Annotated in this window: 34 protein-coding genes and 3 pseudogenes; 20 read left to right on the plus strand and 17 right to left on the minus strand. The window is 54.6% G+C overall.

Annotated elements, in window-relative coordinates; translation table 11 throughout:
- Window positions 1-363: 363 nt before the first annotated feature.
- The 5 genes and pseudogenes from N5098_RS05925 to N5098_RS05945 all read right to left on the minus strand — a co-directional run bounded on the left by N5098_RS05925 (window position 364) and on the right by N5098_RS05945 (window position 4,420).
- The gene (locus N5098_RS05925; RefSeq protein ID WP_267636805.1) at window positions 364-1,335 is read right to left on the minus strand and encodes a PD-(D/E)XK nuclease family protein; all 972 of its coding nucleotides are present in this window, start codon (window positions 1,333-1,335) and stop codon (window positions 364-366) included.
- A gap of 200 nt (window positions 1,336-1,535) precedes the next feature.
- Window positions 1,536-1,676 (minus strand): annotated as a pseudogene (locus N5098_RS05930) (IS6 family transposase); the annotation flags it as partial.
- A gap of 155 nt (window positions 1,677-1,831) precedes the next feature.
- Window positions 1,832-2,488, minus strand: a complete 657-nt coding sequence (locus N5098_RS05935) for an ABC transporter substrate-binding protein (RefSeq protein WP_267636806.1) — start codon at window positions 2,486-2,488, stop codon at window positions 1,832-1,834.
- 477 nt (window positions 2,489-2,965) lie between these two features.
- Window positions 2,966-3,433: pseudogene (locus N5098_RS05940) on the minus strand (ABC transporter substrate-binding protein); the annotation flags it as partial.
- Window positions 3,434-3,871: 438 nt separating this feature from the next.
- Window positions 3,872-4,420 (minus strand): DUF8170 family protein, encoded by a 549-nt coding sequence (locus tag N5098_RS05945; RefSeq protein WP_267636807.1) that lies wholly within the window; start codon window positions 4,418-4,420, stop codon window positions 3,872-3,874.
- A gap of 127 nt (window positions 4,421-4,547) precedes the next feature.
- On the opposite strand from N5098_RS05945, the gene N5098_RS05950 reads away from it, so the two are divergent.
- The 3 genes from N5098_RS05950 (at window position 4,548) to N5098_RS05965 (ending at window position 6,633) form a co-directional block, all read left to right on the plus strand.
- Window positions 4,548-4,961: a helix-turn-helix domain-containing protein gene (locus N5098_RS05950; protein WP_267636808.1), complete on the plus strand. Its 414-nt coding sequence runs from the start codon at window positions 4,548-4,550 to the stop codon at window positions 4,959-4,961.
- A 517-nt stretch (window positions 4,962-5,478) separates the two neighbouring features.
- Entirely contained in the window at window positions 5,479-5,763 is a 285-nt protein-coding gene (locus N5098_RS05955) for a hypothetical protein (RefSeq protein ID WP_267636809.1), read from the plus strand.
- Between the two features lie 249 nt (window positions 5,764-6,012).
- On the plus strand, window positions 6,013-6,633 hold the full coding sequence (locus N5098_RS05965) for a hypothetical protein (RefSeq protein ID WP_267636810.1): 621 nt from the start codon (window positions 6,013-6,015) through the stop codon (window positions 6,631-6,633).
- A gap of 557 nt (window positions 6,634-7,190) precedes the next feature.
- On the opposite strand, the gene N5098_RS05970 is transcribed toward N5098_RS05965, so the two are convergent.
- Window positions 7,191-7,415, minus strand: a complete 225-nt coding sequence (locus N5098_RS05970; protein WP_267636811.1) for an acyl-CoA thioester hydrolase/BAAT C-terminal domain-containing protein — start codon at window positions 7,413-7,415, stop codon at window positions 7,191-7,193.
- A gap of 498 nt (window positions 7,416-7,913) precedes the next feature.
- Between N5098_RS05970 and N5098_RS05975 the strand changes: the two genes are divergently transcribed.
- The 6 genes from N5098_RS05975 to N5098_RS06000 all read left to right on the plus strand — a co-directional run bounded on the left by N5098_RS05975 (window position 7,914) and on the right by N5098_RS06000 (window position 18,594).
- Window positions 7,914-14,210, plus strand: coding sequence for a hypothetical protein (locus tag N5098_RS05975; protein WP_267636812.1), 6,297 nt, complete (start codon window positions 7,914-7,916; stop codon window positions 14,208-14,210).
- A 17-nt stretch (window positions 14,211-14,227) separates the two neighbouring features.
- Window positions 14,228-14,710 (plus strand): hypothetical protein, encoded by a 483-nt coding sequence (locus N5098_RS05980; RefSeq protein WP_267636813.1) that lies wholly within the window; start codon window positions 14,228-14,230, stop codon window positions 14,708-14,710.
- A gap of 293 nt (window positions 14,711-15,003) precedes the next feature.
- Complete coding sequence (locus tag N5098_RS05985) at window positions 15,004-15,792, plus strand: hypothetical protein (RefSeq protein ID WP_267636814.1); 789 nt, start codon at window positions 15,004-15,006, stop codon at window positions 15,790-15,792.
- 2 nt (window positions 15,793-15,794) lie between these two features.
- On the plus strand, window positions 15,795-16,601 hold the full coding sequence (locus N5098_RS05990; protein ID WP_267636815.1) for an Imm49 family immunity protein: 807 nt from the start codon (window positions 15,795-15,797) through the stop codon (window positions 16,599-16,601).
- Window positions 16,602-16,706: 105 nt separating this feature from the next.
- Window positions 16,707-17,888, plus strand: coding sequence for a hypothetical protein (locus N5098_RS05995; RefSeq protein ID WP_267636816.1), 1,182 nt, complete (start codon window positions 16,707-16,709; stop codon window positions 17,886-17,888).
- A 43-nt stretch (window positions 17,889-17,931) separates the two neighbouring features.
- A complete protein-coding gene (locus tag N5098_RS06000; RefSeq protein ID WP_267636817.1) occupies window positions 17,932-18,594 on the plus strand; it encodes a hypothetical protein in 663 nt (220 codons plus the stop codon).
- 63 nt (window positions 18,595-18,657) lie between these two features.
- Here the strand turns inward: N5098_RS06000 and N5098_RS06005 are convergent, their stop codons facing one another.
- The gene (locus N5098_RS06005; protein WP_267636818.1) at window positions 18,658-19,248 is read right to left on the minus strand and encodes a hypothetical protein; all 591 of its coding nucleotides are present in this window, start codon (window positions 19,246-19,248) and stop codon (window positions 18,658-18,660) included.
- Here N5098_RS06005 and N5098_RS06010 point away from each other — a divergent pair.
- Both N5098_RS06010 and N5098_RS06015 read left to right on the plus strand, forming a co-directional pair.
- Window positions 19,217-20,221 (plus strand): hypothetical protein, encoded by a 1,005-nt coding sequence (locus N5098_RS06010; RefSeq protein WP_267636819.1) that lies wholly within the window; start codon window positions 19,217-19,219, stop codon window positions 20,219-20,221. The genes N5098_RS06005 and N5098_RS06010 overlap by 32 nt on opposite strands.
- Window positions 20,222-20,293: 72 nt before the next feature.
- Window positions 20,294-20,941 carry a hypothetical protein gene (locus tag N5098_RS06015; RefSeq protein ID WP_267636820.1) on the plus strand — a complete coding sequence of 216 codons (648 nt, stop codon included), beginning with the start codon at window positions 20,294-20,296 and terminating at the stop codon, window positions 20,939-20,941.
- Window positions 20,942-21,281: 340 nt separating this feature from the next.
- On the opposite strand, the pseudogene N5098_RS17765 reads toward N5098_RS06015, so the two are convergent.
- The 10 genes and pseudogenes from N5098_RS17765 to N5098_RS06065 form a co-directional block, all read right to left on the minus strand.
- Window positions 21,282-21,407 (minus strand): annotated as a pseudogene (locus N5098_RS17765) (DUF8168 family protein); the annotation flags it as partial.
- A 388-nt stretch (window positions 21,408-21,795) separates the two neighbouring features.
- Entirely contained in the window at window positions 21,796-22,827 is a 1,032-nt protein-coding gene (locus tag N5098_RS06025; RefSeq protein ID WP_267636822.1) for a phosphate signaling complex PhoU family protein, read from the minus strand.
- 2 nt (window positions 22,828-22,829) lie between these two features.
- The gene (gene phoU, locus N5098_RS06030; protein ID WP_267636823.1) at window positions 22,830-23,507 is read right to left on the minus strand and encodes a phosphate signaling complex protein PhoU; all 678 of its coding nucleotides are present in this window, start codon (window positions 23,505-23,507) and stop codon (window positions 22,830-22,832) included.
- A gap of 3 nt (window positions 23,508-23,510) precedes the next feature.
- Window positions 23,511-24,452: a phosphate ABC transporter ATP-binding protein PstB gene (gene pstB / locus N5098_RS06035; RefSeq protein ID WP_267636824.1), complete on the minus strand. Its 942-nt coding sequence runs from the start codon at window positions 24,450-24,452 to the stop codon at window positions 23,511-23,513.
- Window positions 24,445-27,099 (minus strand): phosphate ABC transporter permease PstA, encoded by a 2,655-nt coding sequence (gene pstA / locus N5098_RS17535; protein ID WP_368407997.1) that lies wholly within the window; start codon window positions 27,097-27,099, stop codon window positions 24,445-24,447. The genes pstB and pstA overlap by 8 nt, the downstream gene beginning before the upstream one ends.
- Window positions 27,096-28,220: a phosphate ABC transporter permease subunit PstC gene (gene pstC, locus N5098_RS06045; protein ID WP_267636825.1), complete on the minus strand. Its 1,125-nt coding sequence runs from the start codon at window positions 28,218-28,220 to the stop codon at window positions 27,096-27,098. Before pstC ends, pstA begins: the two co-directional genes overlap by 4 nt.
- Before the next feature lie 60 nt (window positions 28,221-28,280).
- Window positions 28,281-29,450: a substrate-binding domain-containing protein gene (locus tag N5098_RS06050; RefSeq protein WP_267636826.1), complete on the minus strand. Its 1,170-nt coding sequence runs from the start codon at window positions 29,448-29,450 to the stop codon at window positions 28,281-28,283.
- Window positions 29,451-29,604: 154 nt separating this feature from the next.
- Entirely contained in the window at window positions 29,605-29,826 is a 222-nt protein-coding gene (locus N5098_RS17540; RefSeq protein WP_267636840.1) for a zinc ribbon domain-containing protein, read from the minus strand.
- Window positions 29,827-29,901: 75 nt separating this feature from the next.
- Window positions 29,902-30,816, minus strand: a complete 915-nt coding sequence (locus N5098_RS06060; protein ID WP_267636827.1) for an ABC transporter permease — start codon at window positions 30,814-30,816, stop codon at window positions 29,902-29,904.
- Window positions 30,813-31,883, minus strand: coding sequence for an ABC transporter ATP-binding protein (locus N5098_RS06065; RefSeq protein ID WP_267636828.1), 1,071 nt, complete (start codon window positions 31,881-31,883; stop codon window positions 30,813-30,815). Before N5098_RS06065 ends, N5098_RS06060 begins: the two co-directional genes overlap by 4 nt.
- Window positions 31,884-32,467: 584 nt before the next feature.
- Here N5098_RS06065 and N5098_RS06070 point away from each other — a divergent pair.
- From N5098_RS06070 to N5098_RS06110, 9 genes are all read left to right on the plus strand, one after another.
- Complete coding sequence (locus tag N5098_RS06070) at window positions 32,468-33,139, plus strand: DUF4166 domain-containing protein (protein WP_267636829.1); 672 nt, start codon at window positions 32,468-32,470, stop codon at window positions 33,137-33,139.
- Window positions 33,136-34,101: a YndJ family protein gene (locus tag N5098_RS06075; RefSeq protein WP_267636830.1), complete on the plus strand. Its 966-nt coding sequence runs from the start codon at window positions 33,136-33,138 to the stop codon at window positions 34,099-34,101. Before N5098_RS06070 ends, N5098_RS06075 begins: the two co-directional genes overlap by 4 nt.
- Before the next feature lie 709 nt (window positions 34,102-34,810).
- Window positions 34,811-35,533 (plus strand): hypothetical protein, encoded by a 723-nt coding sequence (locus N5098_RS06080; protein ID WP_267636831.1) that lies wholly within the window; start codon window positions 34,811-34,813, stop codon window positions 35,531-35,533.
- Between the two features lie 102 nt (window positions 35,534-35,635).
- Window positions 35,636-37,432, plus strand: a complete 1,797-nt coding sequence (locus N5098_RS06085) for a spermidine synthase (protein ID WP_267636832.1) — start codon at window positions 35,636-35,638, stop codon at window positions 37,430-37,432.
- Window positions 37,429-37,950 carry a DUF2617 family protein gene (locus tag N5098_RS06090; RefSeq protein ID WP_267636833.1) on the plus strand — a complete coding sequence of 174 codons (522 nt, stop codon included), beginning with the start codon at window positions 37,429-37,431 and terminating at the stop codon, window positions 37,948-37,950. The genes N5098_RS06085 and N5098_RS06090 overlap by 4 nt, the downstream gene beginning before the upstream one ends.
- A gap of 17 nt (window positions 37,951-37,967) precedes the next feature.
- Complete coding sequence (locus tag N5098_RS06095; RefSeq protein WP_267636834.1) at window positions 37,968-40,199, plus strand: potassium channel family protein; 2,232 nt, start codon at window positions 37,968-37,970, stop codon at window positions 40,197-40,199.
- 74 nt (window positions 40,200-40,273) lie between these two features.
- Entirely contained in the window at window positions 40,274-41,233 is a 960-nt protein-coding gene (locus tag N5098_RS06100; protein WP_267636835.1) for a DUF8108 domain-containing protein, read from the plus strand.
- Between the two features lie 462 nt (window positions 41,234-41,695).
- A complete protein-coding gene (locus tag N5098_RS06105) occupies window positions 41,696-42,610 on the plus strand; it encodes an ATP-binding protein (RefSeq protein ID WP_303651847.1) in 915 nt (304 codons plus the stop codon).
- Between the two features lie 280 nt (window positions 42,611-42,890).
- The gene (locus N5098_RS06110) at window positions 42,891-43,922 is read left to right on the plus strand and encodes a DUF2332 domain-containing protein (protein WP_267636837.1); all 1,032 of its coding nucleotides are present in this window, start codon (window positions 42,891-42,893) and stop codon (window positions 43,920-43,922) included.
- Window positions 43,923-44,148 lie beyond the last annotated feature (226 nt).

A 44,148-nucleotide genomic window follows, 5' to 3' on the forward strand; every position in this document is an offset into this window, starting at 1 on the left:
GGGAAGGGTGGGCTGGATTCGGTCTCTGGCTGAGGGAGTAGGTCAGAGTAGTCAACCCGCGAGGGTGGAGATGGCGTTGGCCAAGGCAGACGCTGGCCGGTGTTAGGGAGGTGATGTATTCTGGTGGGGTGAGAGTGGAGGGTGGAGAAGTGGGCGCAAGTCCGATGAGTCTGGATGGCGTCGAGGTAGCCGTGACAGTGGGAGACAATCAGAGAGTCGCATGTGACAGTTATTTCGTGCCAAGTCATTAGATTTGGCTCTCAGACGGATCTGACGGCATCGCGCCGCTGTCGTTCGTAGCCAACTCTCTGGCTCATTCCTGATCCGGTAACCGTCCGTACGGACAGATGGGGCAAGTACCCATCAGCTACTCTTCTCAGCGAATATTGGATGGAACGTATTTGTGAGTGTGAGTAACTCATCGACGATTGAGTCAACATAGGTATCGTAAGAATCGTCTTCGATAGCAGCTTCGTGCCCTACCTGTTTGGAACCGATATTGACCTTTCGATAAAAACGCCACTTGTAATCGGGGAGCGACTCAGTATGTCGTTGGGCCATCGATCTTAGTGATTCCCGTTTTTCCTCGGTGAGCTCGTCCGAGCTTTGGATCTGCAATCTAACATTCGTGTGGCCTGAATCACCGGTTTTGCCGACAAACACATCGTACCGAACCGCGTCGTGATGGTCCGGATGCGTTGATTTGAACGAGGTGCGCTTGTTGTACCCTGTATACTCTGGGTCTGATTCAAGATGCGGTATATCCGTCTCAGCCAAAAACTGATCTCGGACTGCATGGAGGGTATCGAAGGCATCGGCTGTAGTTGATGTACGAGACCTCGTCAATGCCGTCTCAAACACATCTCGTATGAACTCCGCTCCATCGTGTGCGCTGTTCCCAAGCTGTTCGAGAACGTCCTCATAGTGGATGATCGAGTCGAATCCACTCTCATCTTCCTCGGACAGGTACCTTTCAGGGGCTAACAAACAGACGGTGTACGAGTCCCAATCGTCACGTTCGACACGGAACCGACCCCGGTTGTAGTATCGCTCAATCTGATCCGGTTGCTTGGTCGCATCTATTTTGTTTTCTACCAACACGATATGTCGGTCCCCACTTTCAGTGAGGAACCCGAACTCAATATCGGATTCCCCTTCTCCGGCGTAACTCGCGTGTATGGCACCCCCGATGTATCCATCCAGGCCAATAGTCGGATCAACTTGCGAAACGAACCAGTTCCTGAATGATTCGGAGGTTTCTACCAACTGAGCCACGGAAAAGTCGATTTCGTGCTCTCCGATAGTCTCGAAGGCTGTACCTTGCTCAATTTTCACCTCCGACGATTTGACCGGCCAAGGTATGAGGTTTTCTACGATTGCCGAAGTCCCCCACCGACCGACAGTTATCAAAGTTTACTTAATCTAACAAGTTAATATTCAATCACAATTTCAGGGTAAAGATAGCACCCCGACCAGTGGAAACGCTGTCAACCATTGGTCTTTAGCTAAGACTCACACCTCGGTTCCGTAGCGGTAGCGAGCGTCTCCCTGATCGACAGCCCCGCCGTGTGGAGACGCACCCCAAATCGCCGGATGAGTATCGGGGTGCGCTCGTTCTCCCAAACGTCTTGACTGTCCTCGTTGAACGTCTCGCTGAGCAGGTCTGCGAGTGACATGAACACCTCTCGCTATGGCCTGCTCACTTCTCAGACTCGCTCAACTAGACAGTGCCAGCCGAACCGTGATCTCAATTGACTAATGGAAGAGATAGACCATCTCTTCCTCCATTCCGAGCGCTCTGAGGGCTGTTTATGATGCAGAGCCGAGATTGTTAGAACTCTCCGTTGATGATGTTCGCGACCCGCTCACGGTCGAACAGCCGTTCGTCGACCGGGATTTCCGGATAGGAATCTTCGCTTCCATCGGCGGGCCACTCTCCAAAGATGTCCGGATACAGCTGTTTCGCCGTCATCTCAAGTTGGAACAGATGCACTAGGGGTCCCTGGAACGGCGTCCCGGAACTGTACACGCGGTCGTTCTGTACGGCTGTGAGTTCGCTTCCGACGGAGTGGTCTTCCAGCGTCTTGCGAATCGCAGCCACGTCGAAAAAGCCGCTGATACCCTGACTGTGGAGGATTACGTCCGGGTTGGCTGCCAGCATCGCTTCATAGTCGAGGCGTCCGTCTTCGTTCTCGTCGTATGTCTGGTCGCTGTCGGCGAATGCATCCTGAACACCGAACGGTCGGAGGTGGGCTTTGGCGAACCCAGGGTTATTCAATTTGTAGGGGCGGAACGTACCGTCACTAAACACGATGAGGCCGACCGTCGGTCGCTCGGACTCCGGCGGGAGGTTCGCCCGAATCCTGCCGTACAGTTCCTCATACTCAGACCGAAACGCCTCGAACCGTCGGCCCTCGCGGAAGACCCCAGCGACCCGTTCCGAGAGTTCCCACAGGGTGTAATATCGGTAGTCCTNGTCAGCCAGCACGGGTCCTGAAAGTGGACGTCTGCATCAAGGTCGTAGAACAGTTCCTTGTCGACCCCGTCGCTCCACACTGCTCTGAGGTCATCACTCTCGATCGACGCCCCATCGATGGCGTCATAGTAGTAGTTCATCGATGTCACGTACGCGTCGGGAGACCCGAGTGACGCGATGGCGTCCCTGTGACCGAACGCAACCGCCATGTCGGCGTAGTGCGGACTGTATGCGTAGGCCGTCTCAGGGACCTCCTCGAAGATCACCTCGTCCATCGGTGAAAGTGTGACCGAGTAGCTATCGTCTTCCAACGTTGTAGTCTCACCCGGAGTTGTGGTATCTCCCGCGGTCGTCTGCGTCGCCGATGACTCGGGCCCCGACTCCTCACTACAACCAGAAAGCAACCCCCCACCAATGATTGCGCTGCCGTACTTCACGTAGTCGCGTCGCGTCGGTGTCGCAGTCGAATGCTCGTCTTCATCGTTCATATCAGATGTCTCCCTTGATGATGTCCGCAACCCGCTGGCGGTCGAACAGCTGGTCTTCGGTTGGGATTTCTGGATACGGTTCCCCGTTGACGTAGCCGGGCCACTCCCCGAACTGGTCGGGATAGAGCTGCTTGGCCGTCATCTCCAACTGGAAGAGATTCAGTATTGGTCCCTGTCGTCGCGCACCTTGGGCATACACCCGTCCTTCCTGCACAGCTGTGAGCTCACTGGCAACATTGTGGTTCTCGAGTCGCTGTCGGATTTTGTCGAGATTGTAGGAGCCTGTCATCGGCCCGAGGACGAGCAACACGTCCGGGTCTGCTTCGAGGAGCAGTTCGTAATCGAGCGTGATGTTTCGGCCGTCGTCGCCGTATCCCTCACCGACGGCGTCAGCCAGTGCGTCCTCGGCTCCCATCGGTCGAGTATGGGCGGCGTAGTAGCCGGGATAGTTCAGCTTGTATCCCCAACCACTGTCCTCGTCCGCCGAGAACAAGGTGATAAGCACCGGGACGTCGTTGACTCGGAGTACTGCTCACATCGTTCTGATCAGAGCGAAAAGGCGTTTTCTGATATTGTCAAAACTGGCTATTTATCTGGAACCCCTGTCATCACGAGCCGGTTAGATGAAGCAAAAGCCATCGTGAGTGATGAAAGCAATAAAATCGTATATGATAGGTTAGATGCAGGTCCTCTCTCAATAGAAATCATGACAGGTGAAGAATGGCAGCAGCGTTCATCCGAATGCGGCTGCAAGCACCTGCGTCGCGCCGACTACGAGATCAAACAGGGCTGCGTTTCCCGACCAGACGGCCGACTCCCGACTGGGGCAGACTGATCCTGATTAACCAACATTTTATCCCATTCATTGCTCACGTTGGTTAATACAGAGGGTTACAATCCCCCGCCATCACGGGAGTTCTTCCGCTACGTCGATGAGTTCCTCCTCAGTCTGCCAGCGATACAGCCGTTTCTCCCGATCGAACAGCTCGAAGACGCCGTCCTGCATCCAGCCAAAGGGGTGTTTTTCATCTACGTACTTTCGCTTGAGGAGGTGACTCTTCGCGAAGAACTCCGTCGTGCCGACGAGCAACCCCTGCTTGACGAGGAAGTCACTCGGCTCTTTTTCGGCGACACCTACTAGGTACGTCACGATGTCGGCGATGAGGCAGAACTTCTGGATACTGTTGTCCCACTCACCCCGGATATCGACCATTCGGAAGGCGTAGGCGTCTTGCCGCCGATTGAGTCGATCGACCACGAGGTCCAGCCGGCGGATCGGCTCCCGGTCATAGTTTCCCAGCACGAAGTACGACCGGTCGTTCTCGTAGACGGGCGTCAGCTCGCTCAAAGCGTGGAGAATCTCCTCGTTGTCCGCCAGTGAGATCTCTTCTTTGTCGAGTTGGTCCTTCGCACTCTTCAGGACCTCCTCGGAAACGGGCGGCCCATCGTCGGACATATACGAACGCTTTCTGCGTCAGGAAATATAGTTTATGAAGTAAATTACCAACTCAACTATAATATCTTACCGTGGAGTAATTTACCCATGGGTAAACTACTTGCCGATAGGGTGCGTATCGTGTCGTATGAGCACTGAATTGGGGACTGCTGAAGGGATGGAATCCCGCGAACTCGTCCACTTTGTCACCCAACAGACGCGGTTCGCCCTCGTCAACAACATCCTCCAGCATCCTGACCAGCTCGCTTCGATGTACGAACTCGAGGAGCTCAACCCTAGCGTGAGCGACGCCACCGTCTACAAACACATCCAGAAGCTCATCGACGCCGGCATCGTCACGGAGGTGTCCCTAGACGACGACCAGCGCCGGCAGGGCTATCCCTGGAAGTTCTACGGGCTCACAGAGGAAGGCCAGGAGTTCCTCGACGACCACAACCTCCTCGCAGCAGAGGAGACGCTCCAGCAGATCTACAACACCATCACAGACAAGCCTGAAAAGATGGTTAAGTACGAGAACGCTCCCCGTCCGGAAGAAGCGTAACTCCCGAAATATCGGCCCAAATTACCCCTCGAAATACGGCTCCGGAGAGCTGCGAGTGAAACCAGTCACTCTAGATAAAACTAATATCAAGGAAAATATATAAACTACGTGTTTGAGTATTAACAACGTAAACAGATGTGGTAATAAACTACGCCCGGAAAGGCTGGTCTTGACTCCACTTCTTCACTTTCGGTGCGATTCGTTTCCCAATTGGTACGTAGGACTTGGGTTCCGGAAAGTCATCCTGATAGTAAGGTTGGTCCGACTTGTCAAATGTGGCCCGCTGTGTGAACTCCTCGTATTCATCCTCTGGTAGTTCCCTGAATCAGGCGTGAGATTTGGCGGTCAAAACCACTGCGTAGAGGGTGTGAGACGTATTCTATGACACGCTGTTTGATTATCAGCCCCTTGCGCCTCATACTTGGTTCACGCTTTCATCGCGTAGCAGCGTTCTTATTAACTAACTACTCCCCCGATTTACGTCGGTTCTAAATACTCAGAACGTACCTTTTCAGGTATGACTGACACTAGGCAGTGGAGCAGACGGGCTGGGTACGCTTCTGTAGTTGGTGGTCTATTGGTAGTCGGCCTAACTATCAGCTGGGCACTTCGTTCCAGTGGGTTAACACTCCGGACGGGGATAACCATACTCGGTGCGGCAGGGATGACACTCAATGGTATCTTTTGGATACGTAACCCCGCGCCACCAGCGTCCGACCGCGAACGCGCTGTTGAAGTCATAAAAAACGGGCTGATTCTCGGACTTATTAACGGCGGAATCTATGTGCCTGAGCTGTTCTGATCAAGCCTCGAACACTCCACAGAAGGACTCGACTATTGGGTAGTTGACCGTTGAGGCACTGTCTAGTTCAGAACCGGTCCAGCCGAAGTCGTGCCATCTAACGCTTGATTCGGTCGATGGCGGTTGTAGTCGTGTCCGAAGCGTCTCAGCCAGTGTTTTGGGCTTGATGAGTGAAGACAGGATCACCGGTGTTTCTCGGATTGGGCGAGAGTGCCACAAACCTATATTCATGACCGCTAATCTTATTGTATGACCGAAGATGATACTGCGGATGGAACGGAGAAACCGGAGATTACGACATGGGATGGCGGACTCAGCTGGATTGCGCATCCGGATGAACGCGGGCAGCGAACCAGTCATGCGCTTCAAACGGAGTCAGGCGTGTGGGTTATCGACCCTGTCGACATGGATGGCTTGGATGACCAACTTGCAGCCCTGGGCGACGTTGCTGGGGTGCTCGTTCTCTTGGATCGGCATACTCGCGATGCAGAAGCTGTCGCCGATCGACACAATGTTGACATTCACGTCCCGGAGTGGATGACACTGGCTCGAAGCAAGTTGGAGTCACCAGCTGAACCTGTGGGGGAAACGCTGCCAGGGACGAAGTATACTATCCATCAACTGATTGCGACCGACGAGTGGGAGGAGGCCGTCCTGGTTGACGATGCAGAGCAGACGCTTGTCGTTCCTGAAGCAGTTGGGACGCTTCCTGCGTTCGAAGGGGAGAGGCAACTCGGGATCCATCCAGGGGTAGACGACCCGCCGATGGCACTTCTGGATTGGGAGCCAAATCGAATCTTGGTCGGTCACGGACAGAGCATTCATAGCGATGCTGATTCGGAGCTTCGAACGGTTTTAGATGACAAGTGAGTGACTATGGTCTCTCATGGATGGGCCCATCCTCGAGACTTTGCCTCAGACTCCGTCACCTTGGTTTAGCCGTCGTGGGGCCGCTCTCAAACCAGAACCATTGGATAGAATTACCTCAACTAGACCGAAGAGCCGGAGGATTGGATGGACGGTAGGTGAATGGCACTCTCTCGGGGCTGAGGCTAGGTCAACAGATATCTGCTACACACATCCTGGGCCCAAAACTGGTGGACGTGACATTCTCACTGCTTAATGCGGAGGAGGATGTCAAATCGGTTGGTCAGTAGTATCGATAAACGCTTGCCGATGAAAGAATCACTAAATCCGTGATCTCTTATTCAATCTAAATCGTAGTTGGGTACTAAACGGCGTTCACTTACTTTCGGACCGCTCAAAGGCACTCCGCCACGCCGACCCAGAGACCACCAGCCGAATGTATGTCGACGTGGAAGCCGGCGAAGTTGCTGATGTAACGGACGAAGTGTACTTGATACAGAAGGTTAGTGACGATACCGGTACTTTAGCCGCGATTACAGACTTGATAGCGTTCCGAGTGCCTATGGCCAGTGGTCATCTGAGACAAACGCGTTTCCGGCTAGCGAGCCACCGAATGAGCCAATCCCACTGCTTTCAACTGAGTCCTGCATCGAGTAATACGGTGGATCTATAAGATGGGAAGCCTCCTCGTAGATGAGGTGTTCGAACTCGGGATGGTCGTTTGCACGGAGGCGGTCTTCTGTGACTGATTGGCATATTACCGAACCCGGTGGTGAGTATATCAAGACCGCTACCGAATTTCTTACAGCAGTAGTTCCAACTGTATCTAATCAGAAGGCCGTGGTGGATTTGCGCGCTAAAATAGAACGGAGGCTATGGGCAGTCAACTGTTTCTCGGTCTGATAGTTGCAGCTTGGAGGATAGTATTCGTGCTGTTACACCGGGCAACGTACTTGTTGATAGGATCAGACGGATGGTGTCCTCGGCTGTAATTCTTAGACTGTACGTTGTCTGGTATATATAATACAGCAAGTATTCATGAACTAAAAATGATGATTAATGCCGAATTACATAGCAAAATCCTATATCATAATGTTTTTATCTAGACATGAAATTCAAAAAACAATGAGAGATACACATACGATTACTGTTGTATTGTTTATAATATTACTTGTTAGCTCACCTGTGGCATCAGCATACTCAGTAAGCCAGATGTCACAACAGACGGCACCGACAGTTGAGAACTATCCAGAGAAAACATGCTCGACCAGCAGTCAGTCGATATGGCTTCACCTCTGGACAACGCACTCCAGGCGCCTGCACAGTTGTTACAGTTTGGACAAGCAGCAGCGAATGTTTCGGTAACGACGGCACATATCCATCACGAACGCGCTCTGAGACAGTTACAAGCTGAGCCAGATTCAGACCAGATTCTGCAGGCTCGGGAATTGTTGAACCAGTCGCTAACAGACTATCGAGGGAGCGTCCGAGTGCAGCGACACACGTCAAGCGTTTTCGCAAACGACACCCGTGTGTTGGAGCTTTTGGACAATTCGACTGTCTCCCAGGAAACCTACGAGACCATCTCAGCCAATCTCCTGCTCGGGGACGGGCTGACCGTGTCGACAGCGATTGATGATGCTCAACGTGCGAGAGTCCAGACTGCCGAGCAGCTTCCAACCCAGACCAAACAGCGCGTCGAAACGCTGATTTCGGAGGCACAGTCGGAGTTCCAGGCTGCCAACGAGTCACTTGCAGCGGATGCTCCCAGTACTACGGCTCTCTCCCATTACGAACACGCTTGGCAGTCCGCACAGCGTGCACTCGATCTGCTGGACAGTGCCACTAGCCCGAAAATAGATATCATCGAACAGCGGGTTACGGACAACGGCGAGCACGGAGTACTTCGCGGAGATATTTTTTCCATTCGGCCCTGGGAGCTGTCGAACATCACAGTTGCAGTCAATGGGACAGAACAGACCGTCAGCCTGGACACGCCATCGATCCCAGCCACGGACGCTCATTTTAATCATACGACACAAACAACTGAGCCGGTTTCAGTGACTGTGTCTGCTGTCGATCAGCGTAACCCAGACACACAGCGGTCCTTCGAAAATGTAACCAGCACGGAGGATGGAACACTGACGATTAGTAACGACACCGAGACAGTCGGACTGTCTCTGGAGACGGAACTTCTCGGAACAGAACTCTCGACGACATCGGCGGAAACGGTTACGTTCGACAACCATACGCTTCAGACAATTACCAACGAGAGCGCAACGAACCTCTCCGAGCTGGACTACTGGGAGCGTGCCCACAGCCGCGCGAATAAAAGCGACACCACACACGAACACTGTGGCTGGCTCGGTCAGTGTACATCCTACTATTCCGAGGAATTTACAGTCGATTCTTACTCCGGTGACGTGATCAACGTCACAGTAAACTCTTCAGAGGCGGGCATCGAACTCAGCCTGCTCAGTCCATTTGGCTTTGCCGTTGCTGAGACGACTGCTGAGGCTGGTGAGTCGGCGAGCGTCACCACAAGAGCTAGCCACAATGGGACCTTCACAGTCCAAGTGCATAGCGCTACCTCACAGACGGCCATGAACTACACAGCGTCGGTCCGTCGGACAGAACGGCAGTTCGCGCCTGTTGTCTACTACGACCCGGTTACGATGGCTATTCAGGAGCAGGCGCCAACACAGACCACCGTACACACACCATGGCCTGACGGCACGTCTGACGATCAGATACATGCAAGTACGGAAGACGATCTTAACCGCCCAACTCGTCCTAACAACTACAACTACACGGTTTCGCAACTTGTGCCAGGGACCAGCATCTCGTTTGCGGCAGCCTCGTATACGTGTACGCGTCCGGACCAGACTGCCTACAGTGGAACCACACAGAGCGTGCTCGGAACGCGGCACTACGACATGCCGTGTGCGACGGTGCAAGAGAGTGTCCGCAATCTCCAGATTCAAACGGCCCCACAGAAAGGCGAGAACACGGGCAACGTCGTGATCCTCCAAAATGGGGACCCGGTGCCGACACCTGCTGCAGCCAGTCCCGAACAGCGTAGTCTGCTCGAGATTCTTGGTGAAGAGCGGATTACTCCGGACAACCATCTGAATATTTCTGACCACCAAGGCGTCGTGCTGTTCGAGCTAAGCTCACCAAATGCTGACTACGAAGATGCGTTTGGCTGGCCACAGGAGCCGGATTTCAACGACGCAGTCGTCCTGGTAAATCTTACTGGCAGTGGGGTTCAGGAAACAACCACGACGACGATGGTCGATTGGGATGGTCTCCCGACTGCGTACGAACGCGAGGTCACTGGAACTGCTCCAGACTCACCGAACAGTAATTCGTCTTACACCAGCCCCAATGAGTCGGCAAATGCGTTGTCAGATAGTGAAGAGGATTTCGACAATGATAACGCGACGAATGGCATGGAGTTCTTCTATGGAACGGACCCATTCGATGCCGATACAGATGGTGATGGTCTATCTGACGGGGTCGAAAATCGGTACATCCAGCTGAACGCGACGAATCCTGACACAGACAACGATGGCATAACCGATAGTGACGAGGATTTTGACGGTGATGGGCTCAAAAACGGTGTGGAGGCACAAACAAACGCAAGTCTCGTCGCTTCCGACACCGATCTGGACGGACTCATCGACACTGTTGAAATCCAGACACACGGAACTGATCCTGCCGATAAAGACACTGACGATGACGGACTGATAGATCCAGAAGAACTCGAACTGGGAACGGATCCACTCGACCCCGACACTGACGAAGATGGCATTCTTGACGGTGACGAATCATACACGACAGCGAAAGAAAACGAGACACTTGGTGTCAGCGTCGAAGTGACCGGGCCAGGAAACATCGCAGACAGTGTCGAGATCGAGAACGCAAGCGAGCAGTTCCCCGCACCGACGGTGCAGAACTTGAGTGTCGGTTCGACTGTCGAAATCTCGGTCGACGATTCGCTTAGCGGCGCAAACTTGGCAATGAGATACGACGAGTCACAACTGAATGGCTCGGAGTCGAATCTCGCAGTCTATCGGTACAACGAGACACGTCAGACGTTCGTGCAACTCGATACCCAGGTCAATCCGACAAACAACACGGTGACCGCGACAGGCGGGCCGACAACACAGGTTGCATCGAAAAGCACAGCGAAGGCAAGCAACGCCAATGCAGAGCCAGTGGAAGTTGATGATAGCTCGTCAACGTACATCGTCGCGGACAGGGTTGCTTGGAACGAAGTGATGAGTCGTGAGCTACCCGATGTCGATATCGACGACAGTGAGTACATCGTCGATTCGCCACAGAACGTGAATATTAACGGGTTCGTTGTCCACCGCACGTTCGATGAAAAGACAGGCCGTCCACAGATTTTCATGTATCTCCACAAGGGCAACGAGAAAGTGTTCGGCTCGATGACGTTGGACAATGCAACGATCAACGGCTCGGTCAATATCAACACACAGGGACAAGGAATCGACAACCAAGGAGATAGATATCCCGAGGAAGGGAGCACAGACTCTCCGAACTGTGGAGCTGATGAAGTTTATTTCAAAACACACGAAGTTGACTTCAACCTCAACACGTGTAGTGCTCGCGACGGCTTCTTTACTGCCTACAATGTGAGTGGGGCAAACCCCACTGTTACGTTCAATATCCGGAACTACCAAGGACCGGCAAATAGGCCCATAACGTTGGGCGGTAACGGTCCGAGGCCGATTGTCCAAGGAGTGAAGCTACCGCTGACCAAGGAAAACGCAATCAATGATTCGGACGGTGACGGACTGCCTGACACTATCGAGGAAGGGGGACTGTTCATCGGCCCGACGAAGAATCTGGACAAAACGTTCGTAAAGACAGATCCAAATAACCCCGACACCGACGGTGACGGAGTTTCAGACGGCGAAGAAGTTAAAAAGCGTGGCGATAATGGCGACGGCGAATACTATCTCTTGGCGAGTGACCCAACAGAGAAAGATACTGACGGAGATGGATTGTCGGACAGTGAGGAAATGCAAGAGCGGACAATTCAGTACACGACTAGCCCCTCGACCACCACGGGCTATCTGGATGGCATCAATAGCGACGATCCAGACTTCGAGAAGTTAGAATCCAAGTACTTCACGCGGGGGAATGTCAGGTCGGATCCGATGCTGTTGGACACGGACGGCGACGGACTCTCCGATAGGAAAGAAGGTAAGCTTGGCACAAATCCGAACGCAGCGGACACGACTGGTGACGATATCACTGATACTGTGGCCGTCGAGAACGGAATTAATCCAACGCTGTTCGACATCCAGCCACCGGAGATTGACGTGACCGACTGGGAATGGAAGAAGCCACCGATCCAGCTCAAAGTCGAGTACACTGTCAGCGCTGCCGTTACCGACAAGGCTGGGTTGAATGAATCCACGGTGCTGAAAGACGGCAGCGTCGAAAAAACACACCCGCTGTCGGGCGAGTCGGATCGCATCGAGAGTGAGTTCACCGGTGGGGCCCTCGAAGGAATTGCGGGGCATCTCAAAGGGACCAAAGTCTCTGTCAGGGCTACCGATCAACACGACAATACCGCCAGCAAGGTTGCGATCACCCGCTCGAACTTCTATGGCATGGCCGCCAAGGAACTGGCCAAACAGGGACTTGGAGGAGAACTTGTGGCTAAGTATCTCGGTGTCTTCTCCGGCTTTACCGTCGGCTCTGGCGAGACCTTCAGCACGATTCGGATGTTCCTGGACGATCCGGTCGCCTACATCGAGTCGATGACAAAAATCCTCCAGGCGGTCAAACATCTCGACAAGATTCCAGAGCAGATCGACCAGCAACAGAAGCTGAACAACCCATTTGATGAAGACGACGAGACGACGAAATACCAGATCTATCGGGTCAACTGGTTTCGGGGCTATATCGGCTTTGCTGCCTTCCAGATGACTTCGCCAGGGGGACAGGTTGCCAAGGCACTGAAATCCTCCTCAAAACTCAACTCAGTCGTCAGTAAGGTCGACAGTAGCCGCTTGAGCAAAGCTGTCGAATTCGCACGCAAGGCAAACCTGAAAAAGCAGCGTGCCGTCGCGAAAACCAAGTTCAAAGTCCGCGAGCAGTTGCTCAAAGCGAAGGAGCTGACAAAATCCGGAGCAAATCGGCTGCTCGACGGTGCAAAAACAGCCAGTCAGGTGCTCCGTCGTGGAACGGTCAATAAACAGTTGGATACCCAAACATTGCGGATTATGGCCGACGGCTCTGGCGATGTTGATGAGACATTCCGCCAGGCGGTCTACAGAGCAGCAGATGGTGACACAATTGATTCCTACGACCAAATCGATCAAGCCATTCAAAAAACCGGCAAGTTGGATAGCGCGAAGAAGACGCGTGCCAAACAGTTGGTCATCGAGACTGACGGCGAGGGTCTGAAGCTCATCGGTGAACTTGATGACACGGCGGTAAAGAAACTGACGAGGATTGACGGGTCCGACGCGGATACCTTCCGGCAGTCGCTGGTCCGCCAGTACGCTGAGGGTGCCGTCGACGCAGCCGATATCCAACAGACCATCCAGCAGGTGCGAGAGCTTGACAGCGCCAAGCAACAACGAGCGATGCAGCTAGTCGAAGAGACGCCTGATGCGGGTGGTATCCAACTGCTTGATGAACTGGATACGGACAACCTGGGCTCACTCCTCTCTTCATGTGGAAGCTCGGTGCGAGCGTCTGTGGGCCCCCTACCAGCAGACAGCACCAGCGTGGAACCGACCACGTTGGGCTCGGGCACACGCTGTCCTGGCTTCCAACTGCTGAAAAATGCTGCTGACCCAGACATCGACAACGCCAATCTGAACTCCTTGTTGGCCCAGCTTGACGATGCTCAGACCAAGACGCTTGCAAGAGGGTTGGCTAAGAAAGACAACCCAGGCGAGTTCCTCAACAAGATCGATCCGAAGACGATGAAACAACTCGGGAATGCCGAGACACCTGCAGGCCAGAATGTCTTCGATGTTGCGTACGATATCTCTGCCGATGGATACTCCCAGAGTGCGATCAAACAACTCGCTGACGCGGATCTCACCACGAGACAAACACAGCAGACCCTCTCAAAGCTCAACGCATACAAAGATAATTATAAAACTTCGAATCCAAATGAAATCGCTGAGATCTATGGAGAAGTCGAACTCGAAGCGAAGCTGGGTGACGAATATGAGGTCGTCTCACAAGTCGATGTCGACTATGCTAATACCGAAAGAGATACAGAAATCGACCAGTTGATAATCAAAGACGATACTGTCGTCGGAGCCGGACAACCAAAGAACCCTAAAAGCTCAAATGTCGATAACGCTCTACTAGACGCCAAGAAACAACACAACGAATTCGAGCGTTATCTTCGACAGTACGGAGTAGAAGATCTGTCTCGTCCGGAAGGTAAAGACCCCGAAATAACGCCCGACACCGTCAACAATAATCAGCTATATACACTGGGACCAACAAGTGAATTCGATATCAAGACGCTACAGAAAGACCAGATAAAGATAATTTACCAAGTATTCAGTTCCTGATTCCCAGAAAAGTCATAATGAGCCGTAGATTCAGTATCGTGTATGGTGAAGAAAAATTCACACATGATGAAGTGATAGACCTGTCGTTCGAACGTGATGAATTCATAAACCTAGGTGTCAAAATCAACCCTGGACAGGTCGCTCGGATGGGAAATATTGCCAATCAGTTAGGCGTCGATGGCGACCGTCTGCAGTGGCTGCTTGGCACCACTAAAGATGAAGAACCGAAATCACGTGGACTCGTCGATATCGAGGGTGAAGATCAGGACGAACTACTAGATCTTCTGGTCGAATTAAAATCAGAACTGGAGGACGATCTTGATCTAGGACAGATTGAGGCAGAGTTAGATACGCTCTCTGATTTGCCTCGGGGTGAGCAAATTGAAGCCGTTGGAGAGTATCGATACTACGGCCACAGAATGTATAGCATGAAGATCACGCAACTCATCGACCAGATTGAATTTGCCAAGGAGTATGACTTTCGCCACCGAATTATTTAATTCAAAATCAATATATTCTGTATTTGATCATGGGAGAATTGATATGTGGGGCGCACCAATCTTTGTGGCGGTTGTAAGTGCTTCACTCTCATGCTAAATTTTGAGTAAATCATGGGTCCTGACAGTTTCGGTCAACGATTTCAGCAACCACGAGATGACGGTGGTGGTAATTTCGATCCGAATATAATCCGGACTTCGATGAGAAGGCCTTCGCCAAGCAATTTGACGAACTTGAGGACGCAGAGGACGAAGTCATCGCTGCAATTGCTGATGGGGATATTCCAGTCTCTCAGTTGTCAAATGGCGAAGCCGCCAGTCTGCTCAAAGAATTCAACGAGATGAGAGAGAAGGCGGCAGAGAACGTCTTGCGAGATATCGACGAGGGGACAATCCCTTACGGGACGTTGGACGAGAATTTGGATCTGACACCTCAAGGCACACAGTACGATATCAATGTGGATACGTTTGCGGGCAGTGAGATTCAGTACAAGCGATTCAGCGGGGAGTACACCAAGACAGCAAAGGATATCGACACGAATGTGTGGTATTCCGACAGTCGGCAGCAATTCGTCGACGAGTATATCGACGATCCGGACGATCTCGGCAGTGGTGAAATCGCTGAGAACTTCCAGTACAAATCGCTCTACGAGAAGAAAGGGTACGATCCACTCGACAGCAGTGATGGGTTCTACAAAGAAGAGATGAGTCCCACCCAAGCGGGTATCGACGGACTTGCCAAAGACGGCGACACATTCGTCATCACCGAAGCAAAATACTCTGCCAACAAGAAAGCACTGGGCTACGACCAGCTTAAATCAGACGCGAAGTACGGTAAGATCCAACTGGATGATGATTGGTTGCGAGGGACTCTTGACACAATGAGAGAACAGGATACGATTGGCGAGGAGTTGGCGCAAGACCTAGAAGATGCCATTGAGAGCGGAAAGGTTCGCAAGGAAGTGGTATTCGTCCGTGACACACCAGATAGTGCTGGCCGAACGCTTCGGAATCCGGACAACATCCAGACAGATATTAGTAGACCCGGCATCAGCAATATCGATATCATCCATCTTCCACAGTAACAATGAGAGAGATCACCCTCACAGAAGACGAAAAAGAGCGAGCCAAGAGTTCGGCAGAATATAATGAAAAACAACTCAGGAGGAAATATGACCAGGAATACTTTGAGGAAATTCCTGATGAAAAAGTCCCAACAGTATTATTTGGTAAGGCACTTGACCACGAGTTCCTGGCCAAGTATTCTCTGTTCGAGGGGAAAATCGAACAAGCCAGAGAACACTTCCAACAGTATATCGAGGCATTCGTGCAAAACTGTGAGAAGGTTGTAGTGACAGATGGCGTAGAAGGTGGGATTGTATTAGTACCTCTGAAATTACGAAACGCGCTCTATGCAGCGTTAATACTGGAAGACGAGACTGAGATTGAACGATTGACGACGAAGATTCTCGACCTTCCCCGAGAGGTAGAGTTCCCGTGGGAGGGTGTCGACGAGATGATTGCATTCGACGAAGAAGAATATCATCAGGCAAAGATCATTGCTATGCTCGTTCGTGGTGAAACCGAGGATCTCTCATCACATCTGGATGTGACTAACGAACTCCGCGAGGAGAAAGATGGGTTGGCCGCTCGATATCTGACTGGCATCGATACGTTCGCCAATGGAATTCTCGAAGAAGACGAAGCCACCATCGAAGCGGGAATCACGACGACCCTGAATGCCCATCACAATGACACCCATCAACACGAGAAACGGGACATCGAGGGCCTTATGATGTCTCTGGAAGCGACAGGACATTACAAACTTGCACACCGGCACGGCTTCGACGTTCGTCTCGACAGTCCGTACATTCCCGATTCTGTCCACGAGTAAGGAACGGTCTGTTCTGGGCCGAGACAGTTTGTACTATGCGCCGAACTGCGTGGGCGTCTCTTCACGATCGAGTAAATTCAATATGGGACTGCAAAAATCGGCGCGTTGGATGGGGCGACACAACGCCGGGCGAAGCAGTTCATCGCGGACTCGCCTGATGGGAGTGCTGTCAGGCTCCTTCGCGAGTTCGACCGAGACACCGCCTCGACGTTCTTCTCGCTCGGTTGTTCTGCTGGCCCAAGCAGTTCCTCGACGACCGCGAGTACGACGGCACGCAGTTGTTTCGACGGTGAGGCGTTCCGTGAGGCGGTCAAGCAATCGTTCAAGGGCAATGGGAAGGTGACCTCGGGTGACGCGGCGGACGTTGTGGAGAAGATCGAGCCGCTGAGTGACACCAAGCAGGCACGGGCGGCGGATCTGGTCGACCGTGCCAGCGGGGAAGGTGGTGCCGAGTTCCTCGCAGATGCCAGTAGCACCACGATCAAAGACGTACTCTCATCCACCGTTGACGGTGTTGAGGATACTCTTCAAAAGAAGGTACGGGCCAGTCTGGCACAGTCGTACTCGCGTAATTACTACACGTTGAGCACCGATGATAGTTGGGCAGACAAACTATATAATGTCGACGACTCAACCGAGGTGGCTGGCGAAATTGCCCGAGATATCGACACACTGAATAGTGGTAATGGAATCGACGGTGAGGTAAAAGGACTCGCTCGGACTCTCGCGAGCGATGATGACGGTGGCAGCGGTGCATATCTCGACGACCTCCCCGACCCCGACGCATCTGACAATCCCAACTACGACCCCGCGTCACCCGTCAAGGGTGCCGCTCTCGAACTCCGGACGGCAAGACAGGCAGCCCACGACCTTGACCCTGGTGAGAAAGTTCGGATGAGTGCCGCTCCGGATGTTAACTTCGATCTAGATTCGGACCAGATTGAAGATGTGGACGAAAAGGTCTATGCGGACTCTGAAAACAGTTTGGACGAGGAAGACGTTCTCACCTCAAATCCGGAATTCGACGCTGTCCAAGTAGTTACAGACGAGGACGGCGGTACGCAACTGGCCTATCTCGAGTCTAAAAACACGGGGGGAATTCCGAGTACGCCCAAGGTCCGAGAACAGGCGGCGCGGTTCTTCGCGACCCAGGTGGCAAAGGGCGCGGATATCGAAGACCTAGAAGTGACGTTTGTCACCCGCTCCGAGGAAGTGGCAACGGCACTGAACAAACGGATCGATGGGGATTGGTTCACCGCGAGGGCCAGTTCCACCAGCGACGGGTAGCGCACATAGACAGTATCTTATAGAATGGCTTAGAAATAAAAACATGACACTGGAATCAGTGTTTAGGGTAATTTTTCTTTCAGATTCGGCAGGAAAAAAGACGCTTGATGCACTTGTGTCGGCACTGGACACAGACGAAGAGACGCCGTCGTACAATAGACACAACGAGTATAGCGCCACTGTATTTGGGGAGTCACGCAGGTACGGGTTGGACTGGTTTTCTGGTGACATCTCTAAGATCGCCTACAACGAGGAGATTGTAACACTCGATCTCACGTGCTCGGTGCTGTTTCAAGGCGAGAGTCCAGGTCAGCAGCAATTCGAAGAAACGTTCGATCTCGTGCGCCAATTCTACCAGGGTATCGACGCCCAGTACGTTTTCGGAATGCACAGCGAGCGCATCGAGACGATTGGTCTTCCCGAGAACCGCAACGGTATTCGGTCGCCGATCAGCGACGAGTCACTTGCCCAGAACCGTATCGTTACTCCGACCTGGCTGATGCTCTTTCCACCGGCGATGGTCGAAGAGTACGGCCGGGAATGGCTACTGGACCTGCCAGCTGAACGAATTGAGGAACTCGACGATGGTACGATCATGATCGTTGCCACCACGGACATCTTCGATGCCGACTCGGATTTCGAAATCGCCAACGCCGTCGGTGAGGGTCTGCAACCGCTCGAAGATGCCTTCGCCGAGAAGCACTGACTGTGGAGACACAGCGGACAGTCAGCGAGACACTGCTCGGAGTGGCTTCGAGTAACGCGACCTCTAATTTTTCTCTATCTTGGCTCTGACTGACTGTTCACGTGGAAACAGCCACCCGGGAGTCTGGCGCTGAGTGCGGGCGAGACAGAACTGTTTGGCACGCTCAAACGCGGCACCGACCTGGGCAAGCGTGCTGTCAGGACCAGCGCCAAAGTAGCCAAGACGACCGTCCAGCGGTACCGTATCTCCCGCGGGCTCAAACAACTCGACACGGATCAAATCGACAGAATCGACAGCCTCCCGAAAGCCCAACAACGCAGCATTGCTCGATACCTCGCAGAAGGAGGGGATCCGGCAGTCATCAAGCGAGCGCTGGACTCCAACTGTGCGATTCCCGCTAGATCGAGCGTCAGCCCGACCCAAGCTTGTCCGAGCTTCGATCTGGATTCGCCGATCCGGAAACCCGACGACGAGGCGCTGAAGAACGACATCTTCGAGGCCGTGGGTGATGGCGACATGAGCAAAGAGACCGCGAACAAACTGGCCCGCGGGAATGTCCCCGAGGGGTACCGGCGTGCCGTCGTCGACGCGGCTGGTGAGATCAGGTGACGCAGGGACCGTTGTGCAGAAAATCGATTCGCTGGACGAAACCAAGCAAAAGCGAGCGATGGAGTTAGTCGACCGTGCCAGCGGCGAGGGCGGTGCCCAGTTCCTCGCAGATGCTGCCACCGATACCACCGATACCACGATCGATGACGTGCTTGGGATGACCCTCGATACGAGTGACACACCGTATCCAGACGATCTCGCTGATCAGGTCCGTGTTGGGCTTGTGAAAGAACACTCGCGTGAGCATCTCAAACCAGACAACTGGGCAGGGAAGATCTATCCCGACGCAGATAGTTCGACAGAAGTTGCTGGCAAGATCGCCAAAGAACTCGATGAACTGGAAGATACTGAAGGTGTTGAGGGAATCATGCGGCTCCCTGCGAAGACAAATGGCGCGGGTAGTGGAGCATATCTTATTGATTTACCAGCTCCGGGAGCATCACAGAGCGCCGTTAAAGGAGCCTCGCTTGAGATCCGTGTTGGTTCTGCCACAGCGGAAGGGTTGCTGGATGGAGAGACCCTCAGACTCAGCTACAAGCCAGATGTTGAATTCACAGATATCACAGATGAGGAAATTGATGGAGATCCGCTTGAAGAGATCGCTGAACGAGTCTATAATGACCCAGATAAGAAAGGAAGAGTGAAAAAACATCTTGGTATTGACGGGGATAGTGATGGCAAACAACCTGAATTCGATGTAATCCGAGAGTCATCCGACAGTGACAGAAAGACGGCTTACTGGGAGGCCAAAAATAGCAAAACTCTCCCCCCTAGCGAAATCAGAGATCAAGCAAGTCGCTATCTTGCCTACCGAATACTCAACGGCGATACTGATCTAAGTAATACGGCAATGGTTGTCGTTACTCGAACTGAGACACAGGCAAAAAACCTGAATAAAGCCTTTGATAGTTCGTGGTTCAAGGCTAAGCCAGCCAGCGATATTGATAGTGACCCAATGGCACGGTTCAGTTATCGGTCTTGTGCGCCCCATGTTTTAGCTCACGCTCTCATGGCGTAGCAGCGTTTCCATCGAGTCACTACCGCGATATTGACCAATAATGGTAAATACTCTGGGAAACATGATAAATATATGAGCGAATGGGCAATATACATTACTCTTATCCTTCGTGAGGATTCGGAGATGGTGCTTTCTGATTTATTGGATTCTATCGATGCTGAGGAAAAGTATAATTACTTTCATACGAATACTGAAGTATTATTAGAAAATAGATTGGAGGGGGCCAGTCTGAGTGTAAGAAATGATGATCTACACGCATATTCCTACAATAAAAGTATAATCCTATTCCACGTACTTGGCGAGAGACTCGAGCGGTCATATGGAAGACAACTGCTCGACTCGGCACTGGCCTTCGTCCCGTACCTCTATCGAGAGTGTGATCCCGAGTATATGTTTGGGATGCACGACTGGCGTATTGAGAGGATCGGCGAGAATCAACCGCATGGGTTGCCGTCACCAATCACTGAGGACGGACTCGCAGACAGGCGGATTGAGCATCCGACATGGTTGATGCTGTTCCCGCCCGCAATGGTTGAGACATACGGTCGGGACTGGCTGTTGGATCTCCCTGCCGAGACTGTCGAAGAGTTTGACGACGGGGCGATCATGACTGTTGCGACCGAGTCGATTCTTGACCACGACTCACCCACCGAGATTGCCGAAGCAGTCAATGAGGCCATGGCTCCCATTGAAGACGCCTTCGAGCAGCGCGACCTGTAGAGCCGTTTGAAATTGCGTTCATGTTGGCTTATCAGTTGTTGGTAATACGATTTCTTTATTCAGTCTGAACCACGAATATTTGTCGGGCGATTCATCGTCGTTCATGGATTCACTCACGAGCGTAATCAGCCCTTCCTTTCTGATTCCTGACACTGTTCGCCGACCGGCTTCACGCGGAGTTTACCGAAGCCGTATCGGGAGTGTGAGCCGACCCCCGTGAGGCCGTTCTTTGCGGTCTCTACCGGGCGGTCACCGAGGTACTTCCGCTCACGTAGTCCGGGTGGCCGATGTAGTCCATCCACAGATCCCACAGCACTTGCTGAATCGCCGTCATCGGTCGCCTCCAGTCTGTGAAGTCCTCGATGTACTGGAGTGCAAAGCTCCAGGACTGCGTCCGCCGCAGGTTCGCATCGAGCGTCATGTCGTACTTGTCGCGGTCGGTGTCCAGCGGGTGCGCAGTTAGCCTGAGCGAGGGAAAGCAGTTCACGGCGGGGCGGTTCATGCAGGCCATTGAAGACGACCTCTACGGCCTCGAGATTCCTGCTAAAATCTCAGAATCTATAGATGTATTCGACCGGTTGTTTCTGTAGCCGCGCACCCGACTAAGGCGCCGATTTGGTTTCGACCCGAGAACTGAATAAAGAAACCGCACTACCAACTACTGTTAACGGTAAAACCTATGTGACTAAGCTGTTCTGATCGAGCCTCGAACACTCCACAGAAGGACTCGACTATTGGGTAGTTGACCGTTGAGGCACTGTCTAGTTCAGCACCGCTTCAGCCGAAGTCGTGCCATCTAACGCTTGATTCGGTCGATGGCGGTTGCGTAGTGTCTGAAGCGTCTCAGCCGCCGATTAGGACGGGTTCGTTTCGGCGGTGCCGGTCTCAGCGAGTTCGCCGTCGCGGATAGCCATTCGAAGCGCGAAATCGGCGATGTTACCGCCGTGCTCGGCTGTTCTTGCGAGGCTGTCGAGGGCGCGTGTGAGGCGGTAGTCGGCGTCACCAGATTTGAACAGCTGGCGGTCGAGGTCGGTTATCCGCTCTCGTACAGCCCGGCGGGTGGCAAGGGTCTCTCCGGCAGGCGCAACACAGGCGTCGCCGATGATGATGCTGACGGCGTCTTTGATCACAGTGTGAACGTCCTGCGAAATGTCTTCGAGAGCTGTGACAATTGGCTCGTCAGGCTGGCCGTCGAGGCGGCCGGCGACAGTGCCAATTCGTTCGGCATGATCTGCCACGTGTTCAAGTTCGTTTGCGGTCACCCAGAGGCTGAATAGCTCGGGGCGTGTCAGCCCAAGCGCATCTATCTCGTCGAGCCGGGCCAGTCCTCGCTCGAAGTAGCGGTCGATCATAGCGTACAACCGGTCGGCTTGGTCGTCACGGTCGACCCACCGGTCGCCGGTTGTCCCGGTCGTGAGCGCGTCCATTGCGTCCCGGTACATCGACAAGGCGACGAACTGGAGCTGGCGGACCGACTGTCTGACGGACACCTCGTTGGCGTCGAGAAGCGTCTGAACCGTTACCTGTGATTCAGTCTCTTTGGCAACGGTCACGCCGGTCAGGGTCCGGGCGACGTGTTCGATGGCCCGGTGTTGCTCGTCGGTGTAGCCGTCGGGGTCTTCGAGGGCGACGGTCTCGACGCCGGCAGCGTAAGACGCCCGAAGCAACTGCTGTATTTCTGCCGGGTCGTCGTTTCCAACTTCCAGGGTGACACGGTTTGGCGGCGCAGTCCGCGGTTCTGGGGTCTGAATCACGAGTAGGCCGTCGATGTGCGTGTGGATGTTGACCGTCGTACCGGCCGTACAGCCCTCCGATTCGGCCCACTCTTTGGGTAGGGAAACGGTGAACGTGCCGCCGCCGACGCTCTGTATCTTTCGGCTTTCCATAATTAGTAGAGGAGTTCGGAATCAGTTTCGACCAGGTACAGCGTGCGTGCGGCAATGTTGACAGCGTGGTCGCCAACGCGTTCGAGGTCCCGCAGCGTAAGTAAAAGCCAAGATATGTCGTCGAGGAGTTGCTCGACCGCCCAGCCGTCGTCCGTGTCAGCCTCCCGATCGATGAGATCACGGGCGACAGTCTCGCTGGCTCGCTGACAGAGCACATCGACTTCGTCGTCGTCAGCCGCGATAGCGCGGCACTCCTCGACATCTTCCCGCCGGTAGGCGTCGATACTCCGTTCGAGCATCTCGGTGGCTTTGTGGCCGATTGTATCGACGTTGACATCGGGGACAAGCTGACGGTCGGCCGACTGTGCATACGCCGCGATATTCGTGGCGAGGTCCCCCGCGCGTTCGAGGTCAGTAAGAATCTTGAACGAGGCAGCGACAAAGCGGAGGTCGGTCGCGACCGGCTGCTGGAGGGCAAAGAGGTCGATACAGTCGGCTTCAAGGTCGAGATATAGCTCATTAATCTCGTCGTCGCCGTCGATGACAGACTGTGCAACCTCGGGGTCAACAGTCCGGAGCGCGGTAAGCGCCACGTCGAGCCGCTCAACGACAAGGTCGCCCATGTCGACAACAGCATCCCGGAGTTCGTCTAGTTGTTGTTGGTACGACTCGCGTGACATAGGTTACCCGAACTTCCCCGTGATGTAGTCTTCGACGCGCTGGCTCTCCGGGCTCTCGAATATCTTGTCTGTGTCGTCGTATTCCACGAGTTCGCCGCCGGTGAGGAACACAGCGGTCTGGTCAGAGATACGAGCGGCTTGCTGCATGTTGTGGGTGACGATGACGACGGTGTATTCTTTCGACAGTTCCTCGACGAGGTCCTCGATTTTCGACGTGGCGATTGGGTCGAGTGCCGAGGCCGGCTCGTCCATCAGGATAACCTCAGGATCGACAGCCAGACAGCGGGCGATACAGAGCCGTTGTTGCTGGCCGCCCGAGAGGCCGAGCGCGTTGTCGTCAAGACGATCACTGACCTCGTCCCACAGGGCGGCCTGCTTCAGCGAGTGCTCGACGAGTTCGCCTTCCTTCGCCGTGTCGTCGCGACCGAACAGACGCGCGAGCAAACCTTTGTTGATGTCGCCGTGCTTGCGCGGGCCATACGAGATGTTCTCGCGGATGGATTTCGGGAAGGGGTTGGGCGACTGGAACACCATTCCAATACGTTTGCGTAGTTCGACGAGGTTAGCGTTGGGGTCGTATATCTCGGTCCCCTCCAACTCGACCGAGCCGTCGATGCGGGCGGCCTTGATGCGGTCGTTCATGCGGTTCAGACACCGCAAGTACGTTGACTTGCCACACCCTGATGGGCCGATGAGTGCCGTGACACTTTTTTTTGGAATCTCCATCGAAACGTCCTTGAGCGCGTGGTCGTCGCCGTACCAGACGTTAAGATCCTCGACCGAAAGCTTCGCGTTGCCGTCGAAGTCGTACTGCCGCCACGCCTCGCGGATCCGCTCGTCGCTCTCGCCGGCGGTTGTCTCGGTACTCAGCGAGTCGGTTTCGATCGTCTGCCCGCTGTTCGTTTGCGTGTCAGTGCTTGCCTCCGTGTTGATGCTATTACTCATAGTTGAGTTTCCTCCGGAAGTATGTCCGCGCCATGATACCGACCGCGTAGAACGTTAGCACCACCATCAGTAGGATGAACGCCGTTGCCCACCCCATCTGTGGTGACCCTGACACCCCGGCTGCGATGACAGCCCACACCTGTGTCGGCAGTGACGCCGAGGCTGTCATCAGAGCGTCGTTGACGATAAACGGCGGCTCCGAGACAAACTGGAAGCCGTCGATGACGTTGACGCCGGCCTTCGCGTTCAGCGTCGACCCGAGGACGAGAATGAGTGGAGCAGTCTCACCGGCGATGCGGCCAACGCCGAGGATAACGCCGGTGATAACGCCCGGCATCGCCGCCGGCAGAACAACGCTTTTGATGGTCTCCCACTGGGTCACACCCAGCGCAGCGCTGGCGTCGCGGTACTCGTCCGGGACAGCCTTGATGGACTCTCGTGAGGTGATAAGCACCAGCGGTAAGAGCATGAACCCAAGGACCAGCATCCCGGTCAGCAGAGACTCGTCGCCGCCCAGCCGTGGAATCAGGAACGCCGCCCCGAACAGGCCAAAGACGATGCTTGGCGTGCTCCAAAGCGCGTTTGTCGCGGTTTCGACAACCGCGGTGAACCGGCCCTGCTCGGCGTATTCGGTAAGGAACACTGCTGCACCGACCCCGAGCGGGACCGCGAACAGCGTCGCACCGATGACCAGCCACACTGTACCGATGATAGCAGGCATGATTCCGCCGGGCTCGGCCCCAAGCGGAATGTAGGCCTCCATCACCATCGGCCACGAGATACTGCCCTTGTTGGCGACGGAGACGCCCAGAACAGTGAACGATGTGCTGGTAACAGCTACGTGCAGGCCTAATAGCGCGGTGAATCCGGCTGCACCGACGAGACCGAGTCGCCTCTCCTCGGCTAGGACCCGCCGGGTAATCGTCTCTTCGCTGGACCGCTTTGCGACGGTCGTAAGGGCCACCAGTGCAAGCGAGGCAACCGCGGCTCCGAGTGCGATTACCGGCACGAGGTTTACCGGACCGACCTGTGGATTGATGCCGGCAACGGGCTGGAGCAACAGGGTGGCCAGCAACAACCCGAGTCCGCCGAATACCCCCAGCGTGAACAGCGGAGCCTCGCGCTGTGCGCTGTCCGCCAACGTCGGTTCGTCGCTTGTGAGCACGCCGGCGAGCGGGTAGACTACGAGGCCGCTCGCGGCGACCGCACCGCCGACGACAGCGGCGAATCCAAGCGTGCCGCCGAGTGGCAGGCCAAACGGGGCAGGACCGAGAACCAAGAAGAGTGTGCTGAGCATGACAAACACGAGAACCACGGTCGGGACCGCCCGTCGAATCAAGCGGGCCCGCTCGGACTGTACCCCGACTTTTCGAAGCGAGCCGAACGAACGGAAGAAGGCGACTGCAAGCACCATTGCCAGCGCGGTCAGCAGTAGCGTTCCGATTGTCGTGTCGGGCGTCACCGCGACCGCCGTATCGAGCGTCTTGCCCTGTCGGTTGACTTGAACGGTGTAATCGTAGACATAGCGTAGCGGGGACCCGGTGACGAGCACGCTCGCAAACATCGCGGCGAGAGCGCCGACTGCCGCCAGCGGGAGGACCCGAAATAGCTGTCGAGCGCCACTGTTCCAATCATTCGTGCCTGCAGGTGTGCGAGCGAACTTGACTGCGACGAGAAGGGCTGGCGTCAGGAGAACCAGTGCGGTGAGTGCGCCGACTGTGAGTCCGTGGACGGCGTAGCCGGCCCCCTTGACCGTCACGAACACGACGATTGTCGCCATCACGGCCACCATCAAGAAGGCGTTGAGGTTGATGACGAGGAAGGCGCCGTACTCCCGGCCACGGGCACCGAACCCGGCCCGGCACTTGGCGGCCGACCAGGCCGACAAGAGCATCCCCGATAAAAGAAAGACAGGGATGACCGCCCCACCTGTAAAGCCACCGGAGAGCGTCTGCGGGTTCCATTGCCAGCCGACACCAATGGTGCCGGTCACGATTGTCAGTCCGAGCGCCCCAACGACAATAGCCGTTGGGAGCGTCGAGCCAAGGTCCTCGCGGGGGAGAATCGTCAGCAAGAACAGCCCGACACCGGCGACGGCGGCCCCGCCGAGCCACAGACGTGAGCCGAACCCGGTGAGCGCACCGCCGACGGCTGCCCCCATAACAAGACCGATCACGCCAAGCGCGCCCCCGGAGAGGAGCCCGGCGCTCATGTTTGGTTCCGCGTCTACGAGTTCAAGCCGGGAGGAGACACCGGCGGCAGTGATCGCCAGCGCCTCGGCCAGTAACATGATGCCGAGTAGCGTCGCCATCGTCACCGGAAGGGCCGTCGCAAAAGCGGTCAACGCAAGTGTCGAAACGACAAGTCCCAGTCCGACACCGCGCACCCGCTGTGAGGTGACCGGAACGACGTTGGCATAGGAGGCGAGGCTGGTGATTCCGACCGCCCCGACGACAACAGCAAGGAGCGTCCCAAACGCCGTGGTAAGGGTACTGCCGCTGGCACCAGGCGGGACCAGATTCACGAGCGTGACGAATCCAAGCATGAAACCGACGACGCTCAGCGCGATTGCCGTATCGAGTCCCCGGTCGTAGATGTTCGACTCCGCACTGACAAGCTGATCCGTGGTTGCGTAGGCGTTACTCATTGTTGCCCCTTGAGTTTCCGCTGCATGCGTCGTTCGATGTACTGTGCGACGATACTCATGCTGGCGACGATGACGAACAGCATGACGCCAGCGACGAACAGCACCTCAACAGTGCTCTCAGATGCGCTCCCGTACTGGGTCGCAATCAGGCTAGTCAGCGTCGTGTTCGCATGGAAGATGTCGAACAGTGGGTCAGCGAACTGCGTCCCCGAGGCCATGATCGCGGCGACGGCCATCGTCTCGCCGATGGCCCGGCCTAGACCGAGGATGACAGCCGCGGAGATGCCCGAGAACGCCGCCGGGATGGAAATGCTCTTCATCGTCTGCCACTCGGTCGCGCCCATGGCGACGGAGCCGTCACCCATCGATTGGGGCACACTGGAGAGGGCGTCCTCGCCGACGGAGACGACCGTTGGTAGCGCCATCACACCGACGACGAGGCCTGCGATGAGGAAGCTCGCCCCGTCATCGAGGAAATTCGTCTGGATGAAGCCATTCAGCACCTGAAAGCCGATGAACCCGTAGACGATAGAGGGGATGCCGGCTAGGATTTCCACGCCGGGCTTGATGATTTCTCGTAGGCGGTCGCTGGCGACCTCGGAGATGAACAGCGCGCCAAAGAGGCCGAGTGGCCCCGCCACCGCGCCCGCAATAATGGTGACGACCACCGTTCCCCAAATCATCGGTATTAGCGAGTACGCCCCGCTCAGAGGGTTCCAGAACGTCGAATCAGACGGGAGGACGCTTTCAAGCCAGAAGAACCAGCGGCTCTCTCCATTATCCTGTTCTGGGACCAGTAGCAGATCGAGCCCATGATCAAGAAACGCTGGCAACGCTCTCGCGAACAGAAAGAAGGTGATGAACCCGACGGTCAGCACTGTTAGTACCGTCGCGATCAGTGTGAGAATGCGTGCGACTTCGGCCTGGTAGGTAACCCATCCGACCGCCGTAACAAACACGAACGCGAGCAACATCGGCAGCGCTATCGCTGGCAGAAACAGGAAAGCAAAAATCGTCACTGCCAGTGTCAGTGCTATCGTGACAACGGCGTACGTCGCCCCATCGACTCTGTCTCTACTCGACACCGACTTCCCTTTTTTTGTAGTTATGTCATCTGTCATAGTATGGAAAATCGACCGAAACGGCCGACGGTCGTCCAACTATACCACAGTTGCGGGTGATTACACCTGGTCGGGGAGCTTGGCGCGTTCTTCTTTGCGGCGGCGCTTGCCAAGCTTGAAGTAATTGTTCGGTCCGACGAAGGTGTCCTGACCGAAGTCGGAGAGAATCAGGTTGATGATAGCAGCTTCCTTCATCGAGGTCCCTTCCCACGTGTACATGTGGAGGTCCCGCGAGAGGGGGTATTCCGTCGAGTCGAGGCCGTTCTGGTCGTCCTGGTAGCTGTAGGTTGTTCCTTCCCACTCCAAGGAAATGGGGGCCAACCCGTCAGAATCGATGAACGCCAGCGCAAGGTAGCTAATAGCGTTGTCGGCCTGTCCAACGGCCTGGGCGAGGCGCTGGTTCTGGCCAAAGCGGGTGGCGACGGAGGTGTCCTCTTTGGGATTGCCAAAGACATTGGAAACAAAGGAGGTTCGCGTCCCGGAGCCCTTGACGCGGCCGAGCACCTGAATCTCTTTGTCCGGGCCACCGAGTTCGCTCCAGTTGGTGATTTCGCCCTTGTAGAGGCCTTTGAGCTGGTCACCGGTGACCTTCTCGATGCCAGCGTTAGCAATCTCTTCGGAGACGACCAGTGGCTGGCCGTCCACGCCGACGACGTGGTCGACAAACTGCTCGTAGGAGTCACGGTCCGGAAGTTCGTCCTCAACGTTTCCAGAGGAATTACCGAGGTCGTTCTGGCCGTTCATGACCTTCTCGACGCCGGTTCCGGAGTGAGAGAGTCCAACGGTAAACTCGAACGGCGCCCCCTCCGCACCGCCAGCCTCGAACCCGTAGAGGCCTCCCCAGTAGTCGGCTAGGTTCTGGTCCGTGTCGATGCTGTACTTGTCGTGTGGCCAGTACTCGCTGTCGCTGGCCGGTCGGTTGGCGTTCCAGTATGAGGCAGCGGAGTTGGCGATAGGATACACCGTCGAGGAGCCTCCAGATTCGAGCGCCTTCGTGTCGCTAGAGTCTCCCTCTTGGCTCGTCTCCGTCTCGGTGGTCTCCGTTTTGGTGTCCTCCGTCTCGTTGGTCTCCGTCTCAGTGTCTGTGTCCTCGTCTGAACTTTCATCCGGCTCAGAGTCACTGCCCCCACTAGAACAGCCAGCGATTGCAGCGATACTGGTCGCACCTGTCGTTGCGATAAATTTCCGCCGCGATACGAGGTCTGACAACCCGTTTGAGTCCTGCGCCATCACCAGATTCCAGTGGGACCGATAATAAATAACCTTATAACAAACCTATATTTTCTGCTGTATTACTATATAGATAGAGTGTGGTAAACTCCCACAATCAGCAATTATATATCAGCAGTATTGTCTGCTTTAGGCCCTCGAAATTCCGGATACGCTAGACATATCCAATTTTGATGCCACACGCCCGACGGTTGAGTCGTTTCTTGTGGCGGTTCGCCCGTTTTGTATGCCCACACAGCGGGCATTGCTGGCTGGTGTATTTTAACTCAACATCGTCTGATGGGATGCCGTACCACGAGGTTGTGTGAAGTCCGTGGGCATTGAGACGCTCAGTCTCAACGACTGAGTTGTGAGTACGATTATAGTGAACCGCAATTTACGACCGCTGATTGCTGAGGTTGGAACAAGAACGGTAGCGGGCGACTTTCACGAGCGTCGAAGAAATCGCTCGCTACTGGACCTCTGCTCGCGAACGACGCTTGAGAGACCGTGCTGCGATACCCCCTAAAACCACGTTGAACCCCACGAGAATCAGGACGGCGGGGACGACGACAGCCCAGGGCGCCGGTAGCGAGGAGACGGTAACTACGGCGGCGACGTCTTCTCCGAGGAGGAGCGCTCTGATGGCGTCGACACCATACGTAATCGGGTTCACGATGGCGATTGTCTGAATCCATCCGGGGAGTGCCGGGAGTGGGAGGAACGCACTCGAGACAAACAGCAGCGGGAAAGTCAGCAGGTTCGCGATCATAATCGTCGCTTCCCGGTCACCAGTCACCAGTGCCACGATGTTCGAGAAAGACATAAACACGCCACCAAAGATCACAGCGACGACAACCACACCGAGGAGACCAAAGATTCCGGTCCGTGCGAAGGTACCGAACGACGCGCCCGTCTTGAGCGTCAACAGCGCGAATCCCAGGCCAAGGATTATGAGCGTCTGGACCGCGATTCTGATTACCTCCGACAGAATCTTGCCGAGGAAAATAGCACTCCGATTCATCGGAGAGACGAGAATTGTTTCGAACATTCCTGTCTCCATGTCATCGACCAGTCCAATCCCAGACACGGCCGCGGCGGCCAGCGCTGATTGTACGATGATCGCTGGCGTGAGATACGTCACGTAGTGAACGTCGGCCACAGTCTCTGCAAGAGCGGTACCAGCGATTGCGCCGAACACTTCAGCCACCAACACAAAGAAGATGACCGGCTGGATCAATGACGAAAACGTCACAAACGGATTGCGAGATGTCTTCAGGAGCCACCGCTCGAGGCTGAACCGAACGTCAGTGAGGGTATTGGTCCCGTCGGCCTTTCGAGCGGTGGTGGCACCCACGATGGGTCCATCATCTGAACTTGAACTCATTTCATGACCCTCTGTTTGGCCTCGGCCTCAGCCTCGGTTTTGGACGGTTCCTTGCCGTCGCTGTTGGACTGCTCACCGGTGAGTTGAACGAAGACATCATCTAGCGTAGGCGACCGGATATCGAACCCGGTGACGGTGATGTCGGCCTCGTGAAGAGAAACGAACAGTTCACTCGTCCGCTCCCGTGCGTTCCTGTCTCTGATACGTAATCCAGACTCAGTGGTCTTGACGCTCGGGTCGTCGAAGACGTCCGACTGACGGACAACGCGCTCCGCGCTGTCGATACTCTGTGAGGACGTATCTGTCACTTCCAGTTTGAGGATGTCACCGCCAACGTCCGACTTCAGGGAGTCCGGCGTATCCGTTGTGAGTAGCTGTCCGTCTTGGATGATCGACAGACGATCACAGAGTCGGTCGACCTCTTCGAGGTACTGCGTCGTCAGGAACACGGTTGTTCCGTGGTCGTTGATCGACTGGAGGTACTCCCAGAATGTAAGCCTCGCTTCGGGGTCCAAACCGGTTGTCGGCTCGTCGAGAAAAACCACGGGCGGCTGATGAACAAGTGCGGTTGCGGCGTCCAGCCGCTTTTTCATCCCGCCCGAAAAGGTCTCGGCACGCTTATCGGCCACGTCGAGAAGGTTGACCAACTCAAGCAGTTCGTCAACACGCTGTGCCCGCTCGCCCTCCGGTACTCCGTAAATTTTGCAGGCGAAACGGACGTTCTCACGAGCAGTAAATTCTTTGTCCACGCTGGTTTCCTGAGACATATAGCCTATCGATTCACAGACAGCTGTCGGGTTTTCGGAAACGTCGTATCCGTTGATCTGCACAGTCCCTTGTGTGGGATGTAACAGCGTGACGAGCGTTTTGATAGTCGTCGTTTTCCCCGCGCCGTTCGGTCCCAGAAATCCGAAAAACTCTCCCGAACGCACCGAGATATCTACGCCCTGAACGGCTTCTGTCCCATCTTCGTATGTGACATGGATGTCACGAGCGGTGATTGCGAGATTCTTCTCTCCAGGTCCATTCTCGTCGTCTCTGCTCGGGTTCGTATCTGTGGGTTGCATGGCTAGATGGATTGTTCAGCATCTTTTCGTGCTAAGTCTGTCTCTCAGTGATATGGCAGTTTAAATACGAAGGCGCAGTGAGCGGATAATTTCACGTAAGCAACGGTGGCTGAGTTAACGCCATCGTGATTTCAGGATTCAGCCCCACAAGGGTTCGTCTAAAACAATCATCGGCTAGGTCATCGCCAGAAACCGTCCGATCCAGAAGTGTACCTGTTGATGAGTGACAGCCGACACATCAGCGACGAGCTTCAGAGCAATTGCTGTTCGTCTCGTCCAAGACCCTGTTCGTGAAGTCTGTGAAGCTTCCATTTTCTCGCTTCCGATATTTTAGATATTTCTATACTTCCTCTCTTACACCGACCTTTTCAGCAGGTGATCTGAAGAAGTCCTGTACTCAACTAGCCACTAACATATCTTCCGGACAACACAGGGATGGGACCTCGATACACGGCGACGCTACGGCAGTCCCTCAAAGAAAGTTTTTATTCTCTGGCCGGTCGAAATCAAGACGTTATGGTAACCCCAGACACCAGCCCGCGTCGCACCGAGCCGATGGCTGACGCCGCGCCCTGGAGGCTTCGATGACCGGCGTTTACGAGCGGGCACTCGGCGACGATGTCGACGACCTCCATCTCAACGTCCGGGACCGCTACAGTCTCGGCCCCGAGGATGGCGTCACCGTCGGCCGCGGACGGATGGACATCTCTCGTGGAGTCCACACGCTGCCGGCACTGTACGCGATGACGGCCCGAGACATGCTCTTTCCCGAAGCTGGTGAGGACGTTCGCTTTGCTGTGACCACCGTTGGCTACGAACTCAACGGCCACGAGGCGATGACCACACGCCGAGTCTTCAACTTTGAGGACACCCGCCGGCGCTTCGATAGCGTGACCGTGTGGGACGCCGAGAACGAACGGTTGCTGGATTACCTGGGGCGAGGAGGACCTATTGTGACGGAACTGCACCCCCGCGTTGAGAACGAAGCGCTGGTCGTTGAAGCGGGCCGCCAGTGGCTCCACCGCAAGGGCCAGTACCTCTCTTTGCCCGACGTGATGGCTGCCGGCGTCGAGGTCCGTGACCGCTATGACGAGGCCGGCGAACAATACCACGTCTTGGCGACCGTCAAGAACCCGCTGGCGGGTCACATACTTAGCTACCGGGGGAGCTTCACTCAGGCCGACGAAGACCGCAAGGACCACGAGCTCGAACAGCTCAAGCCGATTGCCCGGCTCCCAAAACTCCCGCCCGCATGAGTACACCCACGCGCGATGGTACCGCTGCAACCGACTCGGTCCCCGCTGTCAGCGGCGTTGCCGGCCCCGACGCGAGCGCCGCGTTCGGTGCCACAATCTGGGCGGTCGCGGTGTTTGTCGGGGCGCTCGGAAGGGTCCCGAGAGCGCTCGCACTGGCACCCCTCGTGCTCGTCCCGCTTGGCGTGGGGATGGCTGCCCGTCGTCCGTTTCCCGGAGTCGCCGGCCAGTGTCTGCGTGTGGCGGTGTGGTGCCAACCTGTCGGCGCACTGGGATTTACCGCCTCACTCGCGCTTGACGTCACGGGCGTGACCGCCGCCGCGCTGGCTGCCCCGTGGCTGCTCGTTACCGGTCTGCTCGGACTGGCCGCGCTCTTTCGGACCACGGAGCGGGGCGGCTTCGCCCTGCCTGAGACAGCCATCGACGCCGGGCTGGCGTACGTTTCCGTCGGCGCGGTCGCCCTATTGCTCTACCACCTCGATATTACCTTCTGGTTTAGCTCGACGATCATCCGCCTGACCGCCGTCCACTTCCATTACGCCGGATTCGTATTACCCGTTGTCACGGGGCTGACCGGCCGCAGCGGTCACCTAGACACCCGTTTGTGGAACACCCTTGTCAGCGTCATCCTGGCCGGGCCAGCCATCATCGCCGTCGGCATCTCTTTCTCGCCGCTCGTTGAGGTGGTTGCGGTGGGCGGGTTCACGGTCGCTGTGGCGCTGTTTGGCTGGTATGTCCTCTTTCATATCGTACCGACCCGGCCCCGCCGGCAGGCCGTCCTGCTCGGCGCGTCGGCGGTCGCGCTCCCAGTGTCAATGGCGCTGGCGCTTGGCTACGGTGTCGCAATCTTCTATGGGATGTCTCTGGGGCTCGACATCGCTACGATGGTCGCTCTACACGGTTCGCTCAACGCCTTTGGCTTCGCGCTGTGTGGGCTGGTCGGGTGGCGTCTCGACGGGACGTAGCGCGGCTATGACGAGAAAGTTTGGGGTAGGCTGTGCTCTGACTCTTTTCGTCGACGAGGATAGACGTCGGTGCGCTTGTCTTCTTCGACGTTACACGGCCGCTCATACTGGTGGCTGTAATTCTTTGAATCGCTGATTCCTGATTCGCCAGACGAGAGCACCTCTTTTAGAAAATACCAGGTTCGAATCTTCACATACTTACAGCCATCAGTATCAGCAGAGGTAACAATTTCCACGGATGAATCATACTGGTGGCTGTAATTCTTTGAATCGCTAGTTCCTGATTCGCCAGGCAAGAGCCTCGCTGTTAGAAAATACCAAGTTCGAATCTTCACGTACTTACAGCCATCAGTATCATGAAGATATACTCCGGACAGTTTCCTGTTTTGCCTGTAGGGTGCCCCCAACTTGGAACCCTGAGAGGGCGTCAGTCGGCGGCTTTAGCGCTTGTTCCGTACGAGAGTAAACTGTTTCAGAATCAGAAAAATTGCACACTTATATAATACCTTCAGTGAAATAGACATAAATACATGAGTTCGCAGTTCGCCCTCGCCGGTAAACTCGGCTGTCCCAAAAGCGCATGAAAACTACTGGTTGCGCGCTCATCGACCGAATCGTGGTAAGTATGGGATTTTAACTCGGGTTCACCAGTACAGCGAGGATGGACACCACACTAACGCCGTTCGAACACGGGAAGACCTCTCAACATATGAACCGACGTACCTTCATTCGCACAAGCAGTATTGCACTCACAGGACTCGTCGCCGGGGCTGCCGGCTGTACGGACAGCTCGGACACTCCACCACCGCGCCGATCCAGCGTCATTGAAACAGTCGCTGTGGATACAGAAGCAGACCAACTCATGGTGGAACTTGAGCCAGCCGGGGATCGCTGGGTCCAAACCCGCCGTGATGTCGATGACAGTGACGTAACCCAACCACAGAGTGATACTGGCTCTCAGTCGTCAGTGTCTTTCTCGCTGATTGGCTCGGCCCGTGCCGCTAAAGGGCGGGGTACCACGAGTCGCGCCAGCACCAGCTACAGTTCAGCCCCCACAACGCATAAAGGCCGAGCACATTACGGTGGTGGCGCATACGTTGGAACGTGGTATAACGACCATGACGACGAAGTTGAACAGTATCCAGTTACCGTCGATACTGTCGGTATGGCGTATATCGGCGATGAAGAAACGTTTGAGGAACAAGACCCTGGGCCCGGCCCGCTCAACTGGGATGAAACTACTGATGACCCTAACGGTGAGGTCCGATTTAGCGCCAATCGGTCTCCGGGTTGGTATCGTATCGGGACTGAAGTCGTCATTCCTGGCGAGGAAAGCGTCGATCTTGGCTGGGAATCCATCGATGCGCGAATTGAACCGGATGGCAGTGAACCAGCAGTCACAAAAGAGTGGAAACTGTCACCACGAATCTAACACCTGGATTTACCGTAACGTATCGCATTGGGTGAGTTTGACGCCGCTGTGTGTTGTCAGCCGTCATGCACGGGGCGAACTTGATATCTCCAATCATAACGTATGCAAATAAAACCACTCATAACACCGTCGAAACAAAGCGTGTTACACGTCACAGCGCTCGTTGTTGCGCTGTGTAGCTTCGCGTACGAACTCGTTTATTCTGAACTGTTAACCATCATCTACGGCGGGACCGTGACCCAATACGGTTTAACTATTGGGTTATTCTTCAGTTCACTCGGAATCGGATCGTACCTCTGCCAACACCTCGATGATAATCGTCCTTCGAATTTCTTCCGTGTTCAACTCTACCTTGCGTTCATCGCTCCGGCCGGGTTTCTGTTCATCTTGTGGCTGAACACTGCGAGCCCACTCGCTAACGTTCCATCAGTCATCCCGCAAGCTATCGCTCGAACACCAGTCATTGCTGTCGGCGTCTTGTCCGGCTTCGAACTCCCATTGCTGTTGTCGATGGTGAACAACACAGAGCAAGACACGATTGCCCACAGCGGTGTTGAACGCGCTCACAACGCGGTGAGTTCTGGCTGTCGCCGCGTCACCAGCGTATTATTTCACACTGCAAGTGGAGACAGTGACTACACACAGTATTCGACGGTACTAGCAATGGATTATCTCGGCGGGCTTGCAGGTGCACTCATCTATGTCTTCTATTTGTACCCTGAACTCGGCCTAATCCCCTCCGTGTTCGTGCTGGCACTGCTGAATTGTGTTGCCGCTCTCATGTTCACACTGCGATTCAGCGCGCGTCCATGGGGAATCTTCAACAGTCAAGAATCTCCTGGTGTTGAATCTGCTGTTGGGACTCGTGAACACGCCGCAGTCTTTATTTCGTTATTGTTGCTGACGAGCGTTCTCGGCGGTGCTGTCGTCAGTCATGACACCGTTGACCAAGAACTCAGTGAATATTACATCGAAGACATCATCGAAGATGAATACCCATCTGACACCGTTGAAGCGTCCGTGTCCACCCTCTCTACAACCCAACACCAGCAAATCGTTCAATACGAACGACGTTGGGTTGGTGACTCTGACAACAAATTATTCCCCGGGAGTTCTGAAGAGTGCCTCCGGTTAGACACCGCGATTCAACTCTGTGACAGCTGGGCAAACTCCTATCATAATGGCCTCGTCGATGTTCCGATGACGATGTTTGAGAACTCAACCGCCACTGACGTGTTACTTCTTGGTGGCGGTGACTGGATTGCTGCTGACCATCTCCGTGAACACGGTGTTTCCGTTGATCAAGTTGATCTTGATGGTGAATTCATGGAGCAATCGAAAACCAACGAGTACCTTTCCCAGTACCACAACGACGCCTACCAGTACGAGCACTTGGACTCACATCAACAAGATGCGTACACGTACCTTGCGAACACCGACGAAACGTACGATCTTATTTTGCTTGATCTCCCCGGTGCAACATCGGATGATACGCTGCGGTTGTACACAACTGAGTTTTACGCGTTACTGAACGAACACCTCTCAACTGATGGTGTCCTCGGGACATGGACGTACTCACAGTACTCCTACGGTGACCATCACAAAGCGTACCTGAACACCGTCTCAGATGCCGGGTTCACGTCCCAACTCCCGTACTGGGCGTACGACGACCTCAACAACAACGGTGAGACGCAACTCGGTGAACGGTTCTACCTGTTCAGCACCGAAAAGCGCGCCAAATCACTCACACCACACACTGGAAGTAACTATGTCCAACGGTACAGTGAGAGGTACAGCGAGGCATCGTGGCAGGATATCCCGACATACGACGGAGTTGAAGTGAACAGCATCTTTGACCCGAATTACGACGTAATCATCGACTCATATCCAGACCCATGACTGCAACACAGTTACACCTCGTCCAGACCAGTGATGAACAGTCACTGGGTGACTACGACGTGAAAACCACCATGACTAAGACGTTACTCGGTGAAACAGCTACATTCGCCGTTATTGGGAGTTCACACTACATTGCCTGCCCGACTCTCGGGTTCTATGAACTTCTGTCCTGTCGTGACCTTACCAGCGTTGACACGTTAACGATTCCACTGACCGTCGGTGAAACAGCCCAAATCACAGCTACTCACGACACTATCACGACAGAAACGGTGATCAATGCGCAACCGCTGCGAGAGTTTCCCGGGCTAGAAGCTGCTGACATCGCCTACCAATTCAGTGAGCAGGCGTATACAACAATCACCGTGCGTGGGCAAACCGAATACGAAACCTATCATACGTACCCGGAGTACGACCTCGCGTTGTACAGTCGAACTATCGCACAGCACCGGTCTCACGCCAACCGCAGCCAGCGGACTGAAGTACAGTCTCTCGGCGCTGATGCTAATCAAACACGCTAATCCGTCAAACGATATCTATGGATTCACAACCTGACGTTTCGACCCAGGACACCGATGAACAGACCACGACCCAATGCACGTTCACGCTCGACCCAACCGATTCGGATGTTAGCGATGAGACATCGCTGACAGAGCCATGGGACTGCCCGCATGCGACACACTCAGACTTCGATCTGTGTCCGTTTCACTTGTCTGTAAGTGAGCGGGAAACAGCGGACATTAGCGATGACGACATCGTCGAGTTAGCCGTTGAGAAACTCACAACGGGCACGCCTGCAGAGCGTGAACTTATCGGTACATCACTTCCTGAACTCCCGTTAGGGTACCTTGACATCGAAAACACTACCCAACACCCACTTGATCTGCGTCACAGCACGATTCGCGGTGATATAACCGCGGTACAGACTCGGTTCGAAGAACAACTCGACGTGCGACACAGCAACGTTGGCGGCTTCATCGCAGACGACGCTCGATTTGAAGATGGGGTCCTTGCAACAGACGCGTCATTTGATGGCGACGTATCTCTGTTTGAAGCGACCGTGAGCGATGGGAACGCCGAATTCAATAACGCACTGTTTGGTGGACATGTTGATTTCAATGAGGTCACGTTCACCGACGACGTAACGTTCGCTGACGCCGTGTTTGCAGGCGAATCCTCTTTTGCCGGCGCTGAGTTTCATGGCCGAGCCGCTGAAATCGATGACAAAACCACGTTCGAGAATGCCACATTCAACGATGTTGCCAACTTCAAACACGCGAAGTTTGAATCAACCGTGTTTCACAATGTGTCTTTCGACGACGACGCGATATTCACTCATATCGCGGCTTCAGAATCGCTCCGATTCACTGATGCCGAATTCTCGGCTGATGCTGACTTCCGTGAAGCCACGTTCAATGGCGATGTAAGCTTCGACCAGGTTGTGTTCGGTGGAGGAGCGCAGTTCACCGGTGCCGAATTCTATGGTGGCGCTGCCGTTGTCACTGACGACGTGACGTTCAGTCACTCAGTGTTCGATGGCGGTACGATGTTTGAACACTGTACATTCGGGTACGCAAGCTTTGAACACGCCACGTTCAACGATACTGTCACGTTCGAGCGGAGCGACTTTGCTGAGGACTTGACGTTCGCTGACGCAGCGTTCCAAGACACGGCAGACTTCGATGAGATTACCGTTAACGGTGACGCGGACTTTGCAACCACGACGTTCCATGCGAACGCTGTGTTTCGCGGCTCAGAATTCCGCGGCGGCACGAATCATCTTGAAGACGATGTGATTTTCGATGATGCTATGTTCAAAGGCGATGCAGACTTCCATGATGTACTGATTTCTTCAGCATCGTTTATGAGAACTGAGTTCTACGGCGATGCGGGCTTTACTGACAGCGAATTTACTAATCGTCTCAACATGGAAGCCGTGTCACTCGGCACAGACACGTACGTAAACTTCACTGACGCCGTCATGCTTGATGGGTCCATTACCCAACCTAGCGATGGCTGGGTCAGATTCGACTTCACGCAAGCCACCATCGGTGACGTCGAACTGGCAGCAGCCACGCAATCAGACCGTCGGGAACTCCTTGATTATTTCCGAATCTGTGATACAGACTTCGACGGGTTTGATTTCTCTGCACACACCGAATACCTTGACCGGAACGGATGGATACTCCACGAATTTGATTCCGGCGACTACCACGACGGCTACACGGTCTCTATGACGCCTGAAACCATCGAACGGACGTATTTAAAGGCCAAGCGAAACGCATCCAATCAAAGTAACATCAAAGCCGCAGGTGAATTCCGCGTGAAACGCCAGCAGAATGCACGAAGTAAGTTCTTTGCCATTGCACGAGATGGGTCCGAAACTCTCCGAAACCGCGTCCGAAACGGACTGCGTGCCGCTGAGAATTACTTCCTCGGGGTTACATGCGGGTACGGACTCCGACTCTATCGAATCGCTGTCGTGTTTATTCTGTTTCCGCTGCTGTCGGCTGGGCTCTTTGCGTTCGGCGGCCCGGTATTCGAGACGGATGCTGGACAACTTAGCATTGCTGAAGCTCTCGGCGGTGAAAAGCTCCAAACTCTTGCGCTGAACGTGTACTTCAGTTATATCACGTTCCTCACCATTGGGTACGGGAACATCGCACCAGACGGCCTCGGCGCGCGCGCTGTCAGTGCGTTGCTTGTATACGCGAACGTGATTCTCGCCGGGCTTGTCCTGTACGCGCTCATCAAACGGAGCGAAGTATGACCGAAATCCTCATCGTTCACATACCTGCACGCAGTATCAACACATAACACGAAACCCGTACTCCTACTACAACAATGACTCAGCCAAATCAGACATATACCGGCGACGTAACGCTCAACGGTGATGAAACGCCACCAGTCGAAGTCACTGGCCCCGAAAATGTCTATCTCAGACACGACAGCATCCGCGGAGACCTACAAATCACAAACGCAGAGTATGTATACACCGCTACTCCGGCAGGTGAAACCGTCGAAATTACCGACACAAACACGACTATCACCGGCGATATTGAGGATGGGTACGCTGACCCTCAGGGTGTTAGCGGTGACGTTGTGGTTAGCAATGCTGAAGACGTATTCATTGAACACGGCGCTGTTGAGGGTGACGTACAAATCATCGGCGATGAACAGCGATTTACCACGCAATCTCCCACCCAGACCCCAAGCCTTGGCAGGCACGACACTGTAATTCAGGGCTGGAAGCGTTCACAGACGGTCCCTGACCCTGACGTTGGCGTAAGTGTTGTCGGCGCTCAAAATACTGTTACAATTCCAGACGTGGAGAATAACTTCGAACTATACATCACCGGCGTTGACAACACCGTCAGAGTTGAGGGACACCGGATCACGGCCTCCATTCACTTTATCGGAGCGGACAACACTGTCGAAACCAGTCCGTACGTGAACACGACCGTGAAAACTGACACCGGAATCGATAATTCTGTCAACACCGATACCATCCCTGTCGAAGATCTGATTGAAACATCAAAGAAAGAAGCCTACAGCAATGCATTCATCGGCCGGAAAAAGATCATGTATCAACAACCAGCGCCCGAGCAACCACACTGCCCATCGTGCGGTGCGGACGCTGATGCAATCATCGAACGATGTCGTGAAGACGCGTGGTTTCTGTTCCGTTATCCGATTTATCACTTCGAAGCCGACGGTGATGTGTACGAATGCGATGAATGTACAACCACAGCGTTGAATGACGTATTGCTTACCGAACAAGAACGTAAACAAGCATTCCAGTAGCTCTTTTCAGAGAGTGGAGCCGAACGACGACTTGTCTCTTCAAATCTCTCTATGCGCCAAAAGTCACCGTCACAGCACGCTTACCATCTGTGACTACATTCAAAATGACCATCTGACCCACGAAGAGGCATGGACGCTCATCACGAGAATTAGCCTACATCAGTGCTGGAATAAGAGCCCCTACGGTACCAAGCTCATGAAACAACTCGACAACTAGGGACTCGTGTCCAGATTTGAGATTCGTTTCGACCAAAGACTGTACTGGTGCTGTGTTTCTCTCTTCATGGATTGTCGCCCGTCAATAAAGTACATAACCGACAGGCCCATGGAATAACGATAGTGGCCAGAGAAAATCGCCGGTCTGGGGACCACAAAGAGAGTACCGGCGAGTATGACTCTCGGCTGGACATTGCCAACAAACTCATTGACCCGGGAGATAACGAAGGGGTATTCAGCAGCCGGATGAGCAATGTGGCAAAGCTTCTGTGTGCCTTTGCCCGCAAGCTTGGTGGGGATATTGACGAGGTATCTGACTTGCCATTTACCGAGGAATCGGGCACCGACGGGATGCCGGAACAATTGTATGTCCGCCACGACGATGAGATGCTCAACCAGCTGACAAGCTGGCTGTTACAGCGCCAGCATATCGGGCTCATCAGCCCCTACGGGACGGGAAAGACGGCACTTCGGGAGATTGCTGCTCGGGACCTTGGCAGTCGTGATGATTTCGTCGTGACGATGATTGAGAACCCGAACGCGACGACAGAGCGGGGTCTCTACGAGACGGTCATCACGGGTGCGGACACGGCGGGGTACGAGATTGACACGACCAACTACTCGCAGATTCGTGACGGAATTCCCTGGGCAACCGCCGAAACGCGTGAGGCCGTCGGCGAAGTTGTCCGAGCTGCAGCCGACGACGACGTGACCATTCTGCTGATCATCGACGAGATTGAGGATTTTCCCGCGGAATTGCTTTCGCCGATGCAGACTGCCGCCGACCTGGGTGTGCGGCTGTTTTTGACTGGAACACCAGACGGAAAACGGCGTCTCGCAAAGTTTCGGGACACGCTCGACTCCCGCGTACGCTACTATGAGCGGATTGAGCCGTTTTCGCCAATCGACGTTGCAGAATACATCTCCCGTTCGTTTGCGTACATGCGAAACGAATCTTACGAGGGACAGAATCCACCCTTATTTACTGCCGACGCGATCCGCCTTATTCACGATCTGACTGATGGAAACCCGCGGGGGGTCCGGCTTGAGTGTATGGATCTGTTTGCTCGGGCAGCCTTTGTCTGGCGTCGTTCTGACCGGCCCGTCGAACGGATCAACATCACACCAGCACTCCGACGCCGCGGGATTTCGATGTCCTGAGACTTACGCGAGACAGTGATCGTTTTGAACTCAACCTGTCGCGGTCAGGCTGGTTGAAAATTCGACAAGAAATCGTCGAGACACAGGGACTGGAGCTGACGGCGTTTGTAAACACGAAAAAACGTTAACCACGATAAGGGCCGTCCGGAGTGGATTCATTGGTTAACTACCGTTCTTAGGAGGTCAAACCCCCACATCACCACACTATTCAGTCTTCTCTGAACACCACCGCTGGAAGGGTACAAAACTACGAAGTGCCGCCAGCAGCTACAGCTCAGATATGGAATCTGTTCGTGAAGAATTTCGTTGGTTTGCAGACTGGGCAGCAGGGACTGCCCCACTGTATGAGGTTCTGGCTAGTCGTACGGCAACAGATACACAACTCCTTCGGATTGCCGACGAATCTCCGGACAGCCAGCCGGCTCCAAACCTGCTTTTTGCCGCTGCCCATTATCTTCTGCTTGATGATTCTTCACACCGACTCGCAGAGTTCTATCCAACCTGTGTTACGGACCCACGCAGCCCCGACAGAGAGGAGACATTTGAAGCCTTTCGCGATTTCATTATGGAAAACGAATCAACAGTCCGGACGCTGATTCAATCACGACGGGTCCAAACAAATGCCGTTGGGCGCTCGGCTCTTCTGTTTCCGGCGTTCAAACAGCTTGTTGAGAACCATGCGGAACAACCTGTTGCACTTGTCGAAATCGGGAGCAGCGCTGGTCTCAACCTGTATTGGGACAAATACCAGTATCAGTACAACGGGTATGGAACATACGGGGCGTCTCACTCACCAGTACAAATTGAGTCAGACGTGCGTGGAAACACTGTGCCGCCGTTCTGGCGCTCGGAGCCAGAGATTGCACAGCGCGTCGGTATCGACAGTAATCCACTCGATGTGACCGATTCGACTGACGCTGAATGGCTCCGCGCACTGGTCATGCCAGACCAACAGTGGCGAGTTGACCGTCTCGACGATGCAATTTCGCTGGTTCGTAATGAACAACCAACCATTGTTGAAGGTAATGCGCTGGATGTCCTTCCTGAGATACTTGCAGACATTCCAAAAGAGTATGATATCTGTGTGTTCAGCACATTGGTACTGTACCAGTTTGAAACCGAACAGATTGCCTCTCTCCGCCGGCTGTTAAATCGGGCGAGTCAAGAGCGCACAGTCCACTGGTTATCAGACGTCCCAACTGGTGAACAGACTCCACCTACCTATCGTTCTGTTTCGTTCGATGATGAAATAACAACGCGAGAAATTGCTGAGTACAAAGCCCATGGTGAATGGATTCGGTGGCGTGACTGACTGAATCCCTGCTTTGCGGTGCTCTATCTTGATTCAGCGAGAGAATCCCGCCCTTCCCGTGAGTGACGAGTGTTCCGACGCGCTGTCGGAACCGAGGAGCGAACAGGGCGGGAGTGAATCGCGTAAGCTCTGTGCAACGAACCACTTGGTTTCTCCCTGCTGAATACCTCACGTCACAAGAGTTATCTGACTTGGGTATATTAGATATGGCAAGGCCAAATGGAGT

Origin of the sequence: Halovenus rubra (assembly GCF_026586665.1) — an archaeon.
GTDB lineage: Archaea > Halobacteriota > Halobacteria > Halobacteriales > Haloarculaceae > Halovenus > Halovenus rubra.

Excerpts from the sequence above, each read along its gene's own strand:
- N5098_RS05945 (WP_267636807.1), bottom strand. The coding sequence starts at position 4,420 with ATGTCCGACGATGGGCCGCCCGTTTCCGAGGAGGTCCTGAAGAGTGCG.
- N5098_RS05950 (WP_267636808.1), top strand. The coding sequence starts at position 4,548 with ATGAGCACTGAATTGGGGACTGCTGAAGGGATGGAATCCCGCGAACTC.
- N5098_RS05955 (WP_267636809.1), top strand. The coding sequence starts at position 5,479 with ATGACTGACACTAGGCAGTGGAGCAGACGGGCTGGGTACGCTTCTGTA.
- N5098_RS05965 (WP_267636810.1), top strand. The coding sequence starts at position 6,013 with ATGACCGAAGATGATACTGCGGATGGAACGGAGAAACCGGAGATTACG.
- N5098_RS05975 (WP_267636812.1), top strand. The coding sequence starts at position 7,914 with ATGGCTTCACCTCTGGACAACGCACTCCAGGCGCCTGCACAGTTGTTA.
- N5098_RS05980 (WP_267636813.1), top strand. The coding sequence starts at position 14,228 with ATGAGCCGTAGATTCAGTATCGTGTATGGTGAAGAAAAATTCACACAT.
- N5098_RS05990 (WP_267636815.1), top strand. The coding sequence starts at position 15,795 with ATGAGAGAGATCACCCTCACAGAAGACGAAAAAGAGCGAGCCAAGAGT.
- N5098_RS06000 (WP_267636817.1), top strand. The coding sequence starts at position 17,932 with ATGACACTGGAATCAGTGTTTAGGGTAATTTTTCTTTCAGATTCGGCA.
- N5098_RS06015 (WP_267636820.1), top strand. The coding sequence starts at position 20,294 with ATGAGCGAATGGGCAATATACATTACTCTTATCCTTCGTGAGGATTCG.
- N5098_RS06025 (WP_267636822.1), bottom strand. The coding sequence starts at position 22,827 with ATGGAAAGCCGAAAGATACAGAGCGTCGGCGGCGGCACGTTCACCGTT.
- phoU (WP_267636823.1), bottom strand. The coding sequence starts at position 23,507 with ATGTCACGCGAGTCGTACCAACAACAACTAGACGAACTCCGGGATGCT.
- pstB (WP_267636824.1), bottom strand. The coding sequence starts at position 24,452 with ATGAGTAATAGCATCAACACGGAGGCAAGCACTGACACGCAAACGAAC.
- pstA (WP_368407997.1), bottom strand. The coding sequence starts at position 27,099 with ATGAGTAACGCCTACGCAACCACGGATCAGCTTGTCAGTGCGGAGTCG.
- pstC (WP_267636825.1), bottom strand. The coding sequence starts at position 28,220 with ATGACAGATGACATAACTACAAAAAAAGGGAAGTCGGTGTCGAGTAGA.
- N5098_RS06050 (WP_267636826.1), bottom strand. The coding sequence starts at position 29,450 with ATGGCGCAGGACTCAAACGGGTTGTCAGACCTCGTATCGCGGCGGAAA.
- N5098_RS06060 (WP_267636827.1), bottom strand. The coding sequence starts at position 30,816 with ATGAGTTCAAGTTCAGATGATGGACCCATCGTGGGTGCCACCACCGCT.
- N5098_RS06065 (WP_267636828.1), bottom strand. The coding sequence starts at position 31,883 with ATGCAACCCACAGATACGAACCCGAGCAGAGACGACGAGAATGGACCT.
- N5098_RS06070 (WP_267636829.1), top strand. The coding sequence starts at position 32,468 with ATGACCGGCGTTTACGAGCGGGCACTCGGCGACGATGTCGACGACCTC.
- N5098_RS06075 (WP_267636830.1), top strand. The coding sequence starts at position 33,136 with ATGAGTACACCCACGCGCGATGGTACCGCTGCAACCGACTCGGTCCCC.
- N5098_RS06080 (WP_267636831.1), top strand. The coding sequence starts at position 34,811 with ATGAACCGACGTACCTTCATTCGCACAAGCAGTATTGCACTCACAGGA.
- N5098_RS06085 (WP_267636832.1), top strand. The coding sequence starts at position 35,636 with ATGCAAATAAAACCACTCATAACACCGTCGAAACAAAGCGTGTTACAC.
- N5098_RS06090 (WP_267636833.1), top strand. The coding sequence starts at position 37,429 with ATGACTGCAACACAGTTACACCTCGTCCAGACCAGTGATGAACAGTCA.
- N5098_RS06095 (WP_267636834.1), top strand. The coding sequence starts at position 37,968 with ATGGATTCACAACCTGACGTTTCGACCCAGGACACCGATGAACAGACC.
- N5098_RS06100 (WP_267636835.1), top strand. The coding sequence starts at position 40,274 with ATGACTCAGCCAAATCAGACATATACCGGCGACGTAACGCTCAACGGT.
- N5098_RS06105 (WP_303651847.1), top strand. The coding sequence starts at position 41,696 with ATGAGCAATGTGGCAAAGCTTCTGTGTGCCTTTGCCCGCAAGCTTGGT.
- N5098_RS06110 (WP_267636837.1), top strand. The coding sequence starts at position 42,891 with ATGGAATCTGTTCGTGAAGAATTTCGTTGGTTTGCAGACTGGGCAGCA.